General features: G+C 40.8%; 54 protein-coding genes, 8 pseudogenes and 1 other annotated feature (2 of these 63 running past the window's edge). Of the genes and pseudogenes, 47 read left to right on the top strand and 15 right to left on the bottom strand.

Annotation, left to right across the window (positions count from 1 at the left end; genetic code table 11):
• On the bottom strand, window positions 1–406 hold the 5' portion of the coding sequence (locus IYQ92_RS02415; RefSeq protein ID WP_195675173.1) for a LysR family transcriptional regulator. The gene continues 494 nt to the left of window position 1, outside the view; the window shows 406 of its 900 coding nt (coding positions 1–406); it begins with the start codon at window positions 404–406; the stop codon falls past the left edge of the window.
• Between the two features lie 228 nt (window positions 407–634).
• On the opposite strand from IYQ92_RS02415, the gene IYQ92_RS02410 reads away from it, so the two are divergent.
• From IYQ92_RS02410 to IYQ92_RS02375, 8 genes and pseudogenes are all read left to right on the top strand, one after another.
• Window positions 635–796 carry a hypothetical protein gene (locus IYQ92_RS02410; protein ID WP_195675172.1) on the top strand — a complete coding sequence of 54 codons (162 nt, stop codon included), beginning with the start codon at window positions 635–637 and terminating at the stop codon, window positions 794–796.
• 165 nt (window positions 797–961) lie between these two features.
• On the top strand, window positions 962–2,104 hold the full coding sequence (locus IYQ92_RS02405) for an amidohydrolase (RefSeq protein ID WP_195675171.1): 1,143 nt from the start codon (window positions 962–964) through the stop codon (window positions 2,102–2,104).
• Window positions 2,105–2,113: 9 nt separating this feature from the next.
• Window positions 2,114–3,700 carry an ABC transporter substrate-binding protein gene (locus IYQ92_RS02400; RefSeq protein WP_195675170.1) on the top strand — a complete coding sequence of 529 codons (1,587 nt, stop codon included), beginning with the start codon at window positions 2,114–2,116 and terminating at the stop codon, window positions 3,698–3,700.
• Window positions 3,701–3,772: 72 nt separating this feature from the next.
• A complete protein-coding gene (locus tag IYQ92_RS02395; protein ID WP_195675169.1) occupies window positions 3,773–4,735 on the top strand; it encodes an ABC transporter permease in 963 nt (320 codons plus the stop codon).
• Window positions 4,732–5,564 (top strand): annotated as a pseudogene (locus IYQ92_RS02390) (ABC transporter permease). The gene IYQ92_RS02395 and the pseudogene IYQ92_RS02390 overlap by 4 nt, the downstream one beginning before the upstream one ends.
• A gap of 1 nt (window position 5,565) precedes the next feature.
• A complete protein-coding gene (locus IYQ92_RS02385; protein ID WP_195675168.1) occupies window positions 5,566–6,429 on the top strand; it encodes an ABC transporter ATP-binding protein in 864 nt (287 codons plus the stop codon).
• 1 nt (window position 6,430) lies between these two features.
• Window positions 6,431–7,327 (top strand): annotated as a pseudogene (locus IYQ92_RS02380) (ATP-binding cassette domain-containing protein).
• A gap of 2 nt (window positions 7,328–7,329) precedes the next feature.
• The gene (locus IYQ92_RS02375; protein ID WP_195675167.1) at window positions 7,330–7,845 is read left to right on the top strand and encodes a gamma-glutamyl-gamma-aminobutyrate hydrolase family protein; all 516 of its coding nucleotides are present in this window, start codon (window positions 7,330–7,332) and stop codon (window positions 7,843–7,845) included.
• Between the two features lie 20 nt (window positions 7,846–7,865).
• Here IYQ92_RS02375 and IYQ92_RS02370 read toward each other — a convergent pair.
• The 3 genes and pseudogenes from IYQ92_RS02370 to IYQ92_RS10175 form a co-directional block, all read right to left on the bottom strand.
• Window positions 7,866–9,534, bottom strand: a pseudogene (locus IYQ92_RS02370) (IS3 family transposase).
• Window positions 9,535–9,627: 93 nt separating this feature from the next.
• Window positions 9,628–10,689 (bottom strand): Sapep family Mn(2+)-dependent dipeptidase, encoded by a 1,062-nt coding sequence (locus IYQ92_RS02365; RefSeq protein ID WP_324253049.1) that lies wholly within the window; start codon window positions 10,687–10,689, stop codon window positions 9,628–9,630.
• A complete protein-coding gene (locus tag IYQ92_RS10175) occupies window positions 10,623–11,021 on the bottom strand; it encodes a hypothetical protein (RefSeq protein ID WP_229311271.1) in 399 nt (132 codons plus the stop codon). The genes IYQ92_RS02365 and IYQ92_RS10175 overlap by 67 nt, the downstream gene beginning before the upstream one ends.
• A gap of 176 nt (window positions 11,022–11,197) precedes the next feature.
• On the opposite strand from IYQ92_RS10175, the gene IYQ92_RS02360 reads away from it, so the two are divergent.
• The 16 genes from IYQ92_RS02360 (at window position 11,198) to fni (ending at window position 26,578) form a co-directional block, all read left to right on the top strand.
• Window positions 11,198–12,049, top strand: a complete 852-nt coding sequence (locus IYQ92_RS02360) for a transporter substrate-binding domain-containing protein (RefSeq protein ID WP_195675166.1) — start codon at window positions 11,198–11,200, stop codon at window positions 12,047–12,049.
• 11 nt (window positions 12,050–12,060) lie between these two features.
• The gene (locus IYQ92_RS02355; protein ID WP_195675165.1) at window positions 12,061–12,546 is read left to right on the top strand and encodes a GNAT family N-acetyltransferase; all 486 of its coding nucleotides are present in this window, start codon (window positions 12,061–12,063) and stop codon (window positions 12,544–12,546) included.
• A 14-nt stretch (window positions 12,547–12,560) separates the two neighbouring features.
• Window positions 12,561–13,523 (top strand): glutathione S-transferase family protein, encoded by a 963-nt coding sequence (locus IYQ92_RS02350; RefSeq protein ID WP_195675164.1) that lies wholly within the window; start codon window positions 12,561–12,563, stop codon window positions 13,521–13,523.
• 84 nt (window positions 13,524–13,607) lie between these two features.
• Entirely contained in the window at window positions 13,608–14,642 is a 1,035-nt protein-coding gene (locus IYQ92_RS02345; protein WP_195675163.1) for a glutathione S-transferase C-terminal domain-containing protein, read from the top strand.
• Window positions 14,643–14,755: 113 nt separating this feature from the next.
• Window positions 14,756–15,655: a lactate/malate family dehydrogenase gene (locus tag IYQ92_RS02340; RefSeq protein ID WP_195675162.1), complete on the top strand. Its 900-nt coding sequence runs from the start codon at window positions 14,756–14,758 to the stop codon at window positions 15,653–15,655.
• A gap of 328 nt (window positions 15,656–15,983) precedes the next feature.
• Window positions 15,984–17,342 carry an anthranilate synthase component I gene (trpE, locus tag IYQ92_RS02335; protein ID WP_195675161.1) on the top strand — a complete coding sequence of 453 codons (1,359 nt, stop codon included), beginning with the start codon at window positions 15,984–15,986 and terminating at the stop codon, window positions 17,340–17,342.
• Window positions 17,339–17,902 carry an aminodeoxychorismate/anthranilate synthase component II gene (locus tag IYQ92_RS02330; protein ID WP_195675160.1) on the top strand — a complete coding sequence of 188 codons (564 nt, stop codon included), beginning with the start codon at window positions 17,339–17,341 and terminating at the stop codon, window positions 17,900–17,902. Before trpE ends, IYQ92_RS02330 begins: the two co-directional genes overlap by 4 nt.
• A gap of 10 nt (window positions 17,903–17,912) precedes the next feature.
• Entirely contained in the window at window positions 17,913–18,920 is a 1,008-nt protein-coding gene (trpD, locus tag IYQ92_RS02325) for an anthranilate phosphoribosyltransferase (protein ID WP_195675159.1), read from the top strand.
• Complete coding sequence (gene trpC / locus IYQ92_RS02320; RefSeq protein WP_195675158.1) at window positions 18,913–19,683, top strand: indole-3-glycerol phosphate synthase TrpC; 771 nt, start codon at window positions 18,913–18,915, stop codon at window positions 19,681–19,683. Before trpD ends, trpC begins: the two co-directional genes overlap by 8 nt.
• Complete coding sequence (locus IYQ92_RS02315; RefSeq protein WP_195675157.1) at window positions 19,670–20,269, top strand: phosphoribosylanthranilate isomerase; 600 nt, start codon at window positions 19,670–19,672, stop codon at window positions 20,267–20,269. Before trpC ends, IYQ92_RS02315 begins: the two co-directional genes overlap by 14 nt.
• Window positions 20,247–21,455 carry a tryptophan synthase subunit beta gene (gene trpB / locus IYQ92_RS02310; protein WP_195675156.1) on the top strand — a complete coding sequence of 403 codons (1,209 nt, stop codon included), beginning with the start codon at window positions 20,247–20,249 and terminating at the stop codon, window positions 21,453–21,455. The genes IYQ92_RS02315 and trpB overlap by 23 nt, the downstream gene beginning before the upstream one ends.
• Complete coding sequence (gene trpA, locus IYQ92_RS02305; protein WP_195675155.1) at window positions 21,455–22,237, top strand: tryptophan synthase subunit alpha; 783 nt, start codon at window positions 21,455–21,457, stop codon at window positions 22,235–22,237. Before trpB ends, trpA begins: the two co-directional genes overlap by 1 nt.
• A gap of 550 nt (window positions 22,238–22,787) precedes the next feature.
• Complete coding sequence (gene mvk, locus IYQ92_RS02300; RefSeq protein WP_195675154.1) at window positions 22,788–23,666, top strand: mevalonate kinase; 879 nt, start codon at window positions 22,788–22,790, stop codon at window positions 23,664–23,666.
• Window positions 23,648–24,592 carry a diphosphomevalonate decarboxylase gene (mvaD, locus tag IYQ92_RS02295; RefSeq protein ID WP_195675153.1) on the top strand — a complete coding sequence of 315 codons (945 nt, stop codon included), beginning with the start codon at window positions 23,648–23,650 and terminating at the stop codon, window positions 24,590–24,592. The genes mvk and mvaD overlap by 19 nt, the downstream gene beginning before the upstream one ends.
• Complete coding sequence (locus IYQ92_RS02290; RefSeq protein WP_195675152.1) at window positions 24,585–25,577, top strand: phosphomevalonate kinase; 993 nt, start codon at window positions 24,585–24,587, stop codon at window positions 25,575–25,577. Before mvaD ends, IYQ92_RS02290 begins: the two co-directional genes overlap by 8 nt.
• Window positions 25,574–26,578, top strand: a complete 1,005-nt coding sequence (gene fni, locus IYQ92_RS02285) for a type 2 isopentenyl-diphosphate Delta-isomerase (protein ID WP_195675151.1) — start codon at window positions 25,574–25,576, stop codon at window positions 26,576–26,578. Before IYQ92_RS02290 ends, fni begins: the two co-directional genes overlap by 4 nt.
• Before the next feature lie 21 nt (window positions 26,579–26,599).
• Here the strand turns inward: fni and IYQ92_RS02280 are convergent, their stop codons facing one another.
• On the bottom strand, window positions 26,600–26,839 hold the full coding sequence (locus tag IYQ92_RS02280; RefSeq protein WP_195675150.1) for a hypothetical protein: 240 nt from the start codon (window positions 26,837–26,839) through the stop codon (window positions 26,600–26,602).
• Window positions 26,840–27,602: 763 nt separating this feature from the next.
• On the opposite strand from IYQ92_RS02280, the gene IYQ92_RS02275 reads away from it, so the two are divergent.
• Complete coding sequence (locus tag IYQ92_RS02275; protein WP_195675149.1) at window positions 27,603–27,824, top strand: DUF4649 family protein; 222 nt, start codon at window positions 27,603–27,605, stop codon at window positions 27,822–27,824.
• A 40-nt stretch (window positions 27,825–27,864) separates the two neighbouring features.
• Here the strand turns inward: IYQ92_RS02275 and IYQ92_RS02270 are convergent, their stop codons facing one another.
• The 3 genes from IYQ92_RS02270 to IYQ92_RS02260 form a co-directional block, all read right to left on the bottom strand.
• Window positions 27,865–28,719 carry a glutathione S-transferase C-terminal domain-containing protein gene (locus IYQ92_RS02270; RefSeq protein ID WP_195675148.1) on the bottom strand — a complete coding sequence of 285 codons (855 nt, stop codon included), beginning with the start codon at window positions 28,717–28,719 and terminating at the stop codon, window positions 27,865–27,867.
• 337 nt (window positions 28,720–29,056) lie between these two features.
• The gene (locus IYQ92_RS02265) at window positions 29,057–29,608 is read right to left on the bottom strand and encodes a hypothetical protein (protein ID WP_195675147.1); all 552 of its coding nucleotides are present in this window, start codon (window positions 29,606–29,608) and stop codon (window positions 29,057–29,059) included.
• Between the two features lie 15 nt (window positions 29,609–29,623).
• The gene (locus IYQ92_RS02260; protein WP_195675146.1) at window positions 29,624–29,845 is read right to left on the bottom strand and encodes a hypothetical protein; all 222 of its coding nucleotides are present in this window, start codon (window positions 29,843–29,845) and stop codon (window positions 29,624–29,626) included.
• A gap of 37 nt (window positions 29,846–29,882) precedes the next feature.
• Here IYQ92_RS02260 and IYQ92_RS02255 point away from each other — a divergent pair, with 37 nt between their 5' ends.
• Window positions 29,883–30,125, top strand: coding sequence for an SDR family oxidoreductase (locus tag IYQ92_RS02255; protein WP_324253048.1), 243 nt, complete (start codon window positions 29,883–29,885; stop codon window positions 30,123–30,125).
• A gap of 32 nt (window positions 30,126–30,157) precedes the next feature.
• On the opposite strand, the gene trhA is transcribed toward IYQ92_RS02255, so the two are convergent.
• The 4 genes from trhA to IYQ92_RS02235 form a co-directional block, all read right to left on the bottom strand.
• Window positions 30,158–30,814, bottom strand: coding sequence for a PAQR family membrane homeostasis protein TrhA (gene trhA, locus IYQ92_RS02250; RefSeq protein WP_195675145.1), 657 nt, complete (start codon window positions 30,812–30,814; stop codon window positions 30,158–30,160).
• Window positions 30,783–31,250, bottom strand: a complete 468-nt coding sequence (locus IYQ92_RS02245; protein ID WP_195675144.1) for a DUF1836 domain-containing protein — start codon at window positions 31,248–31,250, stop codon at window positions 30,783–30,785. The genes trhA and IYQ92_RS02245 overlap by 32 nt, the downstream gene beginning before the upstream one ends.
• 106 nt (window positions 31,251–31,356) lie before the next feature.
• Entirely contained in the window at window positions 31,357–32,625 is a 1,269-nt protein-coding gene (locus IYQ92_RS02240; RefSeq protein ID WP_195675143.1) for a hydroxymethylglutaryl-CoA reductase, degradative, read from the bottom strand.
• Window positions 32,615–33,790, bottom strand: coding sequence for a hydroxymethylglutaryl-CoA synthase (locus IYQ92_RS02235; RefSeq protein ID WP_195675142.1), 1,176 nt, complete (start codon window positions 33,788–33,790; stop codon window positions 32,615–32,617). Before IYQ92_RS02235 ends, IYQ92_RS02240 begins: the two co-directional genes overlap by 11 nt.
• 197 nt (window positions 33,791–33,987) lie before the next feature.
• Here IYQ92_RS02235 and IYQ92_RS02230 point away from each other — a divergent pair, with 197 nt between their 5' ends.
• From IYQ92_RS02230 to mmuM, 7 genes are all read left to right on the top strand, one after another.
• Entirely contained in the window at window positions 33,988–34,827 is an 840-nt protein-coding gene (locus IYQ92_RS02230) for a thymidylate synthase (protein ID WP_195675141.1), read from the top strand.
• A gap of 81 nt (window positions 34,828–34,908) precedes the next feature.
• Entirely contained in the window at window positions 34,909–35,403 is a 495-nt protein-coding gene (locus IYQ92_RS02225) for a dihydrofolate reductase (RefSeq protein ID WP_195675140.1), read from the top strand.
• A 42-nt stretch (window positions 35,404–35,445) separates the two neighbouring features.
• Window positions 35,446–35,592, top strand: coding sequence for a hypothetical protein (locus tag IYQ92_RS02220; protein WP_195675237.1), 147 nt, complete (start codon window positions 35,446–35,448; stop codon window positions 35,590–35,592).
• A 25-nt stretch (window positions 35,593–35,617) separates the two neighbouring features.
• Complete coding sequence (gene clpX, locus IYQ92_RS02215) at window positions 35,618–36,847, top strand: ATP-dependent Clp protease ATP-binding subunit ClpX (protein ID WP_195675139.1); 1,230 nt, start codon at window positions 35,618–35,620, stop codon at window positions 36,845–36,847.
• Window positions 36,848–36,855: 8 nt separating this feature from the next.
• Window positions 36,856–37,452, top strand: coding sequence for a ribosome biogenesis GTP-binding protein YihA/YsxC (yihA, locus tag IYQ92_RS02210; RefSeq protein ID WP_195675138.1), 597 nt, complete (start codon window positions 36,856–36,858; stop codon window positions 37,450–37,452).
• 273 nt (window positions 37,453–37,725) lie between these two features.
• Window positions 37,726–39,102 carry an amino acid permease gene (locus tag IYQ92_RS02205; protein ID WP_195675137.1) on the top strand — a complete coding sequence of 459 codons (1,377 nt, stop codon included), beginning with the start codon at window positions 37,726–37,728 and terminating at the stop codon, window positions 39,100–39,102.
• A 9-nt stretch (window positions 39,103–39,111) separates the two neighbouring features.
• Complete coding sequence (mmuM, locus tag IYQ92_RS02200; RefSeq protein ID WP_195675136.1) at window positions 39,112–40,056, top strand: homocysteine S-methyltransferase; 945 nt, start codon at window positions 39,112–39,114, stop codon at window positions 40,054–40,056.
• A 33-nt stretch (window positions 40,057–40,089) separates the two neighbouring features.
• Here the strand turns inward: mmuM and IYQ92_RS02195 are convergent, their stop codons facing one another.
• Window positions 40,090–40,776, bottom strand: coding sequence for a YoaK family protein (locus IYQ92_RS02195; RefSeq protein WP_229311269.1), 687 nt, complete (start codon window positions 40,774–40,776; stop codon window positions 40,090–40,092).
• 109 nt (window positions 40,777–40,885) lie between these two features.
• Window positions 40,886–42,991, bottom strand: coding sequence for an AAA family ATPase (locus IYQ92_RS02190; RefSeq protein WP_195675135.1), 2,106 nt, complete (start codon window positions 42,989–42,991; stop codon window positions 40,886–40,888).
• A 223-nt stretch (window positions 42,992–43,214) separates the two neighbouring features.
• On the opposite strand from IYQ92_RS02190, the pseudogene IYQ92_RS02185 reads away from it, so the two are divergent.
• The 3 genes and pseudogenes from IYQ92_RS02185 (at window position 43,215) to rplL (ending at window position 45,229) form a co-directional block, all read left to right on the top strand.
• Window positions 43,215–44,066, top strand: a pseudogene (locus tag IYQ92_RS02185) (alpha/beta hydrolase).
• A 46-nt stretch (window positions 44,067–44,112) separates the two neighbouring features.
• Window positions 44,113–44,249 (top strand) — a sequence feature (ribosomal protein L10 leader region).
• Between the two features lie 31 nt (window positions 44,250–44,280).
• On the top strand, window positions 44,281–44,784 hold the full coding sequence (gene rplJ / locus IYQ92_RS02180; protein ID WP_195675134.1) for a 50S ribosomal protein L10: 504 nt from the start codon (window positions 44,281–44,283) through the stop codon (window positions 44,782–44,784).
• A gap of 79 nt (window positions 44,785–44,863) precedes the next feature.
• Complete coding sequence (gene rplL, locus IYQ92_RS02175) at window positions 44,864–45,229, top strand: 50S ribosomal protein L7/L12 (protein ID WP_195675133.1); 366 nt, start codon at window positions 44,864–44,866, stop codon at window positions 45,227–45,229.
• 230 nt (window positions 45,230–45,459) lie between these two features.
• Here the strand turns inward: rplL and IYQ92_RS02170 are convergent.
• Window positions 45,460–46,770, bottom strand: a pseudogene (locus IYQ92_RS02170) (transposase).
• A 123-nt stretch (window positions 46,771–46,893) separates the two neighbouring features.
• Between IYQ92_RS02170 and IYQ92_RS02165 the strand changes: the two are divergent.
• The 11 genes and pseudogenes from IYQ92_RS02165 to IYQ92_RS02115 form a co-directional block, all read left to right on the top strand.
• Window positions 46,894–47,151: pseudogene (locus IYQ92_RS02165) on the top strand (S8 family serine peptidase); the annotation flags it as partial.
• Between the two features lie 40 nt (window positions 47,152–47,191).
• Window positions 47,192–47,890, top strand: a complete 699-nt coding sequence (locus IYQ92_RS02160; protein WP_195675132.1) for a response regulator transcription factor — start codon at window positions 47,192–47,194, stop codon at window positions 47,888–47,890.
• Window positions 47,868–49,232 carry a sensor histidine kinase gene (locus tag IYQ92_RS02155; RefSeq protein WP_195675131.1) on the top strand — a complete coding sequence of 455 codons (1,365 nt, stop codon included), beginning with the start codon at window positions 47,868–47,870 and terminating at the stop codon, window positions 49,230–49,232. The genes IYQ92_RS02160 and IYQ92_RS02155 overlap by 23 nt, the downstream gene beginning before the upstream one ends.
• 217 nt (window positions 49,233–49,449) lie before the next feature.
• Window positions 49,450–51,513 (top strand): GBS Bsp-like repeat-containing protein, encoded by a 2,064-nt coding sequence (locus IYQ92_RS02150; RefSeq protein ID WP_195675232.1) that lies wholly within the window; start codon window positions 49,450–49,452, stop codon window positions 51,511–51,513.
• 11 nt (window positions 51,514–51,524) lie between these two features.
• A complete protein-coding gene (locus IYQ92_RS02145) occupies window positions 51,525–52,100 on the top strand; it encodes a hypothetical protein (RefSeq protein ID WP_195675130.1) in 576 nt (191 codons plus the stop codon).
• A gap of 132 nt (window positions 52,101–52,232) precedes the next feature.
• Window positions 52,233–54,476, top strand: coding sequence for an LD-carboxypeptidase LdcB/DacB (gene ldcB, locus IYQ92_RS02140; RefSeq protein ID WP_195675129.1), 2,244 nt, complete (start codon window positions 52,233–52,235; stop codon window positions 54,474–54,476).
• 190 nt (window positions 54,477–54,666) lie between these two features.
• Window positions 54,667–55,245 carry a L,D-transpeptidase gene (locus IYQ92_RS02135; RefSeq protein ID WP_195675128.1) on the top strand — a complete coding sequence of 193 codons (579 nt, stop codon included), beginning with the start codon at window positions 54,667–54,669 and terminating at the stop codon, window positions 55,243–55,245.
• 257 nt (window positions 55,246–55,502) lie between these two features.
• Window positions 55,503–55,725 (top strand): annotated as a pseudogene (locus tag IYQ92_RS02130) (helix-turn-helix domain-containing protein).
• 273 nt (window positions 55,726–55,998) lie between these two features.
• The gene (locus IYQ92_RS02125; RefSeq protein ID WP_195675127.1) at window positions 55,999–56,247 is read left to right on the top strand and encodes a DUF3173 family protein; all 249 of its coding nucleotides are present in this window, start codon (window positions 55,999–56,001) and stop codon (window positions 56,245–56,247) included.
• A gap of 2 nt (window positions 56,248–56,249) precedes the next feature.
• A pseudogene (locus tag IYQ92_RS02120) lies at window positions 56,250–56,537 on the top strand (site-specific integrase); the annotation flags it as partial.
• A gap of 283 nt (window positions 56,538–56,820) precedes the next feature.
• Window positions 56,821–57,671 carry the 5' portion of an ABC transporter permease gene (locus IYQ92_RS02115; protein ID WP_195675126.1) on the top strand. It continues 442 nt past the right edge of the window, so the window shows 851 of its 1,293 coding nt (coding positions 1–851); the start codon lies at window positions 56,821–56,823; its stop codon lies beyond the right edge, outside the window.

Raw genomic sequence — 57,671 nt, 5'->3', positions numbered from 1 at the left:
CAAACTTAGCGACGGACTCGAGAATCTTCTTAGTCGTCGTCTCAATCAGCTGGCACTCTTGGTAGTCGTCTTCAAACTGCGCAGCAATGCGCGTCAGTGGTAAAGACAAGAAATCATAATGGTGGGAAGCCACGGTAAAACTCTTCTTGAAATGGCTACGGTAGCGCTCTTCGAGGAGGTCAACCTCGCCTAAAATGCGTCTGGCGTACTTGATGAAGTCAAAACCATCTTCAGTCAATTTAGCACCAGTGTTGGAGCGTGTAAAGAGCTGGACGCCCAGTTCCTCCTCCAATTCTTTGATGGAAGTGGAGAGGTTGGGCTGGGTGACAAATAGTTGCTTGGCAGCTTGGCTAAAAGAGCCAGTTTCAGCGATTGTCAGAACGTAACGGCATTGTTGAAAATTCATAGTGGCCTCCTCCTGAATATCTTTTCGGTGTGATTGTTACTATTCTAACATGATAGCGAACCATCTTGTGATAGCAATTTTAAATGGCTTGATAGGGAAATAGTAATGCTTTGGAGGGACAAAGAATCACTATAAGGAAAGCCTATAGCTAGTCATAAGAAAAGCCTATTTTTCAGTTTGCTAGCCTTATGCTAGACTAGAACTATCATACGTTAGGAGGTAGTTCAGATGTTAAAACGTTTAGTCAAATCCCTAGAAAACCTTGCTCAAGGACTTGCCATGTTAGACAGTCAACCAGCAAGATATCAACAAGCCATGCGTTATCAGCATGTTATGGAAGTAGTAGACTATATGGATTGGTCTGAAACTACAGCAGCTTATGATGCTTAAGTATTTTTTCTAAAATAGTTTACAATCCGAGGCAACAGCTTCGGATTTTTGCTTGTCTTTATCTTGCTATTAGAAAAATTTATGGTCAGCCATAAGTATTTTAGATTTTTCAGATAATTCTGGAGATGTTAGAATGAGGGCAAGTTAATTTGAAGGAGGAGAAAAATGGTTGATGACGAATTTTATAATCGCTTGATGACTACCAGACATCACATTCACCAACATCCTGAAGTGTCTGAAAGTGAATATGAAACAACTGACTATATCAAGACTTATCTTCGTAAGTTGGGAATTGTACCACTTGACTATCCCTTGGAAACAGGTGTTATCGTAGAGATTGGTTCAGGTCTTCTTATCATTGCACTGCGAGCAGATATTGATGCGCTTCCAATCCTTGAACGGACAGGCTTAGATTATGCTAGCACCAATAATGCTATGCACGCTTGCGGTCACGATTTTCATCAAACCAGTCTTCTAGGCGCAGCTGAATTACTCAAAGCTAGAGAATCGGAGCTAAAAGGCACTGTTAGGCTTATCTTTCAACCGGCTGAGGAAAATTTCCAAGGTGCTCACAAGGTCATCCGTGCAGGTGGTTTAGTTGATGTATCTGCTATCGTTGGTTACCACAACAATCCTCACTTGAAACCAGGACAGTTAGGTTTGAGGTCAGGGGCAATCATGGCCGGTGTGGAACAGTTTGCTGTGACAGTAGAAGGTATCTCAGCACACGCTGCTAGACCTGACTTGGGAGTTGATGCTGTTCTAACCATCACAACAATTGTCAATAATCTCCAACAAATTGTTGCAAGGACAGTGTCCCCTTTCCAATCTGCTGTTTTATCAGTGACTCATATAGATGTTGGGAATACCTGGAATGTTCTACCAGCCGAAGGATTCTTTGAAGGAACTATTCGAACCTTTGACCCTCAAGTACGTTTAGCAGTTATTGACTCATTTGAGAAAATTGTAAGAGACACTGCTGCACAATTTGGCGCTAAAGTCTCTATTGAATGGGGCAACTCACCAAAAGTTACCTTTAATGACGCAAGCATCACTCCGCTGATATTTGAAACTGCTAAAGAGTACGCTGAGGTTATTGAAACCCTTCCATCAACGGGTGGTGAAGACTTTGCTGCTTATCAAGAACGGATTCCAGGGGTCTTTGCCTTTGTTGGTTCGAATGGTGATGAAAATGCCCCAGATTGGCACCACGATGACTTCATCGTGAAAGATGAGGCTTTGCCTGTTGCGGTTAATTATTTTGTTCAAAGTGCTCTGGCGCTTTTAGATTATTATCAAGAAAAATAGAGGTTATGTATGAAAAGAAAGTCGAATAATGGAAAATGGTTTGCACTGGTTGCGGTTCTTGCTATTATCGCAGTCGTTGCAGCAGTATTTGGTTTCAACAAGTCTAAGAAAACAGAGAAGAAGTCAACCAGCTCGTCATCAAGTTTAACTTATGCCTTTGGCGGTGACCCTGTTTCCTTAAATCCTATCAATTCAAATGATTTGTGGGGGTTGAAAGCAATCAACATGATTTACTCACCCCTTGCTCGTACCAATAATGACGGGACAGTCACTTACGAATTGGCAAAGAGTATCAAACAATCAGAAGATGGCAAGTCTATCGATGTTAAGTTGAAAAAAGATATCAAATGGTCAGATGGCGAAGATTTCACCGCTGATGATGTTGTCTTTACCTACACTCAAAAAGCTAAAAAAGAAAATGGTAAGTACGAAAGCCTTTGGATTGGTGACCAACCTGTAACTGTTGAAAAAGTTGGTGATTATGAGGTTAAATTTAATCTCCCAACAGCTAGCGCAGCTGCAGTTAATAACTTGACCAACGAAACTTATATCATTCCAGAACATGTCTACAAAAACACGTCAGACTTTTCTGTTAACGACCTCGGTGCCTACCCTACAGTTGGTACAGGACCATATGTTTTGAAACAGTTTACGTCAGGCTCATCTCTTACTTTAACTGCTAATAAATACTACTACGGTGGTAAAGTGAAGACTAAGAAAATCAACGTTCGCATTATTGAAAATGCCGACACACTTAAGGTTGCCCTTCAAAAAGGTGAAGTTGACCTAGCTTCAGTGGACTCAAATGCAGTTTCTGATTTGAAATCAAGTGGTGTTTCAACAAAAACATACTCAGCAGGTGGTATTAACTACCTCGGAATTAACTCAGAGCCCATCAAAGATAGTCGTGTTCGTCAAGCTATTTTCTATGCTCTCAATCGTTCTGATATCAACGAAGGGGTCTTCACTTCTAAGTCCTTCTATCAAACGGCAATATCATTCTTACCAACTGACAATGCTTACTTTAACAAAGAAACACCTGCCTACAAACAAAATGTTAAAAAAGCTAAAGAATTGTTGAAGGAAGCTGGTGCTGAAAATCTGTCATTCACTATGGCTTATAGTTCTACCAATACTATCTTCACTAAAGAAGCTGCGATTATTCAAGAAGAATTGAAAGAAGTTGGTATCACAGTAACGCTTGCTGGTAGCGATGGCGATACAATTCTAGCAGAATTGAAGAAGGATGGCACAACCAAATACCCACTTTTCCTTCGTTCTTACAGCATGGGGAACGACCCAGATACTTACAAACGTTTATTCCAAACAGGAGGAGCCTCTAACTACTTTAAGTTGGCTGATTCTAATATCGATAACCTCTTTACTAAAGGAGCCAAAACACTTGATTCATCTGACCGTAAGTCAGTATACAATGACCTCCAAAAATCACTTGCAGACCAAGCTGTTATCTACCCAATTTCATCAGATAATGGGCTATTAGCAGTCAACAGTCGCATTTCAGGTATTCAAACGAAGAACCTTTACCCAATTTACACTATCGGAGACTGGGCAAAAGTAGCTGTATCTTCAAAATAAGATGATTGAGGGGCTTAGGCAGACTTGCCTGAGTCTCTTTGTCATTTGTCATCATTAGATAGGAGAGTGACTATGTGGAAATATATTGCTAAGAGGTTGCTACAAGCCATCCCTTTATTACTAGTAATTTCATTTATCGTATTTTCATTGATTCAATTGGCACCATTTGACGTAGTGGACACATTAACGACCCCAAATATGACCCAAGAGCAAATTGATGCTCTTCGTGTTAAGAACGGCTTGAACGACCCATTTTTATTACAGTATTGGCATTGGTTGCTTAATATTATTCATGGTGATTTTGGCAAGTCGCTCATCACACAGTCAAGTATTTCATCAGATTTGGCGACAAAATTACCGCACACTTTGATTATTGTGGTGCCAGCTTATGTGACGGCCTTACTTTTAGCGAGTATTCTCGGCCTATTGGCAGCTTCGCATAAAGGTGAGTTGACTGATAAAATCATTAATGCTATTGCCTCAATTGGAATGGGAACACCAACCTTTTGGTTTGGGATGCTCTTGATTTACCTCTTAGGTTATAAGTTGAATTGGTTGCCGATTATTGGCATGTATTCGACAGGAGATAATGGGTCTTTTGGTGATTTGGCAAGTCACTTTGTTATGCCTTACTTGACTTTGATTATTGCCTATTTTCCAGAATTGCTTCGCTATATTCGAGCAGCAGCTATGGAGCAGGTGTCAGAAGACTATGTCACTGTTCAACGTGCCTTTCATGCCAGTCAATCAGAAATCTTCACGCGCCATGTTCTTAGAAATATCTGGATTCCGATTGTAACACGTATCGGACAAGCACTGCCAATGTTTGTGACTGGTGCCATCATTACGGAAAATATCTTTGGCTGGCCAGGAATTGGAACCTATTTAACAAGTGCTACTAATAATCTCGATTATCCTATTATCATGGCGGTGCTTTTGATTTCATCAACCTTGGTTATCTTGGGAAATCTTTTGTCAGATATTTTGTATTCAATCGTTGATCCGCGTATTAGAAAGGTAGGTGAAGTAGCATGAAAAAGAATAAGCAACATCGTTTTTGGAAAACCATTCAAGAATCTCCTCTTTACCGTTTTTCCTTAATTTTTTTGGTCGTACTCATTTTGATTTCGCTCCTAGCACCGCTTTTTCCTTATAGTCCGACAGCAACCAATACAAAAGCCATGTGGCAGGGACCGAGTCTTGAGCACTGGTTTGGGACGGACGAGCTTGGTAGGGACTAAGTCGTGTTATTTATGGTGGACGTGTGTCGCTGATCGTTGGGTTTTCAGCCATGTTGGCGTCGACTTTTATCGGAACCTTGGTTGGTGTAGTCTCTGGCTACTTTGGTGGCTGGGTGGACAATATCCTCATGCGCTTAGTTGAAATCCTATCTTCAATCCCTTGGTTGGTTTTGGTTATTGTGCTTAGTGTCTTTCTTCGTCCTGGTTTAATGACCATCATTATCGTGATTGGTGGCTTTTCATGGATGGGCATTTCACGCTTGATTCGAGCAGAGACATTGTCTGTTAAGAATCGTGATTATGTCGTTTACAGTGAGTTTATCGGTGAATCGCGCTGGAAAATCATTTGGCGCCATATCATTCCAAATATTCTGCCAATCTTGATTGTGGCTGCGACCAATAGCATTTCTGGTGCTATCATGACAGAGTCAGCTCTATCCTTTCTTGGAATGGGGATTCAGCAACCCATGTCTTCTTGGGGGAGTCTTTTGCAAAATGCGCAGAGCAGTCTTCAAAAGGCACCTTACATGGCAATCATACCAGGGCTCTTTGTCTTGTTGACCATTTATTCCATCAATAATCTTAGTGAAGCATTTAAATCCTATATTCAAAGGGAGGGCTAGTATGACAGAAGTAATCGTTAGCATTAAAAATCTAGTCGTAAATCGACAAGCTAAGAGAGAAAAACTTGCCACACCGCTTGTCAAAGGGATTGATTTGACGATTCCTAAAGGTCAAGTTGTTGGTATCATTGGTGAATCTGGCTCGGGCAAGAGTTTGACTATGAAGGCTAGCATGGGCTTGTTGCCTGACAATCTCCATAGTCAGTTCGGTCAATTTCTATTTGAAGGCAAACCTGTTGACAATCCTAGCGACCTTCCCATTGCTATGATTTTTCAAGATCCTATGACTTCTTTAAATCCCCTTCGTAAGATAGGCTACCATTTGGCAGAAGTCATTTTTCGAAATGACGAGGAAATTTCAGACCAGGATGCCGAGCAATTAGCAGTAAAAGTCTTGACGCAGGTGGGGATTCCAGAGCCTGAAAAACGACTCAATCAGTATCCTTTTGAGTTATCAGGCGGTATGCGTCAAAGGATAATGATTGCTATGGCGCTCTTAGCAAAGCCAGAACTTCTTATTGCTGATGAGCCGACAACCGCTCTAGATGTGACCATTCAGGCACAAATTTTGAGTTTGCTGAAACAGTTGCAAGCTGAGACTGGTTTATCCATTGTTCTCGTCAGCCATGATTTTGGCGTTATTGCAGGTATGTGTGACTTGGTTAAGGTCATGTATCAAGGACAAATTGTCGAAGAGGGAACCGTGGATGACATTTTTGGCAATCCTCAGCATGCTTATACCAAACAATTACTTGCTGCAGCAGACTTGGATTTGATTGATACTTTAGGAGAGAAGGAGGAATTTGTCCTCTCCGATACTTATCAATCTGTCATCGATAGCCATCGTTACTTAGTGGAGGAATAGTATGGTAGAAAATATTATCGAGTTACACAATGTCTCTAAGATTTTCCATAATGGGAAGCGTCAAGGAAAGGATGTAACGGTCAAAGCACTGGATCAGGTTAGCCTACAAGTTCGCAAGGGGGAAACGCTTGGTTTGGTGGGCGAGTCAGGTTCTGGAAAGACAACTCTGGGACGTATTATTTTGGGCTTGGAAAATCATTCTGATGGCGAGGTGTCTTTTAAAGGGCAAGCCGTACACGGACTTAAACCAAAAGATCGTCGGCAAATGTCGCGTCAGCTCCAGCTTATTTTTCAAGATCCTTACTCAGCTCTCAATCCTCGGATGACAGCGCTAGAAATTGTCCGGGAACCCTTGATTGACTTACCAAAAGATCAGGCTAGACAGAAGGCCTTAGATATGCTACACTCAGTTGGAATTACGGGTGATGCTGTTAACAAACTTCCGAAGGAATTTTCAGGAGGGCAGCGCCAGCGGATTGGAATTGCACGAGCAGTCATCAACCAACCGGAGTTTGTGGTTTGTGATGAGCCGACTTCTGCTCTGGACGTGTCCATCCAGGCTCAAATTCTGCGTTTGTTGAAAGATTTACAAGCCAATCTAAACTTATCTTACCTTTTTATTTCACATGATTTGTCTGTGGTCCGACATATTTCTGATAGAATAGCGGTGCTTTATCGTGGTTAGTTAGTTGAAATTGCACCGGCAGAGCATCTTTTTGACCATCCCCAACATGCCTACACGCAATATTTGCTAAATGCAAAACCAAAATTAAATCCCAAATTGGCGCGTGAAAAACTTTTAGCTGTTACTAGTGATATTGAGGAATTTCAGCTGTCTGAAAACTTTGAGTGGCAAGAATTTGGGGTAGATCATTTTGTTCGAGTAGATAAGGAGTAAGAATGACGAAACCGCTTATTGGCATTTCAGCCAACCAAAAACCAATTGCAGACGATGCTCCTATCATTCATATATCATCATCTGTTAATTTTGCAGACGGCGTTAAAGCTGCAGGAGGCCTACCTATTCTAGCCGTTTGCCGAGGTATGCAATTGCTTAATGTTTATCTCGGAGGTACCCTCAATCAGGAGATTCCTAATCACTCACAAGGTATGCCCATAGGGACCTATCACACGGTTGATGTGGCTGAAAACAGTCATTTAGCACAATTGATACCGTCAGGTACAGCTGTTAATTCGGTCCACCATCAATCAATTGATACACTAGGTCAGGGCCTAGTAGTGACTGCCAGAGACCCTAGAGATGGTGTGATTGAAGCATTAGAACTCTTGGATTATCCCTTAGTAGCTGTTCAATGGCATCCAGAATTTCTCATTGACCAAGCTCCTCATCAAGCACTATTTAGTGGTCTCGTAAAAAAAGCCAAACAAGATTATGAACAGTTCCCTGTCAAGTAGATAGTCAAATAATAAAACAATTAAGCAGCCTGATTCCTGAATTCAAAAGGAGTCAGGTTGTTTAATTTTGTTTGATAGCGTTGGGTGTTGTAAAAGTGAATGTAACGGTCAATATCGGCGACTAGTTCATCGTAAGTCTTGTATTTCTTGAGGTGATAAGACTCTGTCTTGAAATGTCCCCAAAAACTCTCAATCGGCGCATTATCAATACATTTTCCAACACGAGACATAGATAAGGTTAATCCTGCTTGGCGTGTCATCTGACGATATTCCTTTGACGTGTACTGACTACCACGGTCACTGTGAATCAGCGGTTTAGCTCCTTGATTTAGCTCCAAAGCTTTCTTAATGGTCTTCATAACCAACGGATTGTCATTGTTATGGCTAATTTCATAGGCGATAATAGAACCATCGTACAAGTCTTTAATCGCACTAAGATAAGCTTTAGCACCTAACCCGTATTGAAGATAAGTGACGTCTGTACACCATTTTTGATTAGGTGCTGTAGCTGTAAAGTCACGGTTGAGACTATTGTCTTCGTAACATTTAGCACCAGCTTTCGTACAAGACTGCCTAACCCGACGAATGACTGAGCTAATGCCTAATATTTTCATGAGTCGACGAATGCGTTTCTTGTTGTAATTGGTGTCAAGCTGACGGTTAATGAAAATCGTCATGCGACGGTAGCCTAGAATGCCACCGTGACATCTATGGAGTTCTTTAATCGTCTCCATAAGCTTGGTATTTTCCTTCTCTGAAGCTGTTTCCTTCTGGTTGAGCCATTTGTAGTAACCTGACCGAGAGACCTTGAGAATTTGGCACAAAGTCTAAACGGAAGCGTCTAGGTGCTCTTCTTGATAGTCTTTAATGGCCTGAAACTTATCTAAGTGCTTGCCTAACCTTACCGACGGTTTCGGCGTTGAATGGCATCTAACTTTTTGGCGATAGTCGTGCGAAGCAGAGCGAGATACGAATATCCCTGTAAGGCTTGTCCAAAAACTAGGAACGGAAGTGACGACGTGATTGCTAACAAGCTACTACAAGGAGCCCCACCTCCATTTCTAAATAACGGTTGCGTGCTTCCTGTTGCTTAATTTTAAGTTGAAGCTCTTCAGCTTCAGTGAGATTAGGCTTACTGTCCAACCCTTTCCCACGCCTATCAACAAGCCCCTGTGAGCCATTTTTCTCAAACTGACGAACCCAAGAATAGACCTGCTGGTAAGAGACTCCAAACTTCTCAATGGCAGCTTGGTAGTCCTTCTCATGAGCAATGGTATAGTTGACAATCTCAAGGCGTTCTTCAAAAGTAGTCTTGCGTCCCTGTTTCATACGGCTGTATCCTTTACTAGTGGTTTTTAAGTCTTCACCACTAGTATACCGTTTTAGCCACTTTAGGAGAACAGAATGGCTTGAGATATCAAACTCTTGACAAATATCAGTAAGAGAGCCTTTACCATCAAGATAGTCGAAAACAGCTTGTTGTTTCAACTCAGACGAATAGTTTTTCCAAGTCCTAGATTCCCTTAAGCCGTCAATGCCAGACTTCTCATACTTCATTTTTCAAGATTGGATGGTTTGTTTACTGACTTGATACTGTTTACTAAGTTGGCCAACTGACTGCTCTTGATTAAGTAATAAGTGGACAACTTCTAATTTCTCTTCTACTGATTTTGGACTTCTTTTGGACATACGAAAACTCCCCTTGTAGCTTTTAGTAAATTTTGTTTTTTCACTGTCCACTATAGGGGGAGTATATCAATTAAGGTCTTGATTTGCTTTTTTCTATGACTTTCCTTCCTCAGTGGCTAACTGATAAAGTGCATCCAGATAAATTTCTAAGGCCTTGAAAAGGTCCTCTAGTTCAATGTATTCATTAGGTTGATGGAGGGTTGCTTTTTTGCCGAGAAAGGCAGATCCAAAAGTAACCCCTTGTTTAAAGACACGTCCATAAGTGATACCGCCAATAGCTAGCGCAGGCGTCTTGTCGCCAGTATGCTTGCGATAGATAGCCAACAACTTTTTAGTGTAAGGGTGATTAAGGTCAGTATGGCTGGGTTCTTTTAAGGAAATAAGCTGCGCTGACAAGTCAAAATCCTTGGCTGTTGCTTGCAAATGAGCGAGAGCCTTGCTAAATTCAAAACCTGCGGGATATCTAAAATCAATGCCAATTCTTAGCAAACCATTTACAAAAGAGAAGATGGCAGGGTTGAGCGTTGTTGCACCAAGTTCCTCATCCTGAAAGTCAAGGTCAAACTTCTTGCCATCCTGATTATCGTGAAGTTTATCTTTGATAAATGTTAAGAGTTGATGGCTGACCTTATCAAGTTTTTGCTTGCTTAAAAAATCAGCTAGATAGGTGGCGGCATTGAGACCAGATTGAGGACTTGAACCATGAGCGGCCTTACCAATGAGGGTCAAGGTTTGTTGATTTCCGTCATTAGTAAGCTTTCCTGTCAAGTGATGTTGTGTCAAATATGCCTCAAAATCAGTGGTGACGACTTGTTGATTGTTGATGGTAGCAGTAGCCAAATCTGGCACTTGATTATAAGCTTGCCCACTTTGGAAGGACTGGAGTACTTTGGTATCAAAGTGACCGGTTAAATCAATTTGTGCCACCCCTTTTTCAGCATATATCATTGGGAAAATACCATCTGGGACAATGCCGTAGTCCGGCATGGCTTCATGCTCAAAATAGTAGCGAACCCCTTCCCAATCATTTTCTTCATCTGTTCCATAAATGAGCTGAATTTCCTTGTTCCATGTGACACCGATATCGTTTAGGATTTTGACGGCATAGTAGGCCATGAGAGTCGGTCCCTTGTCATCAAGAGCACCTCTAGCAATAAGTTTGCCATCTTTGATTTCAGGAACGAAGGGCTTGGTTTCCCATTGGTTGGGTCTGCTGGGACCACATCCAAGTGACTTAGAATAACTAAGCTTTCTGTCCCTTGTCCCAAGCTAATTCTGCCAGCGTAGCCTTGGATGTTTTTGCTGGTGAAGCCATCTCTATCACCCAAATCTAGCATATATTGTAGGGTGTCAGCGATGCCTTGACCAAAGGGGGCTTGGTCGGACACAGTTTCTACATTCTTGACAGATGGTATCCTCAGCAATCCATCTAAATCTTCTAGTAATGGCTTTTTATAAGGCTCTAATAGGCTTTTCCAATCTAACATGAGCGCCTCCTTTTCTATGCCACTATACTAACCTAGTAGTGGGAGAAATGCTAGGGGGCTCGCTATTAGTTTTTTTTATACCCGTCCATAAAAAATATAGATTATGCAGACAATTCTGATGGTGATAAGATGGAGACAAGTTATTTTTAGAAATCGAAAGTTAGAGGAATGCAGATATGACTGAAAAGAAATGGAAAAAATATTTGGCAGCTGGCTTATTGATCGCTAGTGTGGGACTAGTGACGGTTAGTCAAAGTCAAACAGTTCTAGCTAGTAACAAAGATACCAAAACGGTTGTAGCAGCAACGGGAGGTCAGCCAAAACCCTTCACCTATGTTGATAGCAAGGGAAAACTAACAGGTCATAATATCGAACTCTTAAAGGCTGTTTTCAAGAAACTGCCACAGTATAAGTTAAAAATCGTCAAAACAGAATTCTCATCAATTTTTACAGGAATCTCATCAGGACGTTACCAGCTTGGTGTTAATAATATCGCTAAAAATGCAGAGCGTGAAGCTAACTATGCCTTTACGGACCCAATTTTCAAAAATTCTTATGTAGCAATCTTCAAAAAAGGTAGTAAGCTAGCTAAGTCAGTTAATTCATGGGATGATTTGGCAGGTCATTCAACAGTCGGTTCAACCGGTGTCAATACTTCAACAGCCATTGAGGCTTACAACAAAGAACACTCTGACAAACAAATCACTCTCAATTACTCGGCTGAAGACTTGAAAGCCCAATTGCAAGGTGTTGAGAGTGGGAAATATGACTTCCTTCTCATGGATAAGCCTATGTTTGAGTATTACCAAAAAGAATATGACATGGATTTGGTCGGAAAAGATGTGACAGGAGACTTGGCAGATGTCCTCATGGGTGAACCTTACTCTTACTTCGTTGCTGGAAAAGATGACACGCAATTGGTCAAAGATGTCAATAAAGCCCTCAAAGAAGTGGTGGAAGACGGGACTTCTAAGAAAATCAATGTGAAATATTTCGGTTCAGACTATTCACCAACTTACGACAAATAGGAGTAAGACAGATGACATTTCCTTATCAAATTGAAACAGATGCTAACAAGGTTGATTTTCAGCAAGTCACAGATGTCCTTCATAAGGCAGGGCTTGGGTCAAGTAGTAACCCATCAGACAATGAAAAAGCTTTTAAAAACAGTGATATTACTATCTTTATCAAGGATGGCGACCAGGTTATTGGTGTTGGCCGTGCTCTCACAGACTTCGTCTCTCAAGGCGCCATTTATAATGTAGCTGTTGACCCTGCTTATCAAAAACAGCATGTCGGTCACACTATCATCACAAACTTACTTGAAAAATTAAAGGGTATCAATGTGATTTTGTACACTCACCCACAAACCCTAACTTTGTATGAGAAATATGGCTTCCGCCGAAATAAAACAGCCTTTGCACACTTTGGTCATGGTTCGCCAGAAGGTCTCAAATGGATGGAAGATGAAGGCTTCTTTTTACCAGAAGGCTATCGCTTTGAGAGTGAAATTGGAAGATATTAGAAAAGGAATCAGTTATGCCAACAGACTACGTCAAAAAAGAAATTGATAAGGACGGCAATTTTCAACGACAGTGTACACAGTTTGTTACTCCATTCGGAAATGAAGAGGGGCAGTTACCTGTTGAAAAGGGTAAGTACAGATTGATTGTCTCTTATGCCTGTCCTTGGGCAAATCGTCAGTTGATTGGACTCAAGTTATTGGGGCTCGAAGATGTTTTTTTAATTGGAGTGGTTGATCCCGTCCGTCCAACGGATGTTGCTCGAACAGACTGGGTCTTTACCTTGGATGAGGGTGAAGTTGATCCTGTCTTGGGCATTCATTATCTCAGCGAAGCCTATTACAAAGCGGCTCCCAACTATGCAGGACGCTTTACTGTGCCAGCCTTAATCGATATCGAGACTGGCAAGGTTGTCAACAATGACTTCTTGAAAATGCTTCGTATTTTGGAGACTGATTGGGCACCTTTCCATAAAGCTGACGCTCCAAATCTCTATCCAACCCACCTGGCGGAGCAAATCGACGAGCTTAATGATATCATTTATCGTGAAGTCAACAACGGTGTCTACTGCGTCGGATTTGCGACAACACAAGAGGCTTACGATAAGGCCTACGATGTTCTATTTGAGCGTTTGGACTGGTTAGAAGAGCGTTTGTCACATTCACGTTATCTTTTCGGGGATCAAATTACTGACTCTGATATTCGACTTTATGTCAGTCTAGCTCGCTTTGATGCTGCTTACTATAATGCCTTCAACTGTAATCGTAATCGTTTGATTGATTTTCCAAATCTGTGGGGTTATGCTAGAGACTTGTATCAGCAAGAGGCTTTCGGCTCAACAACGCATTTTGACCACATCAAGAAACATTATCACCTGAGCGCCAAGGTCAACCCACAACAAATTGTTCCCAAGGGTCCAGACGAGTCTGTTTGGTTGATTCCACACGACCGCGACCGCCAAGAATTTGATATTCACTAAGTCACCTGCTTTTGCCAAGTGATAATGAAACGACACTAGAGGTTGAAATACCTCTGCAAGATATATTTTACGAGGAGAAATACTATGTCAACTAAAGAAATTAAACCCGTAACCCTAAAAATCCGTCCTGTTGAAACAAAAACTGAAATCGATGAACGTGGTGCCTTTCAACGCCAACCTAACCATTTCACAAGGCCTTTTGGAGATGATGAAGGTGAGTTGAAAGCAGCTGCAGGTAAATATCGTCTTTTCTGGGCGCGTGGCTGCCATTGGTCAAATCGTGCTTCCATTGTTCGTGAATTGCTTGGCCTTGAAGATGTTATCTCTGTCAATCAAGTTGGTCACACAGAAGATCCAGAACGCCGTAAATACGGTTGGGAATTTGCCTATGAGCCAGATGGCAAAGACCCTGTTACTGGTGCAGAGTATTTAGCAGAATTCTATTATCGTGCTGATCCAGACTACACAGGTCGTACAACCGTTCCTGCCTTGGTTGACTTAGATACTTATGAAGTGGTTAATAACGATTATCATCGTTTGACGAATTACTTTGAAACAGCCTTCAAACCTTTCCAAAAAGAGGATGCTCCTGAGCTTTACCCAGAAGAATTGCGTCAAGACATCGACAATTTTTATGACCACTTCCTCTTCCCGTTCGTTAACAACGGAACCTACCGCATGATGTTTGCTCAATCGTTGGTTGCCTACAACGAAGCCTTTGAAGATTTCTACAATGCCCTCGATGTCATTGAAGCAAAATTGGAAACCAATCGTTTCTTGTTTGGAGACTATGTGACAGATTCAGATGTTCGTTTGTTTGTAACCTTAGCACGATTTGATACCCATTATTACCGCAATCTTGGACCACTAAAAAAACGCATTTCAGAGTACAAAAATATTTGGGGCTATTGCCGTGACTTGTACGAAATTCCAGCTTTCCGAAACAATACCTACTTTCATGATATTGCGCGTGGTTGGGATACGAAAAAAGAAAAACTTTTTGTCGACTTCAATTCACGCTTTGCAGATGACATTGATTTTGAAGGCATTTGGTCTCAACCTCACACCCGTCACTACCTCTCAAAAACACCAAATCAAAAATTCTTGATTCGTAAATAATCTTCCCTATAGTTGTGAGCTAGAGCCAGTCATAAGATTTACCAATTTCCGTTCATGGAAGCATGGTGGTAAACTAAACATATCACATTAAAGCTATCTTGTAGGAGGTCATTATGCCAAATAAACTCGGAATTATCGGACTTGGCAATGTTGGAAGTACGCTTGCCAATCAAGTCGTCCAAACAGGATTAGTCAGTGATTTGGTGCTGATTGATGATAACTTTAACAAGCTGAAAGCGGATGCTCTGGACTTGAAAGATAGTCAGGCCTTTGGCGAACACTTTACCAATATCACTATCAATGACTATCAAGCGCTAAATGATGCTGACATTCTTGTCATAGCGGTTGGTGACATCAAGGCTTACTTCGGTGAGAACCCCGACCGTTGGGTGGAGCTTGCCATCAATGCGACTAATGTTGAAAAAATAGCAGAGCAGCTCAATCAAACAAGCTTCCATGGTTTGATTGTGGTTATCTCCAACCCTTGTGATGCCATCACAACCTTGCTCCAGAAAGGACTTGATTATCCAAGACAGAAGATTTTTGGTACTGGGACTTTGCTTGATACCAGTCGTCTCAGAAGACACTTGTCTGAATACTCAGGCTTATCACCGCGTGATATTTCTGGATATGTACTGGGCGAACATGGCGATTCTCAGTTTGTTGCTTGGTCAACCGTGACGGATGATTTAGTCAGGGAAGAGGACAAAGTAGCTATCGAAAACGCAGCTCGATTTGGTGGACAAGAAGTCTTTAACGGCAAACGCTATACAAACTTTGCCATCGCCAATTGCGCTTATCAGGTGGTTAAGGCTGTCCTTGCCAAAGAAACAAGAATCTTCCCCTTGTCATTTTATCAGCCGACTTACGATTTGTATCTTAGTTTGCCAGTACGCCTAAGGCCAGAGGGGATTGGTAACGGTCTTCCCATCAAGCTTACATCCGAGGAAGAAAGGCAGCTTGATAGGTCAGCGCAAGCCATTAGACAAAAATTAAATCAACTAAATGAATAGAATTTTCAAAAAATAGTTGACATTTTAATTAAGAGCTTATATAATAAACACAATCAGAAAAGTAACAAACAAAAGTTTTCAGGGAGCTCGTGGTTATTGTGAACGAGTAGCGGTCGTTTGTGAAAATTGGACTGATTGTCAAATTGAATTTTAACACATGTAAATTCGGTGCGCACCCCTTACCGTGCAACTCCTTGTTAGAGGAGATTGAGATATGATGGTCTTATGCTGTCATGAACTGAGGTGGCACCGCGCTGTTTTGATATCGCCCTCGCACAGAGTTTTTCTGTGTGGGGTTTTTCGTTTTTCAAATTGATTGGAGGTTTCCATGGAAAGAATTTTAGCAGCTGATAGCTTAACACCAATTCTTGCTTACAAACGCTTGACAGGTAAACATAAAGTTATTCTTGAAAGTATTCCGCGCGAAAAAGAAAACGCCAGATATTCCATCATCGCCTATAATCCTGTTTACGAAATTAAGTACCAAGACGGAGTTCTCACACAAAATGACCAAATCATTGCCCGGGACCCTCTAGATTACCTCAATCAAGTGACAGTCAAGGAAAATTTCAAGACGGATATTCCCTTTGCTGGTGGGGCTCTTGGCTATGTCAGCTATGACATGATTGGGCTTTACGAACCTATCGGAACTATTCCAGAAGATACCATCGGCACCCCGGACATGCACTTTTTCATCTACGAGTCCTACCTCATCTTTGACCATAAAAAAGAGGTTGTTCGAGTTGTTGAGGATAATTGCTACCGCAACCGTTCAGACGCAGAACTAGCTGCCGCTTTGGACCAAGTCCTCACTGACCTTCAGACCATGACAAGTGATGAATTAGCACCGAAAGCAATCGAATCCCTTCAATTTGACAACCACCTAGATCAGGAAATCTTTGTTGACATGGTGACAAAAGCTAAAGAATTGATTCGTCAAGGAGACATGTTCCAATGTGTCCTTAGCCAACGCTTCTCAGCTAATCTTAAAGGGGAACCTCTAGATTACTACCGCAACCTGCGAGTGGTCAATCCATCCAATTATCTTTATTTCTTTGATTTTGGAGACTACCAAGTCATCGGAGCAAGTCCTGAGAGTTTGGTTTCGGTAAAAGGCGACACTGTTGTCACCAATCCGATTGCAGGGACGAGACCAAGGGGGGCATCTGATGAAGAAGACCAAGGACTAGCAGAGGATTTGCTTTCTAATGTCAAAGAGACAGCGGAACATCAGATGTTGGTTGATTTGGGCCGTAATGATATTGGAAAGGTTGCCGAGACAAACACGGTTGAAGTGACCAAATATATGGAAGTTGAGTATTTCCGATATGTCATGCACTTGACCAGTCTAGTCAAAGGAAAACTCCGAAGCGATTTGACGGCGATGGACGCCCTTAAATCGACCTTGCCAGCAGGTACTGTCTCAGGCGCACCTAAAATTCGTGCTATGCAACGCATTTACCAATTAGAAAAAGAAAAACGTGGTATCTATGCTGGTGCTATCGGTTATCTGTCTGCGACAGGTGATATGGATTTTGCCATTGCTATTCGGACCATGGTCTTGAAAAATGGCAAAGCCTATGTGCAGGCCGGTGCAGGTATTGTCTATGATTCTATTCCAGAAAATGAATATCAAGAAACCATCAATAAAGCCAAGGCAATGACAAAGATTGGAGACAGCCAATGATTTTACTTGTTGATAATTATGATTCCTTTACCTTTAATCTCAAGCAATATTTAGCAGCATTTACAGCTGTTGAAGTGGTTCGAAATGATGACGAAAACCTGTTTGACTTAGCAGAACAGGCAGACGCACTGGTCATGTCACCGGGACCAGGTTGGCCGGCAGATGCTGGAAAAATGGAGGCGGTGATAAAAGAATTTGCTGGGCAGAAACCTATTTTAGGAATTTGTCTTGGACATCAAGCAATCGCTGAGGTCTTTGGAGGCAAACTTGACTTGGCTAAGCAAGTTATGCATGGCAAGCAAAGCAAGATGGCACTTGAAAATGTTTCTCCAATTTTCAAAAATATTTATCAAGAAACAGACGTCATGCGTTATCATTCTATCGTTGTTTCTCAAATGCCGAACGGTTTTGAGGTTACCTGTCGAACAATTGACGACCATGAAATCATGGGGATTCAGAATCAAGAAAAACAAATCTACGGTCTGCAATTTCACCCTGAATCGATTGGAACGGATGATGGCATGACCATGATTAAAAACTTTGTGGCCTTAGTGGGCTAGGAGGTAGTCGATGAAAGAGATTTTTAGTAAATTAGTTGCAAAAGAAGATTTAACAAAAGATGAGATGACAGCAGTAGCTGAGAGGATTTTTAATGGGCAATTATCAGATGCCCAAGTGGCTGCTTTCTTGATGGGCTTAACCGAAAAGGGAGAAAGTCTTGATGAGATTACAGGGCTTATCGATGTTATCCGAAGTTATGCTCAGGAAATTCCTGGTGATTTTACGGGTCTCATGGACAATTGTGGTACAGGTGGTGACCAGTCCTTTTCGTTCAATATCTCAACAACGACAGCCTTTGTTCTTGCAGGTGGTGGTATTACAGTTGCAAAACACGGTAATCGTTCAATTTCTTCAAAATCGGGCTCTGCGGATGTCCTAGAGGCCTTGGGAGTCAATCTGACAGTGGGTCCTGAGGCTATCAGCCGACAATTGTCCAAAGTTGGAATTGCCTTTCTGTTCGCCCAAGCCATGCACCCAGTCATGCGTTATATTTCACCAGCTAGACAGGCGCTTGGTATTCCAACCATCATGAATATCATTGGTCCCCTCAATCATCCCATGGAACTTGATCACCAGCTGATGGGACTTTATCGTGAGGATTTACAGGAAACTTGTGCAAAGGTTTTAGACTACCTTGGTCGTAAGCGTGCCTTGATTATTACTGGACCAGATCGGATGGATGAAGCTGCGCTTTATGGTGTCAATCATTATACCCTTTTAGATCACGGGAAGATAAGCAAGGGAAGTTTTAGCTATGCTGATCTTGGAATGGAGAGATATGACTTAGATGATATTCGAGGTGGAGATGCTGAGGAAAATGCTCAAATCTTTCGGTCGGTACTAGAAAATCAAGCTAGTCCCTTCCTTGAAACAACAGTCCTTAATGCAAGTCTTGGCTTCTTTGCAGCAGGAAAAGTTGATACTATTAAAGAGGGCATTGCGCTAGCCCGACAAGTTATTGCATCTGGGAAAGCCTTGGAAAAACTCGAGGCACTTAAGGAGGCTGGACATGACTGATAGCACCTTTTTAGAACGCATTTTAGCCGTCAAAGAAAAAGAAGTTGCAGCCATGGAGCCTCAAACGATGGAGCCTTTGCGACAAAGCTATTCTTTTTACGACCATGTTAAAGCTAATCAAAATCGAATCCAATTGATTGCTGAAGTCAAAAAAGCCAGTCCAAGTTTGGGTGATATTAACACAGATGTTGATATTGTTAAGCAAGCCAAGACTTATGAAGCTAATGGTACAGCCATGATTTCAGTCCTTTGTGACCGAGAATTTTTCAAAGGAGATACCGCCTATCTTGAAGAGATTTCGAGTCAGGTGGCTATTCCGACCTTGCAGAAAGATTTTATCATTGACGAAAAGCAGATTATTGCTGGGAGAAATGCTGGCGCGACAGTTGTTCTCTTGATCGTAGCTGCTTTATCAGAGACGCGTTTAAAAGAACTCTACGATTTCGCTTACAGTATCGGTATGGAGGCATTAGTTGAGACACATAATCTGGAAGAATTACAGGTAGCCCACAGCTTGGGAGCTAAAATCATCGGTGTCAATAATCGTAATCTCAAGACCTTCCAAACCAATCTTGAAACCAGTGTGAGCCTTATCCCCTATCTAAAAGATGAGGCAGTCTACATCTCAGAATCAGCTCTTGAAAACGGTGCTGATGTGGCAAAGATTGCATCAGCCTACGATGGTATTTTGTGCGGGACAGCCTTGATGACAGCAGATAGTGTTGAAGAGAAGGTGAGGGAGCTTTGTCTTGACAAAAGTTAAAATATGCGGCCTATCAGACCGAGCAGCAATTGAAACGGCTATTGAAGCAGATGTAGATTTCATTGGATTTGTCTTTGCGCCCAGCCGTCGCCAAGTGACAGCAGATCAGGCATCAGCCTTGGTGGAAGGTTTGACAACTAAGGTTAAGAAAATCGGTGTCTTTGTCAGCCCAGATAAAGAAGAACTTGAAGAAGCTATCTCTAAAGTTGGGCTAGACCTCATTCAGATTCATGGCGATTATGACGAGAAAGTCTGTCTTTCCTTTGGCTTACCAGTGATTAGGGCGATTTCAGTTAAGGAAGGACAAGTTCCGAAGCTTGAAAAAGCGGATTATTATTTATTTGATGCTCCTGTTTCTGGAGCAGGAGAGACATTTGATTGGTCTGCCTTAGATATTACTCATGTAGACAAGCCAGTCTTTATCGCTGGTGGATTAACGGTTGACAATGTTAAGTCTTGCATCAATCATTTTCAACCTTATGCAGTAGATGTTTCTTCTGGCGTTGAAACAGATGGCAAGAAAGACTTAGCAAAAATAAGTGCATTTATAGGAGAAGTAAAAAATGACATATCAAGAACCAGATAACAAAGGATTTTACGGTAATTTTGGTGGACGTTTTATTCCTGAGACCTTGATGACTGCGGTCTTAGAATTGGATCAGGCTTACCGTGAAGCCAAGGCAGACCCAAGTTTTCAAGCGGAACTAGATAACCTTTTAGTCAACTACGTTGGTCGTGAAAATCCCCTTTATTTCGCCAAACGTTTGACTGACCATGTTGGTGGGGCTCGTATTTTCTTAAAACGTGAGGACCTCAACCATACGGGTGCCCACAAAATCAACAACGCCCTCGGTCAAGTGTTACTTGCAAAACGTATGGGTAAAACGAAAATTATTGCTGAGACAGGCGCAGGTCAACACGGTGTTGCGACAGCAACTGCGGCAGCCTTATTTGACATGGAATGCACCATTTTCATGGGTGAAGAAGATGTCAAGCGCCAAAGTTTAAACGTTTTCCGTATGGAACTTTTAGGCGCTAAAGTTGAGGCAGTTACGGATGGCTCGCGCGTGCTCAAAGATGCCGTCAATGCTGCGCTCCGCTACTGGGTAGCAAATGTCGACGACACTCACTACATCATGGGCTCTGCCCTTGGACCAGCACCATTCCCAGAAATTGTGCGTGATTTCCAATCGGTCATCGGAAAAGAAGCTAAACGCCAATACGCTGAGCAAACTGGTCGTGAGTTGCCAGATGCAGTGGTTGCCTGTGTTGGTGGCGGGTCAAATGCCATTGGGCTTTTCTACCCATTTGTCAATGACGAGTCTGTTGATATGTATGGGGTTGAGGCAGCAGGTCTTGGTACTGATACCGCTTATCATGCTGCAACCATGACCAAAGGGCGTCCAGGTGTTTTGCACGGCTCTTTGATGGACTTGCTTCAAGATGCCGAAGGTCAAGTCTTGGAAGCTTTCTCAATCTCAGCTGGGCTTGATTATCCAGGGATTGGTCCAGAGCATTCTCACTTTAAGGAAATCGGCAGAGCTAAGTATGTTCCAATTACTGATGAGGAAGCCTTGGAAGGTTTCAAGATTTTGTCTAAACTAGAAGGCATTATTCCTGCCCTTGAATCAAGTCACGCTATCGCTTATGTCTTGGAATTGGCAAAAGAGCTAGGTCCTGATAAGGATATCGTCGTCTGTCTATCGGGTCGTGGTGATAAAGACGTGGTACAGGTCAAAGAACGTTTGGAACAAGAAAAGGGGGCAAACTAATGGTTAAGACACTTACACAAGTATTAGAAAAGAAAAAAGCAACGCAAAAAGGCATTTTCATCCCTTACATCATGGCAGGTGACCACGAGAAAGGTGTGGAAGGTTTACAAGAAACTATTAGTGACCTGAATGACTTGGGAGTGACAGCTATTGAAGTTGGAATTCCTTTCTCAGACCCAGTTGCAGATGGTCCTGTCATCGAGTTAGCGGGCATTCGTTCTATCAAAAATGGCACAACACCACACAATGTTGTTTCAGCTCTAAAAAACATTTCATCAGCTGCTCCGTTGATTATCATGACTTATTTCAATACCTTGTATCAATACGGTCTGGAGCAGTTGGTGTCTGATTTGAAAGGGACAGCGGTCAAGGGTCTGATTATCCCCGACCTTCCTCATGAGCAGGAGTATTTTATCAAACCATTTCTTGAAGGTTCAGATATTGCTCTTATTCCACTTGTCAGCTTGACGACGGGGCTTGAACGTCAGAAAGTCTTGGTTGATGGTGCTGAAGGATTTGTCTATGCAGTTGCTGTTAACGGTGTTACTGGAAATGGCTCTCGCTATCGAGACGATTTAGACAAGCACTTAAAAGCCTTGACTGACCTTGCTCAAATTCCAGTCGTAACAGGATTTGGCGTTTCAAGCCTTGACGATGTCAAACGTTTCAACAAAGTTTCAGACGGTGTTATCGTTGGTTCAAAAATCGTAAAAGCCCTTCATGAAGGTAAAAAAGCAGATATTTCACAGTTTATCAAGGAAGCAGTGCAAGTCACAAAATAAATTTAAGCAGTTCTAGCGACTGCTTTTTTGCTATTTTCTTGCTATAATGGTGATTCTGAATCCATTTAAGGAGGGAATCATGGCACTTGGACAACTGATGGGAACGCCCTGGCATGTCGGAAAATTTACGAGAGCTGAAGGGGATGATGATAAGCGCCATCGCTCGCGCTGCTAATTTTTTGAGAATGGACTCTGCCTAAAATTAGAAAGGCGCTGTCACGGATCAGCAAGATGTGACAGTTATCAAGTTCGCTCTACTAATTTTAAGCAAGAACTTCCTAGCTTCAGAAGCGTTTTGGAAAAACAATTTTACCGTGGACGCTTGGTTGACATCCAAAATTCGGTGTCGGAACAATCAAGGAATTAACCGCTGAGCGTGTGCTCGTTACTTTCCGTGGTGATAAAACAGTTGCCTTTGACCTTCAAGTCGTTCTTGATAAAAATATTTTTCAATTTCCACAATAATGAGAAAGCGACTCGCTCAAAAGTCGCTTTTTTGCTTGACTTATACTATAATAGTATGGTGAATAAAACTATTTAGAGAAATCATATGGAAAAGAAAACAGGAATTGGAAAAGCCCACAGCAAGATTATTCTTATGGGCGAACATTCGGTGGTTTATGGGCATCCTGCCATTGCCCTGCCCCTAAAAAATATTGAGGTTACTTGTAGGATTACAGCAGGCGATGAGACACTAAAATTCGATATGACAGATCCCTTAGCGACCGCTATTTTTGCGGCTTTGGAGTATCTGGGACAAGAGGATGCTCAGCTGACTTACCTTGTTGATTCGCAGGTGCCTCAACGTCGTGGTATGGGGTCATCGGCGGCGGTAGCGATTGCTGCTATTCGAGCAGTTTTTGATTATTTTGATCAGGACTTGACGGCTGATTTGCTGGAAAATCTGGTTAATCAGGCGGAGATGATTGCCCATTCCAATCCCAGCGGTTTGGACGCCAAAACTTGCCTCAGCGACCGCCCTATCAAGTTCATTCGGAATCTCGGTTTTGCTAGCCTAACTATGAATCTCGATGCATGTCTGGTCATCGCTGACACAGGCATTCACGGTCACACCAGCGAGGCAGTTGACAAGGTCCGAAAATCCGGTCAGACAGCTCTGCCATTGCTTAAAAACCTCGGAGAGCTAGCTCTAGAGGCAGAGAAAGCCATAGAGCAAGCTGATTTGCAGGCTTTAGGAAATGCCATAAATCAAGCTCATGGCTTGCTGGCGCGCTTAGGAGTCTCATGCCCTGAAGCCGACCACTTAGTGCAGGTAGCCCGGTCAGCGGGTGCTCTAGGCGCTAAAATGAGTGGCGGAGGTCTAGGTGGTTGCATCATCGCCCTAGTCAAGACAAGTGAAGAAGCAGAGCGACTCATCCAAAAATTAAAAGAAGAAGGAGCCATCAACACATGGACGGAAAAACTGTGAGCGTCAAATCCTACGCCAACATTGCAATCATCAAATATTGGGGAAAGGCTGACGCTGTCAAGATGATTCCAGCCACAAGCTCAATCTCCCTAACCCTTGAAAACATGTACACTAAGACAAGGCTGACAGCTTTACCATCAAGCGCTACACAGGATGAATTTTACATCTCAGGCGTCCTCCAAAATGAGCAAGAGCACGCTAAAATGTCAGCTATCTTAGACCGTTTCCGTGGGGACAAGAAAGTTTTTGTCAAAATCGAAACTCAAAACAATATGCCAACCTCAGCGGGTCTCTCTTCCTCTTCAAGTGGCTTGTCAGCCCTGGTCAAGGCTTGTAATGACTTCTTTGAAGCTGGACTTAACCAAGAAGAATTGGCTCAGGAAGCCAAATTTGCTTCTGGGTCATCATCACGTTCTTTCTTTGGTCCCCTGTCAGCTTGGGATAAGGATAGCGGAGCCATTTATAAAGTTGAAACGGACCTTAAGTTAGCCATGATTATGCTGGTTCTAAATGACCAGAGAAAGCCGATTTCTAGTCGCGATGGCATGAAACTGTGCTCAGAAACCGCTTCAACCTTCCCAGAATGGGTTAAGCAGTCAGAGCAGGATTACAAGGATATGCTTGCCTATCTCAAGGCTAATGACTTTGAAAAAATTGGTGAATTGACCGAGCGCAACGCCCTTGCCATGCACGATTTACCAAGACACTGCACACCGGCTTTTTCTTACCTCAATGAAGAATCTTACAAGGCTATGGAGGCAGTCAAAGCCCTTCGAGCGCAAGGCGAACATTGCTACTTCACCATGGATGCAGGACCAAATGTTAAGGTCCTCTGCTTAGAAGAAGACCTGGACCGCCTAGCGGCCATCTTTGAAAAAGATTATCGCGTCATCAAATCACGCACAAAGGACCCAGTCAATGTTTAAGGTAAAAACAGGCGGAAAATTATATCTAGCAGGTGAATACGCCATTTTAGAGCCAGACCAAACCGCCCTTATCAAGAATATCCCTATTTATATGACGGGAGAAATTGCTAGCGCAGACCGCTACCAGCTATCGTCTGATATGTTTGATTACAGTGTGGACATGACACCAGATGACCATTATAGCCTCATCCAAGAAGTGGTCATGGTTATGGAGGAATGGCTGCGCGGGCAAGACCAGTCTATCCACCCATTCACCCTATCCATCACTGGCAAATTAGAGAAAGACGGTCTCAAATTTGGCATTGGTTCTAGTGGCAGTGTGGTTGTTCTGACTATCAAAGCCATGGCTGCACTCTATGACATAGACCTAAAACCAGACCAGCTTTTTAAACTATCAAGTTATGTCCTCTTAAAGAGGGGTGATAATGGTTCAATGGGGGATGTCGCTTGTATTGCCTATGATAACTTAATCGCCTTTACCGCTTTTGACCGTGGTCAAGTAGCGTGCTGGATTTCTCAACTGCCATTAAGGGATGTTTTGGAAAAAGATTGGGGTTACACTGTCGAGCCTGTTCACACCGATTTAGTCATTGATTTTTTGGTCGGTTGGACCAGACAACCATCCATTTCAAAAAATATGATTAATCTTGTCAAAGCTAATATTGACCAAGATTTTCTGACACAGACCCAAAATCAGGTGCAAGCTCTGCTATTTGCCCTAAAAACCAATGACAAAGCTGGGATTAAAGCCAGCCTAGAGGCTGTCAGCCAACTTCTTGAAGACTTGCATCCAGCCATCTACACTGGAAGTTTGCAGGAGCTTAAGTTAGCTAGTCAGGGGCTGGATATTGTCGCCAAATCTTCAGGCTCGGGTGGTGGGGATTGCGGCATTGCCCTATCGTTCAGTCCCCAAGATAGCCAACTACTGATTGACCGCTGGGCTCAAGCGGGAATTGAATGCCTAATCAAGGAGACATTGTCATGACCAACCGCAAAGATGACCACATCAAGTACGCCCTCAAATACCAGTCGCCCTATAACAGTTTTGACGATATGGAGCTCATTCACAGCTCTCTCCCTCGATACGACGTGGCGGAGATTGACCTCTCGACAGACTTCGCTGGTCAGCATTTTGATTTTCCTTTCTACATCAATGCCATGACTGGCGGAAGTGAAAAAGGCAAAGCGGTTAACCGGAAGTTGGCTCAGGTCGCTCAAGCGACAGGACTCGTCATGGTGACAGGTTCCTACTCAGCTGCGCTCAAAAATGCGCAAGATGACTCTTATCCGACGACGGAGCTTTACCCAAATCTCAAACTAGCAACCAACATTGGTCTAGATAAGCCAGTATCGGCAGGCCTTCAGACGGTGGAAGCCATGAAGCCAATCTTCCTCCAAGTCCATGTCAATGTCATGCAGGAACTCCTCATGCCAGAAGGTGAGCGAGAATTCAAAAGCTGGCGGTCAAATCTTAAAGATTATGTCAGCCAAATCAAGACACCACTCATTCTGAAAGAAGTGGGATTTGGAATGGACTTGCAGTCTATCAAGGATGCCTACGATTTAGGAATTCGCACAGTTGATATTTCAGGTCGTGGAGGCACTAGCTTCGCCTACATCGAAAATCAACGTGGTCGAGACCGCTCTTATCTAAATACCTGGGGGCAAGCAACAGTTCAAGCACTCATCAATGCCCAACCCATGATGGATAAAATGGAAATTCTAGCGTCAGGTGGTGTCCGACACCCACTTGATATTATCAAATGTTTGGTTCTGGGAGCAAAAGCTGTTGGTCTATCACGGACAGTATTAGAGCTGGTAGAACGCTACCAAGTTGAAGAAGTCATTGACATCATCAACGGCTGGAAAGAGGACTTGCGTCTGATTATGTGTGCTTTAAATTGCCGAACCATTGCAGAGCTAAGACAGGTTGACTATCTTTTGTATGGAAATTTATCAACGAATAACAAAGAAAATAAGGCTTGAGAGAAAATCTCAAACCTTATTTTAATCTGCACGACAGTAGACATGGTCTCGGTAGTTATTGTTTCCGAAAAGAAGGCTATCGGACTTAATAATTCTTTCACGACTAGTATCAGAAATATCTCCACCACCTTCAGGGTAAAAACAGGACTGGGGCGGTTCGATGTTTGCAGGGACATAGTTAAAAATGAAAGTGTCCCCAGAACGAGTTTGGACGGTGAGTTGAACAATTTCACCATCCAAATGAACACCTTGAATGAACAAGTCTCCAGCAATACTACCATCTTTTGCAATTTGGAAACTTTCTACCTGATTCTGCCAATTTCCAGCAAGGAGGCTATAATCTCCGCTTTGAAGAAGTTCAGTTTGAGATGTTTCTTGGCTACTTGTTTCAGTTGAACTTTGGCTTGTGGAAGAAGTAGGAGACTCTGACTGACTAGTGCTAGATTGACTTGCCTTGCTTTGACTTGATGATGAGGCTTTTGAAATACTGGTTGAGCTGCTAGTCTAGCTACTAGTTGTTTGAGCTGTTTTCGGCTGGCAGGTAGACAAAGTGATAAGACATAAGAGATTTAGGAATCCTGTTACTATTTTCTTCATCATAAAAACCACCTTTTCGTCTATATTATAACCTTTTCAAGAAAATTTTTGACGAAAAAATTGTTCTTTTTTGAGAAAGGCTAACTGGAACAGAAATACAGAAGGGACTATATTATAATAGCCAAAACTTTGAAAAGGAAGTACTATGGAAGTATCATTATCTAAACTTATGTGCCACAGGTCGAAATTTTGGAAAATGGCAGAGCTAAGCTGGATTTAGTCCATCACATGATTCAGAACGATTTCAACATCTGGCTGAGGAAATCATATTTGCAGGGCATGAAAGTGACTTAAAGTGTGGCTGCTTTGAAAAAGGTAGATTATTTCTTTTATAGAAAATTACGGGAAGCTAATTCCTAAATCAATCAGTTGACTTGCTCCTATAAAACACTTAAACTAAAGTTAAGATAAATAAAGGAGCAATAATATGATTGAATTAACATATAAAGATGCTTATGATGTTGTTCGTACACAAACGTTCGATGACCCTAATGATTTTTCAAGAATGTTGATGGGCTGTTTAACGGTACCAGACTATTACCCTGTGACAAGTGTGACTTACAAGGGTAAAGATGTGGGTTACAAAGGAACATTTGGAGACCTTTTCAAGACCTTTAATGAGTTTGACTGGTCTCAGTTTGAAGACTAATAAAAAATCGTTTAGCAAGGGCTAGACGATTTTTGTATGCTTAGTTTTCCCACTTAGCCATATTTGGACCAGCTGGGAGAATTTGATGGACATGCGTGGCTTTACCAAATTTACCAAGATAGTAATTTTCTTTGATAGCTTGAGGATTTGTCAGTGATTTGAGTCCAAAGTCATTATAGAGTTTCTTAGCCCAGGCAAAGACATGAGGATAGTCTTCAAGGCTGTATTTGTTAATGAGAAGGAGCTCACGGCAAGCTACATCCCAACGAACGACTAGCGTGTAGAAGTGAATATCAGCTTCGCTCAGCTCATTTCCCGCCACAAAAGCCTGCTTGCTAAGGGTTACTTCCATATTATCAAGGAATGCGAAGAACTTCTCAGTATAAGCATCGTAGTCAGCCTGATTATCCAAGAAAGCGAACTTGTACATGAGGCTGTGGAAGTCTTGGTTGATGGTTTTAATGGCTGGGTCAATAGCTGGCGCTTGGTCCTCAGTGAAAAGTACTGGCGCATCTGCTTTATGCAGTTCAGCAAAGGCGGTCGTGAACAGGCGCAACATATCAGCAGACTCCTTGCAGACGATACGATTGTCAGTCTTGTCAATAAGGACAGGAATCGTATAAGAACCCTCATAGTTAGGGTCCATGCTTTCATAAATTTCTTTCATGCTCATGGCACCAGTCACAGGTTCTGTTTGGTCAAAAACAAGCCCAATCTCGGTTGGCACATTTTTCACAAATGAAATAGAGATGTGTTCTTCAAGCCCCAGCAAGAGACGGGCAATTTGAGGACGTTGAGCATAAGGACAAAACTCCCCAACAATCATATGGTAGCGACCAGATTCAACAGGAACTTCCCATTCTTGGTCAATAAATTTAGCGGTAAAAGTAGTCATAAGTTAACCTTTCTGAATTTTCTTATGATTAGTATAGCAAAAAACAGTAAAAAAAGTAGGGATTTGCTATGATAAGTTTCTTTGATTTATTGACTAAATTGACATAATAATCAAAAAACAATCTAATCTTTTCAAAGTGAAGAAAGATTAGATTGCTTTTCCTTTATTATTAGAATTTAATGCGTCCAGCTTTAAGAGCAGCAATGACTTGGTAGCCAGCTGCATTTTCTGAATTGAGCTCATGACGACCAAGGGGTGTGATGATAATGCCAGGACTGATTGAGTTGAGTCTGGTACCACGTTCAGCCCAATTGAGGGACTCACGTTGAACATGGATTTAGTTAGCCTTTTTAGAAATTCCATAGGCTGCTCCACCATTTGGAATCAAGTCTTCAGACAAGAACGGCAAGCTAATCATGTCTTCAGGTTTAGTAGAAGTAAGGAGTTCCTCAGTCTCAGGTTCGAGATTTGGAATCATATATCCAGCTTGGCTTGAAACGACGAGGCCAGCGCCACCAACAGCTATGACTTTTCCAAATTCTTCAAGCGCAATAGCGGTACCGATCAAGTCGACATCAAGGACAAGACGTGCGACCCCTTGGTTAGGAGAGACTCCGGATGTATGGACATAGTATTTGACCTCACCTAGGCTAGCAGCATATTGGGCAAAGTCACGAATACTGTCACGTTTTGAAGCATCGACGATTTTTGTTTCCACTTCAAAACCAGCATCTAGGAGGCTCTCAGTAACCCTATCCAAATTATCTTGACGAAGGTCACCAAGGAGCACTCTACGTCCAGAAGCAACTCTACGGATGATTGCTTGTCCAATTGAACCAGCACTCAGAAGTACAGCGATTTCTTGTGATTTTACGTTTGCGATTGTCATATTAATTTTCGTTTCTTACGAAGCGTCAGTTTTTCTGATGACCCAAATGCTACCATGTTTTTCAAAATAAGCTGTAGAGTCTAACGTCCAAACACGTCGATAGCCATTGATTTGAGCATCTACTGTTGAGATGGTGTGAACTTGTGCCATGCCCCCTTCAATTGAACCAGTCTGTTCTTTGACACCAGTCTTTGGATTGTCAAAATAAAGCATGGTTCCACGCGCAATCTCAGCCAACCCTCATCTCTAGGCTGTACATAATCAGTCACAGGGTATCATCATGACGCCCCTTGCACTTGATGAACTCAGTGGACCACGTGGTGATGGCTACCGAGCTATGATTGCTAAAACCGTTGAAAAACGCGCCGCAACTCCAGATGAAATTGGTGACTTAGCGGCCTTCATGATGGGACCAAGTGGTCATTTCATCAATGGTTCAGATTTTCTTATTGACGGTGGTGTCACAGCTAATTATTGGTATAGCGATATCAAAGAAGTCCGTACTTATGAAAAATAAAAGGTCAGCCAATCGGCTGACCTTAAGTCGTATTACAACATAAAATAAACGATGCCAAGATACTGCAAGGCTGATGCTAACAGAATGAACAAATGCCAAATCATGTGGTCGTAAGGACGCTTGCGAGCGTAGAAAAAGGCTCCTACTGTGTAAGAAATGCCTCCACCAAGCATGAGTAGCCAGAAAGTAGGACCCGTTTTGGTGACGATGGCAGGAATGATGAAGACAACCAACCAGCCCATCAGCAAGTAGAGCGCAAGGCTAAATTTTTCATTGATGCGTTTGGCAAAAATCTTATATAGAATACCAAAGATGGTCGTCCCCCATTGGAGCACAATGATGAGATAACCAAGCCAACCACCGACTAGTGATAGTGCCACCGGTGTATAACTGCCAGCGATAGCAATATAAATCATAGAATGGTCAATAATGCGAAGCACGTACTTTTGAGGGGAATTGTAACTCATAGAGTGATAGATGGTTGATGACAGAAACATCAAAAACAGACTAATCACGAAGATGGACATGCCGATGGATGCGACAAAACCGTGATGGTTGAGTGTGTAACTTGATGTAATTGGTAATAGAATGAGCATCAGTGTTGAGCCGATAGCGTGTGTGACACTGTTAGCTACCTCCTCGCCGAAAGATAATTGTTTACTCAATTTCATTGTCTGAGCTGTTGTCATGAGAGAGTCCTCCTTGTAATTCTTGAACAAGTGCTTGGGTTTGCAAATAAAGTTGTAGGGTTTGGCAAGCGGATACGACCACATCAGGGAGTTGGCTGGTGTCTTCGCCATTCATGCAGGCTACAAAACCATTGTAGGCAGAGTCAGAATGATTACCAGCTGTTAACATTTCTAACGTTTGACTGATTTTCTGGATTGAAAAAACATTTTTCAAGGCAGTGATGACAATCAAGCGAGCCACCTGCTTGCGGTTGTATTTTTTCTTAATCGGTTTGTCCAGATGACCATGCTTGACATAATTGTTAATCATCGAAGCGGTCAGTCCTTTATCATCTGGGAATGAGGCTGCGCCAGTCACATGATTGACGTAAAGGAGCACCTGGTCTAGATATAATTCTAAATCGGGTAAGTGTTCCCATTTTGGGTATGTATTCATAAGTTTATCTACTCCCTTTTATCTAGTTTTTATAACTAGATTATATCATCATCGAAAATTAAGTCAAGCAAAAACATAAGAGAGCTGGAAATTTCCAACTCTCTTATCATTTATTGATTTGATTGACAATAGCTTGCGCGGTCTCTAGGTTTAAATGTGGCGCAGCTAGAAGTTCTTTTACGACACGTTCAACTTGCCCTTCCTTTGCTCCAGCTAGAAGCGCTAGCGATTTTGCCTGAAGTTTCATATGCCCAGCCTGAATACCTGTGCTAGTCAAGGCTTTTAGAGCAGCGAAATTCTGCGCTAACCCGACCGATACAATGATAGAAGCCAATTCTTTAGCAGAAGGATTGCCCAAAAAATCGTGAGCGACCTTGACGGTTGGGTTAATACCAATGGATCCACCTTTAGTTGCGATAGGCATAGGCATGGTTAGACTGCCTTTTAAGACACCATCTTCAAAAATCCAACTTGATAGTCCGCGATATTGTCCGTCACGAGATGCATAGGCATGAGCGCCAGCTTCAATAGCTCGCCAGTCATTACCAGTCGCTAGCACAACGGCGTCTATCCCATTGAAAATACCTTTGTTATGGGTGGCAGCGCGATAATGGTCAACTTGCGCTAGCTGACTCGCCTTGACCATTTTCTGCGCCAGCTCATGGGCTTCAGCCTTATTACGACTCAAAAAGCGCAAATCCACTTGGCACTCAGCGGTTACCAGCGATTGGGTCGCATAGTTTGAGAGGATTGCCATGAGGCTCAGTCCACCTGAGAGCTCCTCTAAGCGCGGCGCCAAGGCCTCCATCATGGTGTTGACCATATTTGCCCCCATAGCTTCCTGAGTGTCTACCGTCAAGTAGGCAATCAAGAAGTCAGCTTTTCGCTCTAGCCAGAGATTTCGGGCACCACCACCTCGTTTCACGATTGACGGATGAGCGGCATTGGCTAAAGCCAAAAGCTGCGCTTTATCAGCTAAAATTGCCTGCTCAGCCAACTCCTTATCAGCCACATCATAAAGCGCCACCTGCCCAATCATTTCACGATTGTGGATGTGAGTTTTAAAACCACCTGAACGTTTGATTAACTTAGTAGCAAAGCTGGCTGCCGCCACAACAGAAGGCTCCTCGGTGACAAAAGGGACTTGGTAGGTCTTTCCATCAATGAGAAAATCTGGTGCCAGTGAAAAAGGCAAAGCGAAGGTCGCCAAGACATTTTCGGTCATTTGGTTGGCGACTTCAAGTGGTAAGTGTTCGTTATTAACCAAGATAGCTAGACTTTCATCAGAAAGCAGGTCTTGTTGCTGGAGGTGCTGGATGCGTTCTTGAGGAGATTTTTTAGAAAAACCTGTCCAATTTAGTTTCTTATTTTCCATCTGTTCGTTGATACATGCGTTGGTGCTCAGTGATTCCAGTTAGAGCAAAGGGACCTGTTAGGTAGTCAGAGAATGTCGCATTGCCTTGGTCGTCTAAATCAGCTTCTTCGTAGAAGAGAGTTTCGTATTCTTTGACAGAAATCGCCGTGCGTCTGGCTAAATCCTCTAGGCGGTCTTGACGAAGGTGAGTTTTGAAACCATCTACTAATTTGGCCGTGAAAATTTCTGCCACAGCTCCGCTACCATAAGAGAAGAGGGCAATTTGGTCGCCTGCTTTTAGACTCGTACTGTTTTCCAACAATGAAAGAAGTCCTAAGAAGAGAGAGCCAGTGTAGATGTTTCCGATACGTTGGCTGTAAGTAATGGAATGTTCAAAGTTTTCTTTCAAACGAGCTTTGACATCATCTGGAAGAGATTTGTCCATAACCTTATTGAAGCCTTTAAGGGCCAATTTTGGAAAGGGAATGTGGAAACAAAAGGCCGCAAAATCCGCCAATTTTTTCCCACTACGCTTCTGATACTCCGCCCAAGTTGTTTTCAACATATCCAAGTATTGCTTGGTAGAGTACATCCCATTAACAAAAGGAGTTGTTGAATAGTTGGGACGCCAAAAATCCATGATGTCACGGGTTTGAGCTAGGCTATCATTTTGAAGTTCAAGGATGCGAGGATTGGCTGTGACCAACATTGCCACACTACCAGAACCCTGCGTTGATTCACCAGGAGTATTGATGCCATATCTTGCAATATCTGACGCAACCACAAGCACTTTTGAGTCTGGGTTAGCAGTGACATGTAATTTGGCATAGTCAAGTGCAGCAGTTGCGCTGTAGCAGGCTTCCTTCATCTCAACGCTACGCGCAAAAGGTTGGATGCCAAGTAGGTGATGAACATAAACAGCCGCCGCTTTAGATTGGTCAATGCCTGATTCAGTCGCGACAATCACCATGTCAATGGTAGCCTTGTCATCGTCAGTAAGAATTGAGTCAGCCGCCGCTGCTCCAAGAGTAACAATATCTTCCGTAATTGGTGTAATACTTAATGCTTTTAAAAGAAGGCCTTTACTAAATTTGTCTGGGTCAACTCCACGGCTTGTCGCCAAATCATCCATATTAAGGACATATTGACTCGTTGCAAAGCCGATTTTATCAATTCCGATATTCATTTGGAAACCTTTCCTAAAGTTTTTTGATTCAACATTGAATTTTGCCTAATCTTAATTTTACCATAAAGTCTTAAAAAAAATATAGAAAAACTATCTTTGTTTCATCAATCAAATTATTTTTTGGAGAAATGGCAGAGCTGTGTTAAATAGTAGTCCATCATCATTTTTTTTGATAGAATAGTAAATCGGAGGTTCTCATGACAAAAGCAGACACAATTTTTAAAGATAATATTAACAAAATTATGACTGAAGGGGTGTTTAGTGAACAAGCACGCCCCAAATATAAGAATGGCCAAACAGCCAATTCAAAATACATTACAGGGTCATTTGCCGAATATGACCTTTCAAAAGGGGAATTTCCAATCACAACCTTGCGACCAATTCCTATCAAATCAGCCATCAAGGAAATCTTTTGGATTTACCAAGATCAAACTAATGACCTTAGTGTTTTGAATAATAAATATGGTGTCAAGTACTGGAATGACTGGGAAGTTGGTGACACGGGTACCATCGGTCAACGCTACGGTGCCATTGTCAAAAAACACGACATCATGACTAAAATTCTTAATCAGTTGGAAGCCAATCCCTGGAACCGTCGTAATGTCATTTCATTGTGGGATTATGAGGCTTTTGAAGAAAGTGAAGGCTTGCTTCCTTGTGCCTTTCAAACCATGTTTGACGTGCGTCGTGTAGATGGCGATATTTACCTTGACGCAACGCTGACGCAACGTTCAAATGATATGCTGGTTGCCCATCACATTAACGCTATGCAATATGTTGCCCTACAAATGATGATTGCCAAGCACTTCGGATGGAAGGTTGGAAAGTTCTTCTATTTTATCAATAATCTTCACATTTATGACAATCAATTTGAGCAGGCAGAGGAATTATTGAGACGCGAAGCTAGCGACTGCCAGCCACGTTTGGTTTTGAATGTCCCAGATGGCACTAACTTTTTTGACATTAAACCAGAAGATTTTGAGCTGGTTGATTACAATCCTGTTAAGCCACAATTATCCTTTGATTTAGCGATTTAGAGAGTATCTATCTTCAAATTCAGCACAATTTGACAAATTCTGATAAAATAAGAGAAGAAGATTGAGATAAGGACGGAAAACATGACGAAGCAATTGATTGCCATTTGGGCAGAAGATGAAAATCATCTTATCGGTGTTGACAATCATTTACCTTGGCGTCTGCCCAAGGAGTTGAAACATTTTAAAGAGATGACTATGGGGCAGGTTTTAGTCATGGGACGCAAGACCTTTGATGGCATGCAGAGGCGTATTTTGCCAGGACGTGAGACCATCATTTTGTCGCGCGATAGCAATTTTATCGCTGATGATGTCTTGGTTTTGAACAGTGTGGAGCAGGTCTTAGATTGGTACAATAAGCAAGACAAAACAGTCTTTATTGTTGGAGGAGCATCCATTTATCAGGCTTTCGCGGAGCATTATGATGCCATCATAAAAACGACTGTTCATGGTCAATTTGAAGGGGATACCCATTTCCCAGAGATGGATTTATCAGCCTTCAAGGAAGTTGAGCGTCTTGATTTTGATTCAGATGAGAAAAATGCTTACGCCTTTACAGTGCAACGATTTGAAAAATAGAGAAGAGGGGTTCTAACAGTGCAACGAAGCCTATTTGGAGTAATGACTGCTTTTCTGGCAGCCATTTGTGTCTTATGTGCTATTCCTGCCTTTCGTAAGAAGCGCTATGGACTTGGAACGGTATTTTTACTCAACGCTTTGACCAATTTGGTTAATACCATCCACGCCTTTTATGGCACTTTATTTTAGAATAGATTAGAAAAGAGAAAAATTAATGGCTGGAAATCGAACTAGCGATATCAAAGTTTATTGTTCATTTTGCGGAAAAAGTCAAGATGAAGTCAGAAAAATTATTGCAGGGAATGGGGTTTACATTTGTAATGAATGTGTGGCTCTTTCTCAAGAAATTATTCGGGAAGAGTTAGCAGAGGAAGTCCTTGCTGATTTAGCTGAAGTTCCAAAACCAAAAGAACTTCTAGATATTTTAAATCAATACGTGGTCGGACAAGACCGTGCCAAACGTGCCTTAGCAGTTGCCGTTTACAATCACTATAAACGTGTCAGCTTTACAGAAAGTTGCGACGAAGAAGACGTGGAATTGCAAAAATCAAACATTCTTATGATTGGGCCAACAGGTTCTGGGAAAACTTTCTTAGCACAAACCTTGGCAAAATCACTCAATGTTCCATTTGCGATTGCTGACGCAACATCATTGACAGAAGCTGGTTATGTGGGTGAAGATGTTGAAAATATCTTGCTCAAGCTCATTCAAGCAGCTGATTTTAACATTGAACGCGCTGAACGTGGCATTATTTACGTTGATGAAATTGATAAAATCGCTAAAAAAGGTGAGAATGTCTCAATCACACGTGATGTTTCTGGTGAGGGTGTTCAACAAGCCCTCCTCAAGATTATCGAAGGTACTGTTGCTAGCGTTCCGCCACAAGGTGGTCGTAAGCACCCCAACCAAGAAATGATTCAAATTGATACCAAAAATATCCTCTTCATCGTAGGTGGTGCCTTTGATGGTATCGAAGAAATCGTCAAACAACGTCTAGGGGAAAAAATTATTGGTTTTGGCCAAAGTAACCGCAAGATTGATGATGACGCTTCTTACATGCAAGAAATCATCTCTGAAGATATTCAAAAATTTGGGCTCATCCCTGAATTTATCGGTCGCTTACCAGTTGTCGCTGCGCTTGAGCGCTTGACTGCTGCAGACTTGGTTCGTATTTTAACAGAACCGCGTAACGCCCTTGTCAAACAGTATCAAACCCTCTTGTCCTATGACGGTGTTGAACTTGATTTTGACGAGGATGCCCTTGAAGCTATTGCCAATAAAGCTATCGAACGTAAAACAGGTGCGCGTGGTCTTCGTTCAATTATCGAAGAAACCATGTTAGATATCATGTTTGATGTTCCGAGTCAAGAAAATGTGACACGTGTCCGCATCACAAAAGAAGCGGTAGACGGCAAAGCTGCGCCAATTATGGAAACCGCTTAGGAGGGGATATGGCAGAAGAATTTTTAAATACGCATAACGCCTCAATCCTTTTGAGCGCTGCTAATAAATCTCACTATCCGAAAGATGACCTTCCAGAAGTTGCTTTAGCAGGACGCTCTAACGTGGGCAAATCAAGCTTTATCAATACGCTTTTGGGACGCAAAAATTTAGCCCGCACATCAAGTAAGCCTGGTAAGACCCAGTTGCTTAATTTCTATAATATTGATGACAAGCTTCGCTTTGTTGACGTTCCTGGTTATGGCTACGCTAAAGTTTCCAAAACAGAACGCGCCAAGTGGGGCAAGATGATTGAAGAATACTTGGTCACTCGCGATAATTTACGCATCGTTGTCAACCTAGTCGACTTCCGTCATGACCCAAGTGCCGATGATATTCAAATGTACGAATTTCTAAAATATTATGAAATTCCTGTGATTATCGTTGCCACTAAAGCCGATAAGGTTCCCCGCGGAAAATGGAATAAGCATGAGTCAGCTATCAAGAAAAAATTAAACTTTGATAAATCAGATAACTTTGTCATTTTTTCATCCGTTGACCGTACAGGCTTGGACGAATCTTGGGACACCATTTTAGAAAATCTATAATTTTTAAGACTTGAGCATTTGCTTAGGTCTTTTTACTTACGACAAGAGATTAGTCTAATACTATAACCAAAAATCGAGCAAGAAAAAGTAAAATAGATTTTATAAATTTCTAATTTAAGCCATTCTGCCACCGTATTTTCAGAAAACAAATGCAAACAACCACAGTAACAACAATTGTTATAGTTTTTGACTATGACTTACTTAGAGAATAACTATTATCCAGACTTGTATTTTTATGATATGATTAAACTAATTACTATTTTTGGAGGTCTTATGGAAAATCATCATTATGAAAATGAGGGGCAGTTCCAACGCAAAATGACAAGTAGACATCTGTTGATGTTGTCTTTAGGAGGCGTTATTGGAACAGGACTCTTCCTAAGCTCAGGCTATACCATTGCACAAGCTGGTCCTTTGGGGGCAGTTTTGTCTTACCTTATCGGGGCTATTGTCGTCTATTTGGTTATGTTGTCACTAGGGGAGTTGGCTGTTGCCATGCCAGTGACAGGCTCTTTTCATACTTATGCAACAAAATTCATTAGTCCAGGAACAGGATTTACGGTTGCTTGGCTCTACTGGATTTGTTGGACGGTAGCACTGGGGACAGAATTTCTCGGCGCAGCCATGCTCATGGGGCGCTGGTTTCCGGGTGTTCCAACCTGGGTCTTTGCCACACTCTTTGCCCTCCTTATCTTTGGACTTAATGCTCTGAGCGTTCGGTCTTTTGCTGAGGCCGAGTCATTCTTCTCCAGCATTAAAGTTATTGCTATTATCATCTTTATTATTTGGGGGCTTGGCGCTATGTTCGGGCTTATTTCATTTGAAGGTCAGCATAAGGCTATCCTCTTCAGCCATTTAACTGCTCATGGGGCCTTTCCAAATGGCTTCGCTGCGGTCGTTTCGGTCATGCTGGCTGTCAACTATGCCTTCTCAGGGACTGAGCTGATTGGTATCGCTGCTGGTGAGACCGATAATCCTAAAGAAGCAGTGCCAAGGGCTATTAAGACAACTATCGGTCGTTTGGTCATCTTCTTTGTATTGACCATTATCGTCCTAGCTTCGCTATTACCAATGAAAGAGGCAGGCGTCTCAACCGCGCCATTCGTTGATGTCTTTGATAAAATGGGAATCCCATTTGCAGCGGACGCCATGAACATTGTCATCCTAACAGCCATCCTATCCGCAGGAAACTCAGGGCTTTATGCATCAAGCCGTATGCTTTGGTCTCTTGCAAACGAAGGTATGCTTTCTAAAAAAGTTGTCAAAATCAACGAACACGGTGTGCCAATGCGGGCCCTCCTCTTGTCCATGGTCGGTGCGGTCCTAGCCCTGTTTTCAAGTATTTATGCAGCGGATACGGTTTACCTAGCCCTAGTTTCCATTGCTGGGTTTTCGGTAGTGGTCGTGTGGCTTTCCATTCCGCTGGCGCAAATTAATTTCCGAAAAGATTTTCTTAAGACGCACACGGTTGATGAACTGTCTTATAAAACACCGTTCACACCAGTTCTTCCATGGATTACCATCATTCTTCTCTTGATTTCAGTGATTGGTATCGCCTGGGATGCGTCACAACGTGCAGGGCTTTATTTCGGTATTCCATTCATCGCGCTCTGCTATATTTATCACTATTTACGCTACAAAAAATGGTAAGGAGACGCTATGTCAGCTTTTAAAGACTTACTTTCAACCAATGACATGATTATTCTAGACGGTGCTCTTGGGACAGAACTCGAAAAGCGTGGCTACGATGTTTCGGGAAAACTCTGGTCAGCCAAGTACCTGATTGAAAACCCTCAGGTCATTCAGGACCTCCACGAGACTTATCTCCGAGCGGGGGCTGATATTTTGACCACATCTTCCTACCAGGCAACGGTGCAAGGGCTTAAGGACTACGGTTTGACAGAAGCGAAGACCTTAGATTTGATTGCTTTGACGGTAACATTAGCTGCGCAAGCACGTGACAAGGTATGGGCGGACTTGAGTGAAGCAGAAAAAGCTCGCCGCCCCTATCCGCTCATCTCAGGAGATGTCGGTCCCTACGCAGCCTACCTAGCAGATGGCTCAGAGTACACCGGCGCCTACGAACTCAGCCAAGAAGCCTACAAAGATTTCCACCGTCCGCGAATTCAAGCTCTGCTGGATGCTGGCGCGGATATGCTAGGCATTGAAACCATCCCAAATGTCAATGAAGTGAAAGCCTTACTTGACTTACTGGCAGATGAATTTCCATCTGTTGAAGCCTATATTTCTTTCACTGCGCAAGACGACCAACATATTTCAGATGGGACACCAATCGAAGAAGTTGCGCAGCTCTGTGACAGCAGCCAACAAATTCTAGCACTTGGAATCAACTGCAGTGCTCCAGCCTTATTTGATGGGCTCATCGCTCGTATTAAGTCAGTGACTGAAAAAGCACTGGTGACCTATCCTAACTCAGGAGAGGTTTATGATGGCGCTACCCAAACTTGGAAATCAGCCCCAGATAATTCCCACACCCTACTTGAAAATGCCCTTCGTTGGCATAAAGAAGGGGCGCAAATTGTTGGAGGGTGCTGCCGTACCAGCCCAGACGATATCGCCTTTATCGCGCAAGCTATTCGTTAGAACAGACAAAAACGAGTCCAAATTGGGCTCGTTTTAAATATTAGTTTTCTGCAAATGATAGCGAATAACGATGCTGGTGTAGTGATAGAGAACAAGAGCCAGCACCAACGTCACGAGCCAGAGAGTTTTCTCGTGGAGGAAGCCTTCCAAAGTAGGAACGCTGATGGCACCGATGACGAAACTGCCAACAACAATGCTATAATTAACGGCTTGACGTTTGACTTTAGGGTCTTTACTCTGATCGATTAGGTATTGATACCAGGCAGACAACATTTTCCGATAATTGCCTGATGTCATCAAAATAGTGTAGGCGTGGGACTCAATCTGGCTACCTGTGAATGTCAGGGTAATCATCCCGGTGCTGAGTGCAAGGAGAGTCACCCAGAGGTAGCTAATCTTAGGAAGTAAGGGTACCAAAAAGCTGGTTAACAGTAGCGGTAAAATAGTGTAGGAGCGCCAGAATGCTGTAGTTGCTCGATTTTTAAACCAGATTGCTATTAAAAATCCAACAGAGAAAAAGAGAATGGAAAGAAGTCTCAGACTATTGGCTTCCGCGGTGCTAGTTTTCCAATCGGCTACAAGCAGCAGAATATTACCAGTCTGCGTTGCCACCAAAGATTCAAAATGAATGTGGCAATAGACATCAAGAGCTCCGCCCATAAACCCAAGTAAACAGGCACTAAAGCGGCTGTTTTGTGGCATGAAATTTAGTTGGGTCAAACTAGTTTCCTTCTTTCTTTTTAATGTTACTATTGTAACATTTTCTGATAAAAAGCGAGGCTGGAAATTAAATCCAGTCTCGCTTTTAATAGGAGGTATTAAGCAGGAATTAAGCTTGGCTGATAGTAATTTGTCCATCAACCATTTCAGCTTTCAAGTGTTTAGCATCTGTGTGGTCAAGATAGAAATCAGTGATACGGTCACGAATTTCTTGTTCGATGACACGGCGGAGTGGACGGACACCCATGGCTTCGTCGTAGCCAAGTTCAATTAATTCTTTCTTAACATCTTCTGAAACAACTAGGTCAATACCTTTCTTGGCAATGGTCTTGTTAACATCGGCCAACATGAGTTCAACGATTTCTTCCAAATCTTCTTTACCAAGATGTGAGAATTCGATGACACCGTTGAAACGGTTAAGAAATTCAGGACGGAAGTAAGGAGCGATACGGTCCATAATCTTCATGTCCTTGTCTGTGTCACCAGTCAAGGCTTCGTTACCAAAGCCAGCATTTGATGTCGCGATGATAACGGTGTTCTTGAAGTTAATGGTATTACCTTGACCATCCGTCAAGCGACCATCATCCAAAACTTGAAGAAGAAGGGTGATGACTTGTGGGTCGGCCTTTTCAATTTCATCCAAAAGGACTATTGAGTAAGGATTACGGCGAACACGTTCCGTAAGGGTATTACTATTGTCGTCGTAGCCGACATAACCAGCGGTTGCACCAATCAATTTAGACACGGCTGTTCGGTCGCTGTATTCTGACATGTCAAGACGGATAATAGCATCTTTTGACCCAAACATATCAAAGGCAAGTTGTTTAGCCAATTCTGTTTTACCAACACCAGTTGGACCAACGAAGAGGAAGCTACCAATCGGACGGTTACCATCGTCAAAACCAGCACGGTTACGGCGAATAGCGCGTGCCACAGCATCAACAGCTTCATTTTGACCAATGACTTTGCCTTTTAGTCGGCTACCAAGTTCTTTGAGACGTTCAATGTCGCTTGCGCCCATATTTGAAACAGGCACACCAGTCAAACGTTCAACAGATTCTGCCACATCATTGACAGTTGCGGTCACTTTTTGACCTTCGGTGTGATTGTCGATTTGATTTTGAAATTCTTCGATGCGTGTTTTAGCATTGAGAGCTGCTTCGAAATCTTCATCAGCGACAGCTTTTTCTTGTTTAGCTTTTTGCGCAGCAATTTCTTTTTCCAAAGTTTTGACGTCAGTCACTGGATGTTGAGCTGCCAAGTGAGCTGCTGTCATATCGATAAGGTCAATAGCCTTATCAGGAAGGCTACGTTGTGGAATGTATTGGATAGACAAATCAACGGCAGCTTTCAAGACATTGTCTGGAAGAACGACATTGTGGTGTTGTTCGTAAAGGTTGCGGATACCCATCAAGATATTGAAAGTATCTTGGGCAGAAGGAGCGTTAACTTTTACTTCGTTGAAACGACGAGCAAGTGCAGCATTTTTCAAAATAGTATTGCGATATTCATCTTGAGTTGTGGCACCGATGACAGTCAATTCACCACGTGAAAGGGCAGGTTTGAGAATATCTGCCAAGCCTTTAGAACCACTGTCACCACCAGTTGAACCAGCCCCCAAAATTTGGTGGATTTCATCGAAGAAGAGGATGATATTACCAGCTTCTTTGACTTCTTTAACCATATTTTGGATATTTTCTTCAAAGCTACCACGATATTGTGTACCAGCTTCAAGCCCAGAAATATCAATAGAAATGATTTCTTTGTTTTGGATTGCCGCTGGCACGTCCCCATTGACAATAGCTTGCGCTAAACCTTCGACAACGGCTGTTTTACCAACCCCAGCGTCCCCAACAAGAACGGGATTGTTCTTGGTACGACGAGATAGGATTTCGGCTGTTTCTTGAATTTCCTTATTACGTCCGATAACAGGGTCAAGTTCGTGATTGCGAGCTTGTTCCGTCAAATTAGTCCCCAACTTAGCCAAGATACCGTCAGCAGGAGATTGCGCAGTACTTGCTTGTTGGACATTCTCTTGTCCTGGAAGTTGACCAGTTTGACGATATTGAGCGAATTCCTCAGGAGTCACTTCACGACCGTTAATCAAATAACGTTTGTTTTCAGAATTGTAGCCTCCCATGTTTCCCATGAGTGAGTTGAAAATGTCGTTCATGTTTCCAAAAGGATCGCGTCCGTAAAAATTATTGTTTGCCATAAATAATGCACCTCGATTGTTAGATTAGTGATGAAAGTTGTGTTTCAGGTCTATACTTTACAATGAGTAGAGGGGTCGTATTTGAAACTATCAATCAACTTTCTGATACTATGATACAACATTGGTCAAAAAAGGTCAAGATAAAAACGTAAAAATCTTATATTTTTTTAATTTATAAAATCACCTATTTGAAGTGAAAAAATTTCTATGTTATAGTAGAAAAATGAAAGTAAAAAATTGGTATTTTTACCTAGGCGTAGGGGTGGCTTTGGTAGCAATACTTGCTATGCTTGCGCCCAGCTCTTCACAAAAGTTAAGCACAGCTTATGTTCATGAAAAGACAACTACCGTCTTTTTCCATGGCTATGGCAGTAGTAGCCATGCAGAGAAGCATATGGCGGCGGCAGCTGTCAAAGCTGGGGTGACAAAGACGGTGATTAAAGCGGATGTCTCTAAAAAAGGAAGGGTGACATTTTCTGGGAAAATCACATCAAATGATAGCAATCCAATCGTTTTAGTTAATTATCGTGATAACCGAAATGCAGACTATCACAGGGATGCAGATTATGCGCAGTCAGTTTTAAGAGGGCTGAAACAGAAGTTTCAAATCACTTCTGTCAACCTTGTCGGTCATTCAATGGGGAATATGTCCATTCTCTATTACCAGCTGGACCACAATCCTAATAATACTGAACCGACTATCAAGAAGCAGGTAAATATTGCGGGGCATTTTAATGGTATTATTGGCTTTGATGAATTGGCTGATGTTCATTTAGATAAGGATGGACGACCCAATCATGTGACAGAAGCCTATCAAGCTCTGACTCAATTGCGCGATAGCAAGCCTAAATCTTTGATAAAAGTATTGAATATCTACGGTGATACTGGAAAAGCCAGTGATGGTCGTGTGTCCAATCTATCTTCTCAGTAGCTTGGCTATCTTATGGCAAATCGCAGTGCTAGTTATCAGGAAATCAAAATTTCTGGAAAAGGAGGTCATCATAGCAAACTCCATGAGAATCAAGAGGTTGACGAGGCTCTAATCAATTTTTTGTGGAAAAAATCAAAAAAATAGTATTTTTCTGTTGACATGAATCAAATGATAGGTTATAATAGTTGAGGTTTTGAAATAAAACTGACCTAAGACAGCAGGGGAGCAGTGCTCATAACATTCCTGCCGAGGCACAAAACGTAATTTATTGAAATAACGTATTTGTACTTTCGTGTCTAGGTTTAGGTACGATTTTTTTGTGCCTAGCCCAAAAATAAAAACGGAGGTAAAAAAACTAATGAGTGAAGCAATTATTGCTAAAAAAGCTGAACAAGTAGAACTTGTTGCTGAAAAAATGAAAGCAGCTGCAAGTATCGTTGTTGTTGACTCACGTGGACTTACAGTTGACCAAGATACAGTACTTCGTCGTTCACTTCGTGAAAGTGGCGTTGAGTTCAAAGTTATCAAAAACTCAATCTTGTCACGTGCAGCTGAAAAAGCAGGTCTTGACGATTTGAAAGATCTTTTCGTAGGACCATCTGCAGTAGCATTCTCAAACGAAGATGTTATTGCACCAGCTAAAGTTATTAGCGAATTCGCTAAAACTGCTGAAGCGCTTGAAATCAAAGGTGGTGCAATCGAAGGTGCCATTTCTTCTAAAGAAGAAATCAACGCACTTGCAAGCTTGCCAAACCGCGAAGGTATGCTTTCTATGCTCCTTTCTGTACTTCAAGCACCTGTCCGCAACGTAGCATACGCTGTCAAGGCTGTGGCAGAAGCAAAAGACGAAGACGTGGCTTAATTCTAAGCTCTCTTCAACAAGTAGCCTAGTGTTACTATAAAAATCAATTAAATTAAAAACATATTTGGAGGAAATAACAATGGCATTGAACATTGAAAACATTATTGCTGAAATTAAAGAAGCTTCAATCCTTGAATTGAACGACCTTGTAAAAGCTATCGAAGAAGAATTTGGTGTAACTGCAGCTGCTCCTGTAGCTGTAGCTGCTGCTGGTGGTGAAGCTGCTGCTGCTAAAGATTCATTTGACGTTGAATTGACAGCTGCTGGTGACAAAAAAGTTGGCGTTATCAAAGTTGTTCGTGAAATCACAGGCGAAGGTCTTAAAGAAGCTAAAGCTATCGTTGACAACGCACCATCAGTTATCAAAGAAGGTGCTTCAGAAGCAGAAGCTAACGAAATCAAAGAAAAACTTGAAGCAGCTGGAGCTTCAGTTACTCTTAAATAATAGAGTACCGCAATTTGATTGCGGAAGCCTAGTCAATCAAGGTTTAATGATTGCTTAGAGCGATTAAAATTCGGTGGAATGATTTCATTCCCCACTAAAACCCCACCAAGATTAAACCTTGTGAACTGCACCCCATAAGTTAGACAAAGAATCTAACGAAAGGGGTGCTTTTCTTATGAAATTGAGTTATGAAGATAGGCTCATTGTCAACTATAGTGGGTGACTTATCACTAACATCTAGAGAGAATCAGATTGGTTCTCTCTATTTTGATGTTCAAAGCGATGAGAATTTTTGTTTTAAAGTTCTTGAAGTTTCGAAAACCGAAAGCTTGACGCTTAATGTCCTTGATGAGTTTGTTAGTAGTTTCTAGCTTAGCGTTAGAATAGGGGAGTTCCAGGGCATTTGCGATGTAGGATTTGTATTTCTTGAAGGTCTTAAAGACAGCGGTAAATATAGGATTGACAAAGGGAAGGTTGTCGTCAATCAGCGCCATAAAATGGTCGGTATTCTTCTCTTGAAAATGGAATAATAAGAGTTGATACAGCTCATAGTAATAGCGGAGCTCCTCCGAGAAGTCTAGGATTTTCTCAACAATCTCCTTAGGAGTCAAGGTTTGCCTAAAGGTTCGTGAATAAAAGCGTTTGTCAGAGAGTTTGCGACTGTCCTTTTGCAGGATTCTCCAGTGATTCTTCATGGCTCGATAAGGGAGAGACTTTTTATCAAAGGTCTTCATCATGGCAATTCGAGTGCTCATCATAGCCCCCTGCCAAGGTGTTGGACAATATGGAAGCGGTCGAGCACGATTTTAGCTTTGGGGAGTGAAACAGTCTGGGGAGAGACTGTTTCAGCCTGAGCCTAAAAATAGGAGAGCGAAGGGTCTTAGGATTGGAATATAAGACCCAGATATGTCCACGGTAACGGCTTTAACCGCCTCACGAACAGTTCTAGGATAGCGATAAAAGTAGTTTTTGATGGTGGTTTGTCGATTGTTTTCAAGGAGAGTGACAATCTTTCTGGTCTCAAAATCTTGAGCGATGAAGGCCAGTTGTCCCTTGTTCCGAAAAAATTCATCTACTGATAGAACCTCAGGAAGACGAGTAAAGTCTTCCTTGAAGGTGAAAGCTTCCAGCTGACGTTGGACAAGAGATACTGAAAGGTGGAGTCTCTTAGCGATGGCAGTATTAGTTAACTTTTCGGTATGGTATTGTGTGATTTTCTGGCGGACAGGCTTTGAGATTTGGCAATGCTTCTTGACTAAGCTGGTCTCAGAAACTGTCACACGGCGATAGCCCTTACATTGAAAGCGTCGCTTCTTGAGTTTGAGGACCGTTGGCATGCCTTGGACATCAAGGATTGGGATGGTAGAGGCTCGTTGAAAGTCGTACTTGCTCATCTGACTTTTGCAGTGAGGGCAGAGTGGAGGCTGATAGTCTAGGCTAGCCTCAATCAAGATATGAGTATCAGCCTTAAAAATAGTCTCAATTTTGATATTTTTGTCTTTTAATCCGATGAGTTCTGCGGTATTCTTAAGTTGTTCCATAAGGTCTTCCTAATGAGTTGTTTAGTCGCTTTTCATTATAAGTCTTATGGAGCTTTTTTGATATACTGAAAAAGCTCCATAATCTCTGTGGTAGATTTACCCACTACAGAAATTATAGAGCCTGATAAATGGGTAGCTGATAGATTATATGAAAAAGAATGGATCCTTGTTCCAACGCTTGAAGGAAAGTATACATATGCATATGGGACCTCAATTTCGACTCCTAAAGTCTCTGCAGCTTTAGGATTGATTATAGAAAAGTATAATTTGAAGGACCAGCCAGATGAAGCTATTCGAATTTTATATGATAATTGTTTTCTTAGTGATAATGGAAAAAATGGACAAATTAGGCTACTAAATATTACAAATTTTGTGCAATAATAGTATAAAATAGTAGTATGAGATTATAGAGGTATCTAGTATGTATAAGATTTTGGTAGTTGATGATGATTTTGAAATTTTAAAATTGATGCGAACAATTTTAGAAATGGAAAACTATAATGTGACGACTTATCAAGAAGTTAGACTTCCTATTAAAACAAGTGATTTTAAAGGATTTGATCTAATATTGCTTGATGTTATGATGCCTAATGTTGATGGTCTGCAAATCTGTAAACAGATTCGTGAATCAGTAATCTCTCCAATTATTTTTGTCAGCGCAAAAGATTCTGAAGATGATATTGTATCGGGATTGAATTTGGGTGGGGATGATTATATTACTAAGCCATTTAGTGTTAATCAACTAGTTGCTAAGGTCGCAGCGCATTTGAAACGAGAAGAACGTCATAGAAATGCAGAATCCAATGAATCTGTTATTCGAGAATTATTCCCTCTAACATTTTACCTTCAAGAGAAATTCGTGTGTGTTAATGGTGAAGCTATTTCTCTTACTAGAAGGGAATATGATATTCTAGAGCTATTATCTAGCAAGACAAATAAGGTTTATTCAAGAGAAGAAATCTACGAACGTATCTATGATGACGAAGCAGATGCATTATTTCGTTCAATTTCGGAATATATTTATCAAATTAGAGTCAAGTTTTTTCCCTATGGAATTAATCCCATTAAAACAATAAGGGGGATGGGATATAAGTGGAATGATGAAAAGGTATTCAATTAATAAGCGGATTTTAAGGACAGCTCTTGAAATAGTGATTGGTACAGTTGCAAATGTTATTATATTGCTTGTACTGAGCTACGTTCTTATTTTTACAGGTCAGCTGAATACATATGGAACAGACTATCATATTTCAATTAGTGATAGTAAATCTGCTAACAGTATTAAGAAACAAATGGATTACTCTGCCTTTGATTATGTATTGTTTAATAGCGATAATGGCGAATTGATCTCTGGAAAATATCAAAAACAGGATTTACAACATTATAAAGAAGTTTTTGATACTGGAAGTTCGGTTAGCGAGGGTTCTATATTGTTTACAGAATATGAAAACTCAGATTTTATCTTGGTTATTAGAAGACCAACAATGCCTGAATTTGTAAATCGAAATTTTCGACATATTTCCTATAATTCAGTTTCTTATTTATTTTTTATAGTGCTAGAATTACTACTCATCTCTATCTCCGTTATCAGGCTCTTAAGAGAATTTACAAAAAACTTTCGTTTAATTGAAAAAATATCTCTGAATATAGGAATACCAGGAACGGATATTGAACATAAAGAAACTGAAATACTAGAATTTAATAACATTTTATTGACTCTTTATCAAAAAGATGAAGAGTTGACAAAGTTATTAGAAATGGAGAAGAAAGGTAAAGAGGATTCGTCATTTCAAGTTGCTGCATTAGCACATGATATTAAAACCCCGTTAACTGTTTTAAAGGGGAATATCGAGTTGCTTGAGATGACTGATCTAGATGAAAAACAATTAGATTTTATATCCTCAATGAATCATGGTGTTGATATATTTGAAAAGTATTTTAATTTAATGGTTGCTTACTCAAGGTTGCTAATTGAAGATAGGAATTATCAGGAAGATATTGAATTATCAAAATTTCTTGATGAACTGTCATTAGAATGTCGAGAGATTATGTCTTCAAAAAAAATTAATTTTCAAATAGTTAATGAATCCCATACCAAAATGATTAAAGGAAATCGTCTCAACTTAGATAGAGCTTTGATAAATATCTTATCTAATGCGACTAGATTTTGTTCAGAAGAGGGCAAGGTGGTACTTACTATATCTGAAAGCTCTAACTTTATCAGTTTTGATATTTGGAATAATGGTTTACCATTTACAGAAGAAGCTCTTAAAGATGGAGGAAAACTTTTTTACACAGAGAATAAAGGAAGAAATGATAAGCATTACGGAATAGGACTTTCATTTGCTCAAAAGATAGCTATGAGACATCAAGGTCAATTAGTGCTCTCAAATCCACAAAATGGTGGCGCACAGGTCGCTTTATTAATTAAAAATTTTCAGTGGGCTAGGCAAAAAGCCTAATATAAGCAAAACCGCATGAAATCAACGTTTGTAAACGAAAGATTTCATGCGGTTTCTTGTTTCGAAAATTTGAAAAATCAATGAGATTTCGACTATTTGCCCAGTCCCTTTTTTCTGAACAAATTCTGAAATTCAATTGATATGATACTATCAAAGAAAAAGGAGGTAAGTTAATAGGAAAAAGTATAGCTTAAAAAAAGAGAAACAGCATTTTTCAATTAGAAAGTACTCGTTTGGTGCTGCATCAGTTTTGTTAGGTACTTTTATGCTTCTGGGTATACAGACTATACATGCGGATGAGCAAGTTAGTTTGGAATCTCCTAATGTGGAAAATACAGTTTCTGTAGAAAGTAAGCAGGAGAATATAGCTAGTATTGATAATGAAAGTCAAAATACATTACCAGAATCTCAACAGGATGTTCAAAAAGATAGTAGTACATCTAATTTGAATGATGAGCTAAATTCGGAAGTCAATGCTGAAGTCATAGAGAATAGTGAGCAAGTAGCTCCTGAAACTAAAATTACAGATTCTAATGAGAACACAACAAATTATGAAGAGACTAATTACAATTCAACTATTTCCACCACAAGTGATTCAAATGACGAAAGTTCAGTTTTCGAAAATTCAGACTCTAGTGTAGATAACAAATCAGAAAACTCTGCCTCTTCTTCTAAAAAAACAATTAAGACAGATGATGAGGATGAAGACTTAAAACAAGTTGAAGGATTCCTAAATAACCATAAAAGTGGAATATTGTCTACAGGGGCCACTTCTCGAGCTGGTCAGGCTATCGGTGATGATTATCCTTCTTCGTGGAAGAACCGTCCATCTGAATATGACACGTGGGGGTACAATAAGTCTACGTGTACTTCATTTGTTGCATACAGACTTCATAATGTAAATAAATTTGAAACACCACGTGGTCTAGGAGATGCTGGTAATTTGGGAAATAGTGCGAGATCAAGAGGTTACACAGTTAATAATACTCCAGCAGTAGGTTCTGTTGCATGGGAAGTTAATAATGGGTATGGACATGTAGCTTGGGTTGCTGCAGTAAATGGAAATAATATAACTGTAGAAGAATATAATTGGAACTGGGATTATTCTTATCATACTCGTAATATGTCTGCAAGCCATTATGCTGGATTTATTCATTTTAAAGATTTATCAGGTAACGGTTCAAATAGTTCAAACCCTACGCCAAATACAGGAGGTAGCGGTAATTTACCATCAAGTGGTCGATATACCTTTACATCCCGTTTAGGGATAAAAAGTGAGCCAAAGATTTCTAGTCCTGATATTGCATATTATGACTCTGGAGATTCAGTTTATTATGATAGAACACTTAACGCTGATGGTTATCAATGGATTTCATACAATTCATATTCGGGAGTTAGGAGATATATTGCTGTTAATAAGATAAATTCAACAGTTACTCCAGTAGTAAAGGGAAATATAGTAATTCAAAATAAAAATGATCAGGCAGGTACTTTTGACGTGGTAATTACTAATGTTTCAAGTAATAGCGGACTTAGGGAAGTTCAAGTTCCAATTTGGTCAGAACAAAATGGACAATATGATATTATTTGGTATAGAGCAACCAAGCAGAATAATGGGGATTATAAAACAACTGTAAATATTAGTAATCACAAGAACAATCGTGGTGATTATAATATCCACCTTTACTATGTCATTGACAGTGGCAAGTTAGTTGGTGTAGGTGGTACTAAGATAAATATACCAAGTGTAAATAATCAAAATCAGAAACCTAATGGAACGGTAAAAATTGAGAATAGAAATGATGGAAGTGGTTCTTTCGATGTCATTATCTCAAATATTGCTTGCCCTAAAGGCTTGAAAGAAGTAAAAGTACCAACATGGACCACCAAAGATGGACAAGATGATATTATTTGGTATACCGCACAGTTACAATCAAATGGTTCTTACAAAGTTACTGTTAAACCTAGTGAGCATAAAAATGAGGGCGGAGAATACAATGTACATGTGTACTTTTCACAAAACGACGGTAGCCTTGAAGGTATTGCAGCATTGAAGACAACTGTGAACTATGTAACACGTCCTTCAATTCCTGATAGTGGCAGTTACAGATTTTCTGGACATGCTAGTGTTAGAGCTGAAGCAAAAGTTTCTTCTCCAGAATTAGCATATTACGAATCAGGAAATACTGTTAATTATGATAGGGTATTATTATCTGATGGTCACTATTGGATCAGTTATATCGCTGCATCTGGAAATCGTCGATATATTAGCATTACTTAGAGGTGAATGATATGAAAAAAATTACGAAATGGTTTTTGTGTATGCTGCTTATTCTTATACTTGTTTTAGGGGGAGGAATATTCATAAAAAATAGAAGTGGTTCGAAAAGAACTTCCAATTCTTTAAAGACTACACTTACAACAAAAAGTTCAAGCAGTAGTAAATCAACTAGCTCATCGACATCTAAATCAAGTTCAGAAACAAAAAGTAGCTCAGAAAGCAATACGAACGCCGATGTAGAGAGTGACGTACAGTCCTCTTCGCCAACTGAAACCTCAGAGGAACCATCATCAACTCAATCTGCTCCTCAATCTAGTTCAACCCCTGCACCAACTAATCCATCAAATGATACACCAGTTGGTTCAAAAAATGGTGGTAGTGCAATAGTTACGACTGGTAAACTTGACTTAGATAAAACTGTTCCAGTATATGCTTCCTCTGATAAGAATATCGGAGTAGTGTACAGCTACCCTGAAGGTAGTGTCTACTTTGACAAGTATTTCAATGAAAACGGCGAGTGGTGGTATAGCTATGTTTCATATGATGGAACAAGATACTACATTGCCTATTCAGATGTTGGTCACTGATAATTGGTAGAGAGTAAAGCTTTAGCTATACTCTTTTTACTTAATGCACACTTCTAATAAAATTCTGAACAAATTCTGAAATTAGTTTGCTATATTGATGATGTAAGAGAGATGAAAGAAGGAATTAGATTTATGAAACAAAAATTTTTTGATCATGAAGAACAACGTTATTCAATTCGGAAATATGCCTTTGGCGCAGCTTCCGTTTTAATTGGTAGTGTTCTTTTCATGGCAGGGCCAGTAGCAAAAGCAGAGGATATCACGACATCATCAGATTCTTCTACAATTGCTACGCAAGTGGTAAATACTGATGAAACAAGTTCAACAACAGCAGAGGAAACTTCTCCTGTAGCTACAATGAACACAGCTCAATCAACCTCTGAGGCTGTAGTAGCAAGTACAACGGCTACAACAAGTGAATCAACTGTCGAGTCGACTACCAGTGAGGTGGTAACCTCTGAAACAGCAACAAGCGAGTTGTATACTGAAACTGTCACTTCTGAAATGGCAAGTGCTGATGTAACTAGCAATGTAGTATCACAATCTGTAACAATGACAGCTCAAACTGCTAGCTCAGAAGTAAGTTCAAATGAAACAACAACCACTTCTGAAGTAGCTGCTTATACTACAAGAGAAGTATCAGAAACTTCAGATGTTATTGTTGTGGATCCACAAATAGAGAAGGTTACTGGTGCGGTAACAACATCAACTAATGGAGCTAAAGATATCCCAAGTTCGGGAAGATATACTTACACTGAACGCACAGAGGTGAAGAATACTCCTTCAGTTTCAGCAAATGTTGCATTTTATGCTAATGCTGGTGATAGCGTAAATTACGATAAAGTATTGACTAATGATGGTCGCCAATGGATTTCATATACAAGTTACAGTGGCACTCGTCGTTATGCCAATGTTGGAGCAGTAAATACAAATGCTCCAGTCACTACTAAAAAAGTTGAAGCTAAGCAAACTGGTACCATTAATATTGAAAACAAGACAAGTAATGGTTTTGATGTTGTGGTCACTAATGTTTCAAGTACTACTCCAATTGCAGAAGTTAAGGTCCCTGTGTGGTCAACACAAGGTGATCAAGATGATATTACATGGAACACTGCTACTAAGCAGTCAGATGGATCTTACAAGACAAGTGTCAAAGTTAGTGATCATAAGTCAAATTATGGTGACTATAATATTCATCTGTATTATGCTTTAACAGATGGTAAATTTGTTGGTGTTGCAGCAACTAAAACAACAGTGGAAGCTCCTAAGACAGATGTTAGAACAGGAAACATCTCCGTCGAAAATAAGACTTCACAAGGTTTTGATGTTGTTATTAGCAATGTGTCAGCGGTTAGTGGTGTTCAAAAGGTAGTAGTCCCAATTTGGTCAACACAAGGTGGTCAAGATGATATCATTTGGTATGACGCTACTAATCAAAACAACGGCACTTACAAAGTAAATGTCAAAGTTAGCGACCATAAAAATAATTATGGTGAGTACAATATTCACCTTTACTATACGCAAAATGATGGTAAGTTCGAAGGTGTCGCAGCAACGACCACAACTCTTGAACAGCCTAAAGAGGCTCAAAAAGCAAGTATCAGCTACAATGGTTCTTATTACCATGTTCAAGGGAAGTATGATGATATTTTAATCGTTAATAAGAAATATCCACTTTCTTCCAACTACAACCCAGGTGAAAATTCAACAGCTAAGGAAGCCTTTGTTCGTATGCGCAATGATATGATTAACCAAGGTTACAATGTTGGCTATGCCTACAGTGGTTTTAGAAGCTATAATACTCAATCAGGATTGTATCAAAGTTATGTCAACCGTGATGGACAAGAAGCTGCTGACCGCTATTCTGCAAGACCTGGCTACAGTGAACACCAAACGGGCTTGTCTTATGACCTGACTGACAAATCAGGTAATCTTTTAGAAGATGCTGCAGCAAGCAACTGGTTGAAGAATAATGCTCATAATTATGGTTTTATTGTGCGTTACCAACCGGGCAAAGAAGCGTCAACTGGCTTTATGGAAGAAGCATGGCATGTTCGTTACATTGGTAAAGAAGCTAAAGAGATTCATGATTCTGGTTTATCACTAGAAGAATACTTTGGCATTCAAGGTGGTGGTTACAGTTCATCTTCTACTGGAATACCAACTACAACCATTCCTAGTATTCCTTCCCAAGGACGTTACACTTTTACGAAACGTTCATCAATAAAATCAGAACCTAAAAAATCTAGTGCTGAACTCGCCTATTATGATGCTGGTCAAAGCGTTAACTACGATAAAGTTTTAGATTCTGATGGGGCACGTTGGATTTCTTATGTAGCTTATAGTGGTGCAAGACGCTATATTGCAATTAGTTAATCATTTTAGACTAAATATAGCAATCAACTCTGATTATTTAAAAAACTATTTGAAGTAATATCAGAGTAGATTGTTTTTTGGTGATTAAGTAGAATTTAATTATTAATCATTAAAAAAATAAAGTTCATGTAGAAATCATGTTTTAGATGAGTAGTGAAAGGAAATAAACACAGGAAGGTGACAAAATACTATGAGAAAGAGATTACCTAAAACGATTATTATATTAGTGCTAGTTCAATTTATTTTGGTTATAGTCTATCTCTTTAATCATGAGTATAGTAATCTGAAAGAATCAGAAGTTAAAGTAGCGCAGCAGAGCAGACAGACAACAGCTCACTCACAGGAATTAAGGAATAGTTCTAAGACTTATCCTAACTTATCTAACTATGACCAATTAGAAATAAAAGTTTCTATTGCCAAACAGAAAATGAGCATCTTATCTGAAAATAAAGTGATTTTTTCAACAACCGTTTCGACTGGCGCATCAGAGAGTCCAACCCCAACTGGCAATTTCGTGATAGAATCAGAAAGAGGAGATTTCTTTTACAATGCGACTTCTGGTGAAGGAGCCTATTATTGGGTATCGTTTAAAGATCATGGCATTTATCTATTTCATAGCGTTCCTACTGATGAGAATGGTAATGAAATCCCCCAAGAAGCTGAAAAGCTTGGGCAAGCTTGCTCGCATGGTTGTGTTAGAATGTCTAGAGAAGATGCAAAGTGGTTTTATGAGAATATTCCTGAAGGGATTGCCGTGCAAATCTCCTAATTAATCATAATGTGTAATGAAATGAATTTAATAACTTGCACTATAACCATATATCTTAGTTTATAGTGTTTTTTCATTATTAGTTAGAGGAAGTTCTGGGATTAGAACACAACTTTTGATTTGAAGGTTTAAAAAGTGAAGAGATTGAAATAACAGATAAAAAAGTTTTGTTCGTAATAAAATTATACTGTCATATCATGACAATTTTCGAGATTTTTTCTCAAAGTGCTCTATACTTTTTCTTAGGAGAAAGCTATATGTACCAACGTATAAGGGATTTGAGAGAGGACCACGATTTCACTCAAAAATTTGTTGCAAATTTACTTTCCTTTTCTCATACCAATTATGCGAAAATTGAGAGGGGAGGTAGTTCTTACTGCTGAAATACTTATAAAACTCTCTGAATTCTATGACGTTAGTACGGATTATATATTAGGGATATCAGATTGTCCCCAAAGAATTAATCGAAAAATAAAATAGTCTCTCCTTGATTTGTTCATTGAAAATTGAATAGACCAAGGTGGGACCTTATTTGTTTGTGGAGCAATTTAGCTTGATTCGCCATGAGATGAGCGATAAAAAATCAGTTAAAAAATAGAGTGCTACTCTATCTGCCATGATGCAAATGATGATAATGATACTTCTGGACGTTCAGGCTGCCATCGATAAAGGACAGCGGGTGAGATTCCCATGAGTGATTTAACCGGTCATACCCACGGAGGTCTCCTATATTTTGTAAAGAGGAGATCGAGTATGAAGATAGTTACATATCGAAATTTGATGAAAATTGGTTTTCCTGAACATACAGCTAGAAATATTATCAGAGAAGCTAAAAAAATAGCAGTAAAAAAGTTTGAAGAAGCTCGAAAAGATGATCATAATGCGGTACAATTAAGTAAATCGCCCTTTGACAATAGAAGACTTGGTATTGCTCCGAAAGACATCGTAGAAGAATTAATCGGTATTTCGCTCTCTGAAGAAATTTTAGAAAGTGAGAAGTAGATATGGCTACAATAAATCAAAAAAGATACAAAGGGGTTTACTGTGATAAAAAGGGTAAGATCTTTTATCAAGTTGACCTCGGAGTGGATCCTGTCACAGGAAAAAGAGTTCAAAAGAAAGCTAGAAAGAATCAGTATGGTAAACCTTTTGAAACAATGAAAGAAGCATATGATGAATTGGTTCGAGTAAGGTATGAATTCAATAGTAAACTTAGTCTGGAAAATTATAATATTACTTTTGAAAATTATATGAACACCATTTATCTTAGAGCTTATAAACAGAAAGTTCAGGATCAACCACCAAAAAAGCATATAATAAATATACCGCTACTCTAGAGTGGACTTTGGCAGATACCCCAAATTAAGCCGTGAATACAAGTTCTAAGAACTTTATGAAGAAATCAAGCCTAAACTAGATTTTGCGTATTAAACGTTAAGCACTTAGAATTTCTAGGTGCTTTTCTTTGTGTCTAAAACTTATTAATGACGTTAAAAATCTAACAAGAATGACGATTTCATAAACATTTCACAAATGTTTAGTATATTGTTATTAAACGCTTACGGAGGAAGCTAGATGATAAAGAATTCATTATTGTATATTCAACGAAAAAAGAAAAAATCTGTTATCGCCTTATGTATCCAGACAGCTATCTTGCTTAGTCTTTATATCTGTCTAGCGATCAATCAGTTTAGTCATCAGGTAGAAAGTATTATTTATAGGGCGGCTAATTCGTCTTTCATTATAAGGAGCAAGTTTGATCAAGATCTGATTGACCTAAAGGTAGTGAAAGACATTAAACAGCTAGACAAGATTGAACGTTATAATCTTGAATACGAGACAACTGCTCATTTAAAAGATGCCGATGTTTTTGGTGGCAAACAAAAAGTGGAACTGTCCAATGTCGAGCCAGAATATAAAAACTTATTAAAGATTTATGGTGTTAGTTCATCTCATTTGAACAATGACTTTACTAGTGAAGTCTTTAAGATAGTCAAAGGCCGACACATCAAAAAAGATGATAACAATAAAATCATCATTCACGAGGCACTCGCCAAACAAAATCACTATAAGATAGGCGATACCATCTCCATCAAACAGTGCACAGTAGATAGTCAGCCTGCCAAAGATGGAAGTCCAAAGACAGGCACGGAAAATCAGTATGAAATCGTTGGAATTTTTTCTGGGAAAAAACAAGAGAGCTATACAGGATTCTCATCTGATTATAGTGAAAATATGGCTTTTATCGATTATAATTCCAGTCAAAAAATAGCTGGTATCGCCCCAAATGATGAAAAGATAAAACAAGCCACCTATTTTGTCAATAGCCCAGAAAATATGGCGAAGGTGATTTCAAAGGTGAAAAAGATGGGAATTGATTGGTCGACAATCGAGCTAGAAAAAAATACAAAAAACTTTGATAGCAT

The sequence above is a fragment of the Streptococcus sp. HF-1907 genome (assembly GCF_015594605.1).
Lineage (GTDB): Bacteria > Bacillota > Bacilli > Lactobacillales > Streptococcaceae > Streptococcus.
This window is presented reverse-complemented; position numbering and strand designations above follow the sequence as displayed.

Excerpts from the sequence above, each read along its gene's own strand:
- IYQ92_RS02385 (WP_195675168.1), top strand. The coding sequence starts at position 5,566 with ATGACAGAAGTAATCGTTAGCATTAAAAATCTAGTCGTAAATCGACAA.
- IYQ92_RS02160 (WP_195675132.1), top strand. The coding sequence starts at position 47,192 with ATGTATAAGATTTTGGTAGTTGATGATGATTTTGAAATTTTAAAATTG.
- IYQ92_RS10175 (WP_229311271.1), bottom strand. The coding sequence starts at position 11,021 with ATGTTAGATTGGAAAAGCCTATTAGAGCCTTATAAAAAGCCATTACTA.
- rplJ (WP_195675134.1), top strand. The coding sequence starts at position 44,281 with ATGAGTGAAGCAATTATTGCTAAAAAAGCTGAACAAGTAGAACTTGTT.
- IYQ92_RS02355 (WP_195675165.1), top strand. The coding sequence starts at position 12,061 with ATGACATTTCCTTATCAAATTGAAACAGATGCTAACAAGGTTGATTTT.
- clpX (WP_195675139.1), top strand. The coding sequence starts at position 35,618 with ATGGCTGGAAATCGAACTAGCGATATCAAAGTTTATTGTTCATTTTGC.
- trpC (WP_195675158.1), top strand. The coding sequence starts at position 18,913 with ATGACTGATAGCACCTTTTTAGAACGCATTTTAGCCGTCAAAGAAAAA.
- IYQ92_RS02405 (WP_195675171.1), top strand. The coding sequence starts at position 962 with ATGGTTGATGACGAATTTTATAATCGCTTGATGACTACCAGACATCAC.
- trhA (WP_195675145.1), bottom strand. The coding sequence starts at position 30,814 with ATGACAACAGCTCAGACAATGAAATTGAGTAAACAATTATCTTTCGGC.
- mvaD (WP_195675153.1), top strand. The coding sequence starts at position 23,648 with ATGGACGGAAAAACTGTGAGCGTCAAATCCTACGCCAACATTGCAATC.
- IYQ92_RS02270 (WP_195675148.1), bottom strand. The coding sequence starts at position 28,719 with ATGACTACTTTTACCGCTAAATTTATTGACCAAGAATGGGAAGTTCCT.
- IYQ92_RS02220 (WP_195675237.1), top strand. The coding sequence starts at position 35,446 with ATGACTGCTTTTCTGGCAGCCATTTGTGTCTTATGTGCTATTCCTGCC.
- IYQ92_RS02240 (WP_195675143.1), bottom strand. The coding sequence starts at position 32,625 with ATGGAAAATAAGAAACTAAATTGGACAGGTTTTTCTAAAAAATCTCCT.
- yihA (WP_195675138.1), top strand. The coding sequence starts at position 36,856 with ATGGCAGAAGAATTTTTAAATACGCATAACGCCTCAATCCTTTTGAGC.
- IYQ92_RS02275 (WP_195675149.1), top strand. The coding sequence starts at position 27,603 with ATGATTGAATTAACATATAAAGATGCTTATGATGTTGTTCGTACACAA.
- IYQ92_RS02400 (WP_195675170.1), top strand. The coding sequence starts at position 2,114 with ATGAAAAGAAAGTCGAATAATGGAAAATGGTTTGCACTGGTTGCGGTT.
- trpE (WP_195675161.1), top strand. The coding sequence starts at position 15,984 with ATGGAAAGAATTTTAGCAGCTGATAGCTTAACACCAATTCTTGCTTAC.
- trpA (WP_195675155.1), top strand. The coding sequence starts at position 21,455 with ATGGTTAAGACACTTACACAAGTATTAGAAAAGAAAAAAGCAACGCAA.
- trpB (WP_195675156.1), top strand. The coding sequence starts at position 20,247 with ATGACATATCAAGAACCAGATAACAAAGGATTTTACGGTAATTTTGGT.
- IYQ92_RS02245 (WP_195675144.1), bottom strand. The coding sequence starts at position 31,250 with ATGAATACATACCCAAAATGGGAACACTTACCCGATTTAGAATTATAT.
- ldcB (WP_195675129.1), top strand. The coding sequence starts at position 52,233 with ATGAAACAAAAATTTTTTGATCATGAAGAACAACGTTATTCAATTCGG.
- IYQ92_RS02375 (WP_195675167.1), top strand. The coding sequence starts at position 7,330 with ATGACGAAACCGCTTATTGGCATTTCAGCCAACCAAAAACCAATTGCA.
- IYQ92_RS02360 (WP_195675166.1), top strand. The coding sequence starts at position 11,198 with ATGACTGAAAAGAAATGGAAAAAATATTTGGCAGCTGGCTTATTGATC.
- mvk (WP_195675154.1), top strand. The coding sequence starts at position 22,788 with ATGGAAAAGAAAACAGGAATTGGAAAAGCCCACAGCAAGATTATTCTT.
- rplL (WP_195675133.1), top strand. The coding sequence starts at position 44,864 with ATGGCATTGAACATTGAAAACATTATTGCTGAAATTAAAGAAGCTTCA.
- IYQ92_RS02235 (WP_195675142.1), bottom strand. The coding sequence starts at position 33,790 with ATGAATATCGGAATTGATAAAATCGGCTTTGCAACGAGTCAATATGTC.
- IYQ92_RS02265 (WP_195675147.1), bottom strand. The coding sequence starts at position 29,608 with ATGACAATCGCAAACGTAAAATCACAAGAAATCGCTGTACTTCTGAGT.
- IYQ92_RS02340 (WP_195675162.1), top strand. The coding sequence starts at position 14,756 with ATGCCAAATAAACTCGGAATTATCGGACTTGGCAATGTTGGAAGTACG.
- IYQ92_RS02155 (WP_195675131.1), top strand. The coding sequence starts at position 47,868 with ATGATGAAAAGGTATTCAATTAATAAGCGGATTTTAAGGACAGCTCTT.
- IYQ92_RS02330 (WP_195675160.1), top strand. The coding sequence starts at position 17,339 with ATGATTTTACTTGTTGATAATTATGATTCCTTTACCTTTAATCTCAAG.
- IYQ92_RS02290 (WP_195675152.1), top strand. The coding sequence starts at position 24,585 with ATGTTTAAGGTAAAAACAGGCGGAAAATTATATCTAGCAGGTGAATAC.
- IYQ92_RS02395 (WP_195675169.1), top strand. The coding sequence starts at position 3,773 with ATGTGGAAATATATTGCTAAGAGGTTGCTACAAGCCATCCCTTTATTA.
- IYQ92_RS02205 (WP_195675137.1), top strand. The coding sequence starts at position 37,726 with ATGGAAAATCATCATTATGAAAATGAGGGGCAGTTCCAACGCAAAATG.
- trpD (WP_195675159.1), top strand. The coding sequence starts at position 17,913 with ATGAAAGAGATTTTTAGTAAATTAGTTGCAAAAGAAGATTTAACAAAA.
- mmuM (WP_195675136.1), top strand. The coding sequence starts at position 39,112 with ATGTCAGCTTTTAAAGACTTACTTTCAACCAATGACATGATTATTCTA.
- IYQ92_RS02410 (WP_195675172.1), top strand. The coding sequence starts at position 635 with ATGTTAAAACGTTTAGTCAAATCCCTAGAAAACCTTGCTCAAGGACTT.
- IYQ92_RS02135 (WP_195675128.1), top strand. The coding sequence starts at position 54,667 with ATGAGAAAGAGATTACCTAAAACGATTATTATATTAGTGCTAGTTCAA.
- IYQ92_RS02345 (WP_195675163.1), top strand. The coding sequence starts at position 13,608 with ATGTCAACTAAAGAAATTAAACCCGTAACCCTAAAAATCCGTCCTGTT.
- IYQ92_RS02225 (WP_195675140.1), top strand. The coding sequence starts at position 34,909 with ATGACGAAGCAATTGATTGCCATTTGGGCAGAAGATGAAAATCATCTT.
- fni (WP_195675151.1), top strand. The coding sequence starts at position 25,574 with ATGACCAACCGCAAAGATGACCACATCAAGTACGCCCTCAAATACCAG.
- IYQ92_RS02145 (WP_195675130.1), top strand. The coding sequence starts at position 51,525 with ATGAAAAAAATTACGAAATGGTTTTTGTGTATGCTGCTTATTCTTATA.
- IYQ92_RS02350 (WP_195675164.1), top strand. The coding sequence starts at position 12,561 with ATGCCAACAGACTACGTCAAAAAAGAAATTGATAAGGACGGCAATTTT.
- IYQ92_RS02230 (WP_195675141.1), top strand. The coding sequence starts at position 33,988 with ATGACAAAAGCAGACACAATTTTTAAAGATAATATTAACAAAATTATG.
- IYQ92_RS02190 (WP_195675135.1), bottom strand. The coding sequence starts at position 42,991 with ATGGCAAACAATAATTTTTACGGACGCGATCCTTTTGGAAACATGAAC.
- IYQ92_RS02125 (WP_195675127.1), top strand. The coding sequence starts at position 55,999 with ATGAAGATAGTTACATATCGAAATTTGATGAAAATTGGTTTTCCTGAA.